The following is a 57,671-nucleotide window of genomic DNA, read 5'->3' on the forward strand; positions in this document are numbered from 1 at the left end:
CTTGCCCCTCGGGGTCAAATGGATAAAAGCTCCGGTGGCTGAGGAACTGCCTCCTGGCTTTTCTCCATTTGCCTGTCGGGGCAGGGATAGGCGGTTGCGCTTTTCTTGTGGAAAAGAAGATAATTTTATATTGTCTACTTTATATTGATAAAGTGCTAGATTATAGGATAATAATAGTTACTAGAAAAAAGAAAAAATGGGGTAACGTTGTGAATTCTGAAAAAACATCTAAATCAATTGTATTACCGTTAATAGTTTCTATTGTGGCGATTTCGTTTGCAGCTATTTTTGTGAAATGGTCCAATGCACCAGCAACTATTTTAAGTATGTATCGGATGATCCTAGCTAGCTTATTGCTTTTGCCAGTTGTCTGGATAAAAAGGAACGAATTTAAAAGAATTTCAAAAAGAGAATGGTACCTTTTGTTCTTCTCTGGCATGTTCTTAGCTTTGCATTTTGCTCTCTGGTTTGGCTCGTTGAAGCTAACTACTGTAGCAAGCTCAACAATAATACTAGCGCTCCAACCGATTATTGCTTTAATCGGTGGAATGATTTTGTTTAAAGAAAGAACTACTGCTAGTGCCCTGCTTACTATGGGAATTGCTGTTGTAGGTGCTGTTATGGTGGGCTGGGGAGATTTTGGCCTTAGTAAAAGTGCGATATTAGGAGACATTCTTTCATTTTTAAGTGTCATTGCAGTAGTGGGGTATTTACTAATTGGTCAAAGTGCGGTAAAGAAAGTATCTCATTGGATTTATAGTTTCTGTGTATTTGGATTTGCTGCAGTCGCTTTAATTCTTTATAATGTTGTCACTTCGGTTCAATTGACAGGCTATGATGCAAAGGAATGGGGGATTTTTGTTTTATTGGCTGTCGTTCCTACCATTTCACATCTCATAAATAACTGGCTTCTTAATTATGTAAATGCTACGACCATTTCTATGAGTATTCTTGGAGAGCCTGTCGGAGCAACAATATTAGCTGTTATTATTCTAGGTGAACGTATAGTTGCTTGGCAGATAATCGGTGGCCTGATAGTTTTAGTTGGAGTCTTCTTTTTCCTTATGCAACAAATCAGTGGATATAAGAAAATAAGTAAAGCAAAGGTGGGGTGAGTTTACATGAATAACGCGGCGATGCTAAAAATGACATTGTCCATGGCTATTTTTGGTTCAATCGGTTTTTTTACAGTAAAAACCGGTATTCCTGCTATAGAGCTAGTGTTTGTTCGCTGTATTTGTGCAACCCTTTTCCTTGGTGCATTATGGTTAATCACTGGTCAGCATAAGACAGAAAAGTGGGGAAGAAGAGAAGTGGGTCAAACTCTTCTATGTGGCATCTTCTTAGTTTTCAATTGGGTATTCCTTTTCAAGGCTTTTGAGGTCACTTCTATTACGGTTGCTATAACCATATATAATTTGGCTCCGATATTTGTATTGTTGCTTGGAACCTTATTTTTGAAGGAGAGGATGACGTGGACGTCTCTCATTGCAGTCCTAGTCTGCTTTCTTGGGAGTGTTTTGATTGTCGGTATTAACACTACTCAGTCATTCTCAGAATTTATGGGCTCGGGTTTTCTTTGGGCGTTTCTTGCTGCTCTTTGTTATGCAATGACTATGCTTCTTGGAAAAGGTGTTAACCAGTTAAGTGCATATGCAATGACTTTTTTGCAGACTTCAGTTGGAATAGTAATTCTGTTACCGTTCCTGCAGTTCCATGTATTTGAAGGATTAACTACGGAAAACTGGGTTTACATACTTGGTACGGGCTTGATACATACAGGTTTTGTTTATTATCTGTTTTTTGATAGTCTTAGAAAGCTAACCGCTGTAGTAATTTCTGCTTTAGTATTTGTAGACCCGGTGGTAGCTATATTACTCGATACACTCATCTTAGATTTCCGTCCAACACTTGTCCAAGCTTTAGGGATATTCATGATTTTCGGAGGAATTATTTATACACTTATTGAATCGAGTAAGAGGGATTCCACAGGATCGCATTAGCCGAATATGCTAAAAGGTAGCTATGACTATGAATAAGTCATTACTACCTTTTTTTTTACCTTTGTAAGCTTCGTTTTCGGACAGGAGACAATATAAGGGTGGATATGATTATCAAAGCAGCTATAACAACCGCCGAATAGAATAGCCCTCCGTAGCCATCTTGTGCAGCTATTGTAGTCACTTGATTGATACTTTTTAAAAGAGTCTGTAGTAATGTTGGATCTTGTATTTGGTCTAACAATGGTGACATAGTTTCCTGGGAAATAATTTCCCCGTTTTTCAGCACTTGTTGTGACAGGTTCTGAAACTCCTGGAGTCCTGCTTCACTAAGGTTTGCTTCTTGGATATTTTCCTGTAATATTCTTGGGAAATCATTTTGAAAGATGGTTGGCATTTCGGTAAATCCTCTCGTAATAAATCCTGCATAAATAGTTGGAGCAATAGTCATTCCAATTTGTCTGCTTAAAGAGAGGGTTGCTAAGGCTGTGCCCTTGTCAGTATTTAGTTTTTCGGTTGCCAATATATTTAAAGGTGCTCCCAAAATTATACCCATTCCAAATCCAGCCACTGAAGACGCGATGATGAAATGCCACTTAGCTTCAATCCAAGTAGGGAACAATAGAAAACCAATGGCAGAAATAATACCAGATAAAAATACAGCTACAATCGGTCCTTTTTTATCGACTAACATACCACCCATCGCTGCGCCTAACCCAGCTGCTAATGCAAGAGGTGTCATCCAATACCCAGCGTTTTCTTGGGCTATCCCAAGCACTTGCTCAGAAAAGGCAGGGATAAAAATCATACCTGCTAATAGAGCTCCTGAAAACATACCGATTAACAAGGTTAATAAGTATGACGATTTGGATAGCAGACGAAACGGAAGGATGGGATCCCCCCCACGTTTTTCTAATCTACTTTCATGGAATAATAATAGAAGTAAAAGAACAATCCCTGCTAAGATATATCCATATACCTCTAACTCCAGCAAGCTCGTAAAGAAGTTGACTCCTTCAATATTAGTCAACCCATACATAATTCCGAGAATAGACAAGGAAAGTAAAACAATTCCTAGTAAATCCAGTTTTCCAACTGCTGCATCCTTTGTTTCTTCTAGTTTTAAAAAACCAAGTATAACAAGAGCGATTGCAATAGGTATATTGATGAGAAATAAGAAATGCCAACTTCCTGTAAGGTCTAACAATACACTACCAAGATTGGGTCCTAATACTGCTGCAATACCATTCATCCCCCCAAGCATACCTAAAGCCTTACCTTGTTTTTCTACTGGCAGAGTGCTTAAAATATGAGAGCTTCCGATAATGAATATTCCGCCTCCACCTAAAGCTTGGATGAAACGGGCGATTAAATAAAAAGTGAAGTTAGGACTTAAGGCAACTAGCAAGGAACCAATCCCAAAAATGGCAATCTCCACAATGAAAAGACGCTTGCGACCATAACGATCAGAGAGCTTTCCTACTATTGGTACGCTGATTGCAAGACCGAGAGTGTAGAGTGTTATTCCCCACGCCCCCCAGTTTGCATTAACCTCAAAAGAACTATTGATGGTTGTAAGAGCAGCACTGATAATCCCGTTATCAAGAGCAGCCATAAAAACACCAATAGAAAATAATACGATTGCCCATGTTTGAGAAGTATTTTTTTCTGTCATACCATTCCCCCTCTCCTTCTATTTGATATCTAACTTATTTATACAATATTTTACATTAGCTTTATATCTTTTGATAGCCTAAATAATATAGATATACGTATAAAAATGATATTATTAGAGCAACCATTCAAAGGAGAAAATAAAAATGCCAATATATCATTATACGCAGCCGTTAGAGATAGAAATTACCCCTAAAACCACAGTATACAAGGAAGATGGAAAGGAAATTTGCACTTTTCAACGGTATTACTCAAATAAACTAAAGCGGTTCCTGGATAGAGCCATGGAATACCGTTACTTCCTTCGATATGACATATATGATTTAAATGATCAAGTTATTTTCACGTGTAAAAAGGTATCAAAGAAGGGAAGGGTATTTTTTCAAGCGTTTGATTATGAAACAAAAGAACACTTCACTATAACCTATGATAAATGGAAGGAACTAGTGGCGGACCTCTTAATTCTTGGTAAGGATTTAAATATAGTAATTGAAAAGGAGCTTGAAGATTGGACGAGCTATGTTTGGGAAGGTAAAGAAATTGCTAGATGGAGAGCAAGGGTAGAGGGGGAGTTTTTGATAGAACTCGAAATTCATAAAGAATCTCCTATTCAAAATCCTGCTTTTTTTGTGGCTATTAGTCAATGTGCATTATATATCGGTAGTTAATTTGTGTAGCTTTGCAGGTGTTTTTAGTAACCTCTGTAAAGCTTTTTTAAATGTCTTAAGAAAAGTTATATTCTTTTACTTTTTCTACAAAATGGGATATTCTATAAGTGTATCGTGCACGATGTATTTATGCAAGGAGCGTTTGACATGAAGAAAGAGAAACCCTCTAAATTAGAGCAGCAGCTATGTTTTGAGGTGTATAAGGCTTCCAGCAACTTTGCTAAGCTGTATGCGAAAACCTTGGAGCCTTATCATTTAACCTTTCCACAATATTTGGTTTTGTTAGCATTATGGGAAGAAGATCATTTGCTAACGAGGGATATTGGAAAACGATTGGAGTTAGGCATTGGTACATTAAACCCGATTATTAACCGAATGATTGATCGGGGATGGCTCGAAAAGAATCAATCTAATGAGGATAAACGAGCTTATATTATTTCTTTAACTGACAGAGCTAAAAATGCAGAAAATGAAATTGAACAATCTATTATACAGAAAATTACTAGCTGTAACTTCCTAGACATGAATGCTATTACACTCATGTCCCAATTAAAAGAACTGAATGCTTTTTTATCGAAAATGGAGGAATGATGAAAATGAGTATTTATGACATTAAAGTACAGAAATCGGACGGAACGGAATATGACTTAAGTATGTACAAAGGAAAGCCAATGTTAATCGTTAATACGGCAACTAAGTGTGGGCTTAGTAATCAGTTTGACAGCCTCGAAAATCTATATAAAAAGTATCAGGATGAGGGACTAGTAGTACTTGGTTTTCCATCCAATCAGTTTTTTCAAGAGCCTGGAAATGGAGCGGAAGCAGAACAGGCTTGTCGTATGAGCTACGGAGTAACCTTTCCCATGCATGAAATGGTAAAACTAAATGGCAGTGAGGCACATCCGTTATTTAAATACTTGACGACGCATACCAAAGGATTGCTTTCAAGTAAGATTAAATGGAACTTCACAAAATTTTTAATCGACAAAGAGGGAAATATAGTTAAAAGATACGCACCAACTGACAATCCTAATGATTTTGAAGAAGACATAAAAAATATAATAAATGAATAAAGTAAAGGACCTGGATCGCCAAAGATCTAGGTCCTTTATGTTTAAGTTTTAGGAAAAAAAGGAATAAAGAGAAAAAGAGACGAAATGGGGAAATAGCATGGAGAGACTAACTGTAAAAGAACAAACACTACTTGCCTATTACGTGTGCAATTTTCTGGAAAAGGGATCAGAAAGTAGCTTATCAAAAGCTTTGAAGGAAGGGTTAGGTGACCGACTCTCTACCATTCAGGAGGAACTTACAAAAAAAGGTCTGTTGAGTAAAGAGGATAAAATGATAACAAATGAAGGTATTTTATACATGGATAACACTTTACACATCCAATCATATGCAACAGAAGGAAATAAACTAGCATACGTCAAAGATAGCTTACAAATAAATGAAATCGAGCTTTCGGAGCCCGCGTTAAAGCATTACATTCATCAAAATATTGGAATTGAACAACCATCTATTCATTAATCATAAAATACGTCTGACTCTTTAGAGTCAGACGTATTTTATGTCCACTATTGTCCAAAATGCTCAATATTACTTGCACTTAAATTATTCCCATCGGGATCTTTAAATCCAAAACCTCCTAGACCCTCCTCATTTACATTCAGTGGCCCAACCTCAACTTTATTTTTCTTCAACCATTGATAAAAATCTTTTAACAAAGGCGTATAAAAGTCGATGATACTATGGATCACACTAGAGTGAGTGTTAGTAAAAAATAAAGGTCGAACTTCTTTTGTTTCTACTAAAAAAATAGTAGGAACTCCTTTCGTATGAAAGGAAAGCATGGCAGTCTTGTCTCCTTTAGATTCAACATGAACCCCGAGAACAGTCATATAAAAATCCATGGAGCTCTCTAAATTACTGACGGGTATTTCTACAGTGGCGATACGAGAGATAAAGTGAGACATCTGCGTTAGACCTCCTATAAAGAATATACGTACTAATATATTCTATTTTTACCCTTATTTTCCCTCTATAAATCTAATAAATTTTAGCATAATTTAAATAAAATATAATAAAAATGTAATAGTAAACTGGCCACTTTTAACTTGAAGCTTAATTTTAAATTAAATGAAAAGTATAAAATATTATTAGTAGATTGAAGGATTCTATGGTAAGATTTTTCCTGTGAAAAAATGAAAGTAAAGAAGGAATAAACTTGGCAATTAGACAAAAGAAGGATTTAGGAGAAAAGCTAAGCTTATTTCATTTAACTTGGCCAATCTTTTTAGAAGTATTTTTGTTTATGTTAATGGGAATAGCAGATACTTTTATGTTAAGTGCAGTATCTGATAATGCTGTTTCAGGAGTTGGGGCAGCCAACCAATATATCCATATTGCGATATTAATCTTAGAGGTAGTAGGTAATGGTGCTGCTATCGTAGTTTCACAATATTTAGGTTCTAGAAGATATATAGAGGCCTCAAAGATTTCCGGTCTTGCCGTAACTTTAAATCTTGGTGTAGGAATTATTCTTAGTATTGGATTTGTCATATTTTCTAAAAGTATCATGGCGGGTATGAACCTAGAGGGAGAGGTCCTTGAGTTTGCCAATCAATATTTGATGATTGTTGGCGGTGGTATTTTTCTTCAAGCATTGATTAATGCTTTGGCTGCCATTATCCGTGTACATGGTTATACAAAGCAAACCATGTTTGTTTCGCTAGGGATGAATATAATTCATGTCGTGGGTAACTATGCCTTAATCTTTGGTAAATTTGGCTTTCCTGAGCTAGGTGTACAAGGTGCTGCCATATCATCTGTAGTGAGTCGATTTATAGCGCTTCTTGTGTTCTTTTGGCTTCTATATCAAGTAATGGAGTACCGTGTGCAAGTAAGCTACTATTTCACCATCTCTAAAGAGTATGTGGGAAAAATACTTAAAATAGGTTTGCCTTCAGCTTTTGAACAAATTTTATATCAAGGCTGTCAAATCGTATTTTTATATTATGCGACTTATTTAGGAGCAGAAGCATTGGCCGCTAGGCAGTATGCTGTCAATATATCGATGTTTACGTATTTGTTTGCAGTCGCAATAGGTATGGGAACTGCAATAATTGTCGGGAGGTTTGTAGGGGCCAATGAAAAAGAGGAGGCCTATAAATCTGTTTGGTATAGTGTAAAAAGGGCATTTGTATTTACATTAGTAATGGTTGCTGTTGTAATCACGTTCCGTCATCCTTTAATGAGTTTATTCACCGATAACGAGGAAATTATTAAAATTGGAGCTTCTGTACTAGTCTTAAGCATCATACTTGAGACTGGTCGTACGTTGAATATAGTAATTATCAATTCGTTGCGTGCAGCAGGGGATGCAACCTTCCCAGTAATAATGGGCGCCTTATCTATGGTGATGATGAGCGTGCCGTTAGGATATTTATTTGTTTTTGTTCTTGATATGGGACTACCAGGAATTTGGTTAGCTATAGCAGCAGATGAGTGGCTACGTGGAATTATCATGTTCTTTAGATGGAAGAGTAAAAAATGGGAAAAGTATGCGCTTGTTCATGAAAAAGAAGAGAACTCTGATTTAGACAGTCAGACAGTCTAATGTTTAGCTGTCAGATTAAAAACCATCGACAGCTAAATGTCGATGGTTTTTCTGTTACTTAGATGATAATTATAGAACTAATGAATTAAACTTTAGCTTTTTTAATTGTTCGATGGCTCTTTTTAGTATTTCTACATTTTGAACCAATGCAATTCGTACATAGCCAGCTCCTGCTGAACCAAAGACAGTACCTGGAACCATCACCACACCAGTTTGATCGATTGCCTCGAAGACAAATTCCTTATCAGAGATTTCATAAGGGTACTTAGCCCAAACGAACATGCCACCATTAGAGGGTGCCACATTCCATCCAAGGTCTCTTAATCCATCCATGACTACTCTGTGTCTTTCAGAGAAAGTTTTGCGTAGTGATTCCGTAATTTCCTCAGCGTGATTAAGAGCAACAATTCCTGCCTCTTGAATTGGACCGTAAATGCCAAAGTCTAAATTAGATTTTAATTGTTTCATAATACCGATCATTTCCGAATTTCCAGCGATATAAGCTATCCGGGTTCCCGCCAAACTAAAGCTCTTAGATAAGGAGTTAATCTCCATGCCTACTTCAAGAGCACCAGGTGTTGAAAGAAAGCTACAAGGAGAGTCTCCAGTAAAGTAAAATTCAGAGTATGCTGCATCGTGTAGAATAATGACATTATATGTATTAGCAAAAGCAACTACCTGTTGGTAAAACTCCTCGCTTGGCATAGCAGGTACCGGGTTTCCAGGTAAATTTAATATCATTAGCTTGGCTTTTTGAGCTATTTCTGTTGGGATCGCACCTAAATCAGGTAAGTAGTCATTCTCTTCTAGAAGATCCATATAGTAAGGCTCTGCTCCTGCTAATTTTATACCGGCATCATACGCAACATATCCAGGGTTGGTCGTTAGAATGATATCCCCCTCATCACAAAAGGCTAGAGGTAAATGGACTAGTCCCTCCTGAGAGCCCATCGTTTGGACAATTTCAGTCTCGGGATTTAGTGAAACATTACAGCGTCGCTGATAGTAATTAGCCACTGCCTCATAAAAACGCTTCGTTCCACTTAATGTATAGCCGTAAGACTCTGCTGAAAAGCTCAAATCAGATAGTACTTTCCTAGCCGCCTCACTTGGCGGGATGTCAGGACTTCCTAGGCTAAGGTCATATAGCTCGGATCCGGATTCTTTTTTTCTGGCTGCTGCTGCTTTTAAGTCACCAAATATTGCTGGCTCAAATAAGGACATTTTAGTAGAAGGTTGAATGATCAATGAAAGCACTCCCTTGCAAACAATTAATAAATTTTATGTATCATCATAACACAAATTATATTAATATTGAGAAAAATATAAGATATTGTTATGTAGTGGGGAGTAAAAGTCATAAATAGAGCTTTGTTTAATCATCAAATGTTTTTACGTAGAACTTTTTATAAAAAAAGAAGGCTGTTGCCAGCCCCCCTAAAAGTAGTATTTAGTGAGATAGTGGATCAGTTTGCTCCACTTCCTTTTTGCTTTTTTCTTCTAATATTCCATCCGTCATGACATACACTTTATCGCAGTATTCAATTAAACGAGTATCATGAGTTACCACAATCGTAGTAGTTTCATTATTTTCTGTTTCTTTCTTCAATAGCTTCATCACTTCGTATGCACGATCAGAGTCTAAAGAAGCGGTTGGTTCATCAGCTAACAGGATAGAAGGCTTACTATATAATGCCTTGGCAATTGCGACACGCTGTCTTTCACCACCTGATAAATCAGAAGGATACTTTTTACGCAACTCAGTAATACCGAGGTTTTCGTACAACGTTTCGAGCTCTTCTTTTGTCATATTGTCTTTTTTTACATTATCGAGTAATTTCATCTGTTTATCTACTGTTAGAAAAGGTACCAAGTTGGAGGCCTGCAATATAAAGCCTATTTCCTTAAGTCGAATTTTAGACCGTTTTTTTTCATTTAGATTGGTGAGATTTTGATTGTTTACAATAATCTCTCCGCTAGAAGGGGATTGCAGTCCTCCGGCAATGGTCAGAAAAGTACTCTTTCCTGAACCTGAAGGGCCGATCACTGCAATAAGTTCCCCTTTATCGGCTACAAAATCAGTTTCCTTTAAAGCATCAACCTGTTTATGGCCAGAGCCAAATGTTTTTTTTACCTTATCTAATTTTAAAATCGCCATTTACTTATCCTCCAATCGCCTTTAACGGGTCTATTTTCACAATGGTAAATACAGAGAAAACTGCTCCTAGAATAGCAACAACCACTAATACAGCCCCATAGATTAACATTGTCGTTAAATCAAAGGCCACAGGTACTGCACTTGGTAAAAATTTTCCTGTTAAAATCGTTAAGCCGAATCCTACAACGACACCTATGAAGGCAAGGAGAAAGGTTTGGACGATTACTGAAACTGAGAGATAACCATTAGAAATTCCTTGGGCCTTCATTACACCAAACATACTAATTTTTTGAACGGTTAAAACATACAGGAAAATTGCAACGATGACAGATGAGATCCCAAATAGGAAGTAAATCATAAAGTTTAAGGTAAGAGATTGCTCAGTGTACCCAGGAAGGCTCTCTATGAAGTTCTCAATCTCAGTAATTTGAAGCTCATCATTGCTTGTATTTATAGCATCTAGGCTGTCATCCGAAACAACAATACCATTTATTTGATCCTCATTTGCTTCAGCTGCTTCACCGAACTTTACTTTATGAAAGGTTGCTAGTTCCCCATAGAGCACGGGTGCACCATTAAATCGTGAGCTTTCTGTAAAGCCGACGATCATTAATGTTTCATCCGTAGATGAAAGTTCTAGTTCATCTCCGATTTTAAAACCCTCTTCTTTTAAATTATCACTTGCTACTACTTCATTTTCGTCGGAGAATTCTTCACCTTCACTGACTTCTGGCATCAAAAATTCTTCTTTGTCTATGCCAAATATAGACACATTCTGCTTAGAATCCCCGTTTGTCGCAATAGCACTTATTTGTCCAAGTATTGCCTTATCCTTAGCTTCGATGTTATCTAATTCATCGGTGCTAATAAATGATTGCGGTAGACTTTTATCCGATTCCTCGGCAAGTACAATAGCAGTTGCATTCCACTTGTCTACTGCTTCGCGATTTAGGTTTGCTAACCCGGTAGCAAGCCCGGAAAGGAAAAATACAAGGTATGCCACTAACATTAAGACTCCTATGATTAGAAAAAAGCGTAGCTTATTTTTTTTAATTTCATTCCATGCTAAAAACATTCCATTCACTTCCTATCTCTTTTATTAAAGCTGTACTGCTGTTTGATAGAGGCTATCGGCTGTTACAGCAACTGTTTTAGTATCATTTGAAATATCTCTAATTGCCTCTACAAGGTTTGACACTTGAAACTCTACTTGGTTTATATAGTCGGTGTTTTCATCTATAGAAAAAAGGATTTTATTGAATTTCCGATTAGTATCCTGGGAGCTTTCTAATCCTAGCTCAACACTCTTTTCCATATTTGCAATAGTGTTAACGGCTTTGTTTGTAAGCTTGGTAGAGGTTTGTACCAAGTATGTAATTTCTTCTACAGAGCGTTTAGACTGCTCCGCTAGTTTTCTTACTTCCTGTGCCACCACTGCAAAGCCTTTTCCATGCTCACCTGCTCGAGCTGCTTCTATAGATGCGTTTAATGCCAGCAAATTGGTTTGTTCCGCTATTTGCTTTACTAGCCCAACGATGTGAAAAATCTCTTCCGAAGAATGTTTTAAATCAACAATAATTTTTGCCATTTCTCCTGTATTACCAGTGACAAGCTCCATTTGTTTTTGAAGAAGTTCTATTAACTTGTTACCGTCGTTAGCTTCTGTTTGTATTTGTTTAACGCTGTCCATATTAGCCTGAACACTTTCACGTATCCTAGCGGTATTCAATTCGACCTGTTCCATGGAGGTAGTCGTCTCATCGGTTAAGCCTGCCAAGTCCTCACTTATTGATGAAATTTTACTTTTTAACTCTGTTTTAACTGTATCGTATTGCTGTTGGCGAAGCTTCACGTTTTCTTTTTCATATTCTTCTAGCACAAGCTGCATTTCTAAATTAATAAGCTTAGATATAGTAAGAGAGATCTCTTCTTTTTGGGCGTGATCCCTTATTTCCTTGTTAACTAACGAAATGATAATTGTTTGTATTTGATGGAAGGTCCCCATATACCACTTAGGCTCTAATCCAATCCGAAAGTGCATTTGGGCTAGTCTTCGTTTTCTCTCAATGGTAGTTTCCGTGAACTCACCACTAAACATCTCTATAATATAACTGCCGACTGTTTTCTTAAGACGCTCGATTTGAGTTCTTTCTTCAATAATTGCTCGTAAGGAGGGAACAGAAAGGACTTGCTCATAAAAAACAGAGACAATATCGTCTATACCCTTTTCCACATAGGGCTGAAACGTATGTATCATTCTTATATCGTCCTTGCCTAGACCAATTAACTTCATTTGCTTCTTTAATTCTGGATATAGCTCCAACTGTATAACTGGTTCTTTTACGGTTGTATTTATTTCCGTTTCTTTAAACCATTTTTTCGCAAAAGGTATTACCAATCTAATCTCTCCTTATTGAATAAACTTGATGAATACGTGCAATTGGATTTTCTTATACTCTTATTATTAACAGGACGTATTACGTTTGTCAAATGTTTGTATAATATTATTTATAATACATTATACAAATTAGTTCCGAATGAATCATGCAAATATACTCTATTAATCCCTCAGTTTAGAGATATTAGGGTGAGGATTTAATGCTAGAATTTTATTTTTGGTAGAACTACTGTATAATGTTGAGGGAATGATGTTATACTATAGATTAATTAACAAAAGCAACAACAGCTTTTACATAGAGGCTGAAAGGATGAATACGGATGATGCAAGCTCGCCCAAATAGTAGTTATAATATTCAGCAGGTGTCTAATGTAACAGGTTTGTCAAAGCAGGTTATTCGGAAATGGGAAGAGCGCTATGACTTGATTCAACCTGAACGTTTAGATAACGGCTATCGGGTTTATAGTGAAGAGGATATAAAGAAGCTTTTAAAAGTGAAGGTATTATCTGAGAAGGGATACTCTCTAAAGCAAGCAGTTGCGCAGGTTTTGGAGGAAAAACAATTAGATCATGCCCAAGTGGAGCTACCTATAGAAAAGGAATCCTCTTTTCCAGAGTTTAATGATTTTGTTTTTAAGCTGTTGGAGCATGGGACAGATCTCGATGAAATAGAGCTAACGTATACTTTGCAGCAAGCATACTTTCACTACGGGTTAGAGAATTTTTTAGATAAGGTCGTATTACCCTTTTTACTCGAGGTGGGAAACCGATGGGAAAAGGAAGAATGGGATGAGTATCAGGAGGCTGTTTCTAGTATGATTGTGCGTGATTTCCTCGTGCAAATTCGTCGTAATTTTCATTATAGGGATGATGCGCCACTAGTGATAGGGTGCTGTCTTCCTCATGAAACCCATGAAATCCCGGTTCATATTTTATTACTACAGTTTATGATGAAGGGGTGGAAATCCTTTTTAGTAGGTGCTTCTCCTGCACCGGGAGCAATAGAATCAATGGTAGAAAAACTTAAACCACAAAAGGTTCTATTGTCTGCTTCGACAAGCATACCTTTTGAACGCAATCCTAAATTGCTAGCTGGGTTGGACCAGTTTGCTGAAAATCATAAAGAAACTAAATTTTATATAGGTGGTGCAGGGGCTATGCAATACTTTGCATGCAAGAATTTAAAAAATATAAGTTTAGCAAATTCTATAAATGAAGTATTAGATTAAAAAAGCTACTTGCTTTCCTCATTGAGGAAAGCAAGTAGCTTTTTATGTTGTGGACTAATTCTGTTAGATATTTTTTTAGAAAAACTGTGTAGTCGTTTATTTTCAAGAGGAAGATATTAGCTTGGTAGTTCAAAATGAATAGCGTAACATCCATTGAATGTGATATGATTTAAATTAGTAACAGGTACTAATAACAGGTTAAAATGGGAGGTTCTTATGAAGGACTTAATACAGTTAAAAGATAAAAACATTGTAGTGATGGGTGTAGCAAATGAGAGAAGTCTTGCTTGGGGAGTTGCAAAATCTTTATATGACGTAGGTGCTAATGTTATTTTTACTTACCGTAAGGAAAGATCATTAGGTAAAATCCAAAAATTATTAAGTTCTAATGACTTGGAAGCTAAGCTAGTAGTAGAATGTGATGTTAATAGTGATGATAGTATCAAATCCGCATTCGAAACAATAGGCAAGGAAGTGGGAGTCATTCATGGAGTAGTACACTCTGTAGCATTTGCTCATGCAGAGGATTTAAAGGATGATTTTATTAAAACATCTAGAGAGGGCTATGCCTTTGCCCAAGATACCAGTGCATATTCTCTAATTGCAGCTGCAAGAGAAGCCGCTCCATTTATGACAGAGGGTGGAGCTATTGTCACCATGTCCTATCTTGGAGCAGAGCGTGTTTTAGAAGGATATAATGTAATGGGTATTGCTAAAGCATCTTTAGAAGCATCTGTAAAATATTTGGCTGTAGATTTGGGTAAACAAAACGTTCGTGTCAACGCGATATCAGCTGGAGCCGTTCGAACTTTAGCTGCTAAGGGTATCTCTTCTTTTAACACGATTTTGCATAAAATAGAAGAAACTGCTCCTCTTAAACGAAATGTTACACAACAAGAAGTAGGAGAAATGACGGTTGCTCTTCTTGGTAACTTATCACGAGGTGTCACTGGAGAAATAGTATACGTAGATGGTGGATACAATATAATGGGTTAAATAAAGGCTATGGTTGATATTCTCAGCTCTAGCTTCAGAGTGTAAGCATATACCTCGAGAGATATATAATCTCTTGAGGTATTTTTTTCTTTTAGCTCGTAAAAAAGATAAACTTATCCAAGTTTTACTACCCTATCTTTCCCACGTAGAAAGGGGAAATCAATCATACTTCCCTCATTCATACTTTAATAGAAACGATGCGCTTTAAAGCTCTAAACTAGTTACTAATTTAGAAAGATTATAATAAAGAAGTTTTTTTACTAAAATTATGGGTAATTATCCTATAGAAGCAATTTATATTAAGAGGAGGACTTCGATTGGATAATAAAGTAAATGAAAACAGTAAAAATGAACAATTAGAACAATTTCGTGCGGTAGATAAAGATAAAGCTATGACAACTAACCATGGTTTAAAAGTTTCAGAGGATGAATTCTCTTTAAAGGCCGGAGATCGTGGTCCAACACTTATGGAAGATTTTCATTTTAGAGAAAAGATGACGCATTTTGATCATGAGCGAATTCCAGAGCGAATTGTTCATGCTAGAGGTTACGGAGCACATGGCGTATTTGAAGTGTACGAATCCATGAAGCCTTATACAAAAGCGAAGTTCTTACAAACACCTGGTTCTAAGACCCCTGTCTTTGTAAGGTTTTCGACAGTTGCTGGTTCCCGCGGGTCAGGCGAGCTAGCGCGTGATGCTCGAGGGTTCTCGACTAAATTCTATACAGAAGAAGGAAACTACGATTTAGTGGCTAACAATATTCCTGTCTTTTTCATTCAAGATGCTATTAAATTTCCTGATCTAGTCCATGCGATGAAGCCAGAGCCTCATAACGAGATGCCTCAAGCAGCTACAGCACATGATACTTTTTGGGATTTTATAGCAAACAACCAAGAGTCGGCACATATGATTATGTGGGCTATGTCAGATCGAGCAATCCCTAGAAGCTATCGCATGATGGAAGGCTTTGGTGTTCATACCTTCCGATTTGTCAATGAAGAAGGAAAGGCTCACTTTGTTAAATTCCATTGGAAGCCATTGCTTGGAACTCACTCGGTTGTGTGGGATGAAGCACAAAAGATTAATGGTAAGGATCCCGACTTCCACCGCCGTGATCTATATGAAGCAATAGAAAAAGGCGACTATCCAGAATACGAGTTTGGCGTTCAAATTATTTCAGAAGAGGATGAGTTCGCTTTTGACTTTGATATATTAGATCCGACTAAAATATGGCCAGAGGAAGATGTTCCAGTTAAACGAATAGGGAAAATGACGTTAAACAGAAATGTTGATAATGTATTTGCTGAGACAGAACAGGTTGCTTTCCACCCTGGTAATGTCGTTCCTGGAATAGATTTTACAAACGATCCCCTTTTACAAGGACGATTATTCTCTTATACGGATACACAGCTAATAAGACTTGGCGGTCCAAATTTCCATGAGCTACCGATTAACCGTCCAGTATGTCCATTCCATAATAACCAAAGAGATGGTTATGGTAGACAAACAATTAACGTTGGACAAGTAAGCTATCACAAAAACTCCCTAGCTAACAACACTCCAGCTCCAGTTAGTGAAGCAGAGGGGGGCTATGCACATTACCAAGAAAAAATAGATGCACGTAAAGTAAGAGCGCGTAGTGAAAGCTTTAAGGATCATTTCACTCAAGCTACAATGTTCTGGAATAGTATGAGTAAGCCAGAGAAGGAACACATAATTGAAGCATTTAGTTTTGAGCTTGGTAAATGTGTAGAGAAATCGGTACGTACTCAAGCATTAGAAATGATTGCAAACATAGATTTAGAAATGGCGAGCAAAGTTGCAGAGAATTTAGGAATGGTTATTCAAGGAACTGCTGAGAATAAAGTAACCAAATCTTCACCAGCCTTAAGTCAGCTAAATACAGTAATGAAGCCTGATACTAGAAAAATAGCAATTCTCGTAGGAGATGGCTTTGATGAAGAGTTATTGAGCTTTATGGAGGCTTTAAAAGCAAAAGGAACTCTTCCTATGGTCGTGAGTGATCATCATGGAAGTGTAACTGGAGCAAATGGTGCAAGTTTACCAGTAGATCACACCTTCTTAACAGCAGATTCCGTTTTATTCGACGCAGTCTATGTGGCTAGCAATGATGGAACAACACCAGCATTTAAGAAGAATGCGATGTTATTTGTCCAAGAAGCCTTTACTCACTATAAGCCTATCGGATCTACCTTTAGTGGCGACGAGCTACTAGAAGAAATGGGACTTGTAGGTCAAATTGGTGTGTTAGCAAATGATAAAGTACATTTTGTTGATGACTTCATCAATGCAGTGGCAGCACATCGCTTTTGGGATCGTGCAGTTTAATAAGATTACAGTTAAAGAGGTATGTCCTTTAATACAGGGCATACCTCTTTTGATTGAGATTAACTTAATGAAATTAAGGGCATTGTTAACAATAGAAGGAACATTATCACCCAAACGAGAAGTAATAGAAAGAGATATGAGGAGGAGAGCTATATGCATTATGTGATTATAGGCGGTGATGCAGCTGGTATGAGTGCTGCAATGGAGATTTTTCGCAATGATTCTACAGCAGAAATTACGACTTTAGAAAAAGGAAATATTTACTCATACGGACAATGTGGCCTACCATATGTAGTTGGCAAAAAGATATTTTCTACGACAGATGTAATCGCACGAAGCGTGGAAATGTTTCGAACGAAATATAAGATTGATGCAAAGATTGGGCATGAAGTAACGGATGTAAACCCTCTGAACAAAACAGTTGCAGGTAATGTATTAGTAACTGGAGAAAGATTTGAAGTTAAGTATGACCGCCTATTGGTAGCAACAGGTGCTAGCTCCATCGTACCTGATTGGGAGGGTACACAACTAGATGGAATACATACATTTAAAACCATTCCGCAAACGGAGGCTTTAATAGCTGAGCTGAAAGATGTAAACCACGTGACTATTATAGGGGGTGGATATATAGGGTTGGAACTGGCAGAAAACATAAGAGAAATCGGTAAAGAGGTCCGAATAATTCAACGAGGCGATCGGCTTATGCCAATTCTTGACCCAGAGATGGCAGACATATTGCAACAAAAGGCAAAGGAAAAACATGTGGAGGTCAAACTAAATGAGGAGGTTAAATCCTTTACGGGAAACACACGAGTCCAAGAAGTGGTAACTGACAAAGGGACCTACTCAACAGACTTAGTGTTGATAGCTATTGGCATAAAACCAGCAACTAACTTCCTAAAGGAGACAGGAATAGAAACTCTAGCGAATGGAGCCATAATCGTAAATGAATATTTGGAAACAAGTATTCCAGATATATATGCGGCAGGAGATTGCGCCACTCATTTTAATCGTATGAAACAAAAAAACGATTATGTCCCGCTAGGTACTACTGCCAATAAACAAGGTAGACTTGCAGGATTCAATATGATTGGAGAAAAAATTCCGTTTAAAGGTATTGTCGGTACCTCTATTATGAAATTCTTTGAATTGTCGATTGGTAGAACCGGACTATCAGAGGAGGAAGTAAAGGAACTAGACATTCCTTTCGACACAAGTACGATTGAGGCCAGTGATATTGCAGGGTATTATCCTGGGAAAGAGTTAATGCAGATAAAACTTCTTTATCGCAAAGAGGATCAATTGCTTCTAGGTGGGCAGATTGTTGGAGGGCATGGAGTAGACAAGCGCACTGATGTATTGGCTACTGCCCTGTACCATGGTATGACGCTCCCGGATTTATTAGACCTAGACTTATCGTATGCTCCTCCATTTAACGGTGTATGGGATCCTTTGCAGCAGCTTGCTAAAAGAAACTTTGATAAGAATAAATAAAGAAAAGTGGGAAATTGAGAGATGGAAATAGAGACAAAGGAATATAAGGTTAGAGATATCTCGTATAAAATCAGATCGGCTAGTCAGCTCGATGCAAAACAGCTGTCCGAGGTAAGGGTTCAAATTGACGGGGAGACGGAGAATCTAGATAGAGAACAAGGGGAAGCATTCATTGATGTCACAGGCTTTGAGAAGCTAATTGAAGATGACACCCTTTCCGTGAACAATCTCTTTTTAGTCGCAGAGATTGAGGGGAGGATTGTTGGTTTTTCTAGATGTGAAGGGAACGGCTTAAAGCGGTTTGCGCATAAAGTAGAATTTGGTGTGTGTGTCTTAAAAGAATATTGGGGGCTGAGTATCGGTACCAACTTTTTGAAGGAGTCTATCGCTTGGGCGGATGCCGGTAGTATCAAAAAGATCTCATTAAATGTATTACATACAAACGAAAAAGCGATTACCTTATATAAAAGGTATGGTTTCGAGGTAGAGGGTATATTAAAAAATGATAAAATGTTAAAGGATGGAAAATACTATCACACAGTTGTGATGGGACGTTCTTCCATTTAAAATAAAATTTAGTTGACTATTCTAAACTCATTGAATATACTATTAAAAATCAATTTATATTATTTAGGCAAAGAAAAGGACATGAGTCATTTAGGTAATTTCTTATTAGAGAGCAGGGTCATTGGCTGAAAGCCCTGTAAGAAAAACGTATGATTTACCGCCTTGGAGCTATTATGGGGAACAACTAGTATCCATAATCGGGAAACCGTTATCTTTTTAGAGAGCCGTATTTTTTATTCGACGGCAAAATTAGGGTGGAACCACGACCACGCTCGTCCCTTTACCAGGACGGGTGTGGTTTTTTGTATGCACAATTTTATATTTAAGCTATGAAAAGGACATGAATTATTCAACAACTTCTAATTAGAGAGCAGGGTCATTGGCTGAAAGCCCTGTTAGAAAGGCGAATAGTTTACCACCTTGGAGCTATTATGGGGAACAACTAGTATCCATAATCGGGAAACCGTTATATTTTATGAGAGCCATATTTTTTAGTGTCGGCAAAATTAGGGTGGAACCACGACCACACTCGTCCCTTTACCGGGATGGGTGTGGTCTTTTTTTATTATGTAAAACAAAACGAGGAGGAATTAATTATGTCAGTAAAAGCCGAGGGAAGATTAAGTCATCAAAAATTAGGTCAGCAACTAGAATTATTTATGTCCATGGAGGAAGCTCCAGGTATGCCATTTTATTTGCCAAAAGGAATGGTTTTACGAAATGAACTCGAAAATCTATGGAGAGAGAAGCATCAACAAGCAGGCTATCAGGAAATAAAAACTCCTATCATGATGAAGCAGGAGCTATGGGAAAAATCCGGACACTGGGATCATTACCATGAAAACATGTATTTTGCCGATGTGGATGAACAAAAGTATGCAATAAAGCCAATGAACTGTCCAGGAGCAGTTTTAATCTTTAATAGTAAAAGAAGAGGCTACCGAGAACTTCCAATACGGTATGCAGAGCTAGGATTAGTACACCGTCATGAGCTTTCGGGATCTTTGAATGGTCTATTACGTGTTAGAGCATTTACTCAAGACGATGCCCATCTGTTTGTTCTAGAAGAGCAAATTGAAGGTGAGCTTGCGAAGGTATTAGATCTAGTAGATGAATTCTATAAGGAATTTGGATTTAGCTATAAAGTGGAGCTATCAACTCGTCCAGAGAATTTTATGGGTTCTGTGGAAGCATGGGACCAAGCAGAAAAAGCACTAGAATCGGTTTTGAAGAGTAAACAGGTTGAATATCAAGTGAACGAAGGAGATGGAGCTTTTTACGGTCCTAAAATTGACTTCCATATATTCGATTCACTTGGACGTAGCTGGCAGTGTGGAACAGTTCAGCTTGATTTTCAAATGCCGGAAAAATTTAGTTGTCAGTACGTCGATGAAAACAATCAACTTCGTCGTCCTATCATGATTCATCGAGCAATCTATGGCTCCATAGAACGGTTTATCGCGATTCTATTAGAACACTTTCAAGGTAATTTTCCACTTTGGCTAGCCCCAGTTCAAGTGAAGGTATTGCCTATCACAGACGCTCATCTAGCTTATGCGGAAGAAGTAAAGTCGCGGCTACAACAAGAAGGCTACCGGGTAGAAGTAGATGACCGCGTAGAAAAAATTGGATTGAAGATACGAGAGGCAGCCATGCAAAAACATCCGTATATGCTGATCATCGGTGACCAGGAAATGGAGAATCAAGTTGTTTCCGTTAGGAAGCATCGAGTAGGAAGCCTTGGTGATATGGGGATAGAAGCATTTATTGGACAGCATCTGAGAGAGTAAAGTTGTTGTGGTAAGTGGATAGGATGACGGATTTTCGTAAATCAGGTCAATGGGATAGAGCTGGTGAGGGATTGTAGTGAATTATCGGATGATTGTCGTAAAGTATCCGGTCATTGTAGTAATCGGAGAGACGATTGTCGTAAATCAAGTCAAGGGGAAAGAGCTGGTGAGGGATTGTAGTAAATTATCGAGAGATTGTCGTAAACTTGCTGGAACTTGTGAGGGTATGGAGTGCCATGCCGTCAACCGAGCCATCGAATTGTAGTAGACATCCTTCACCACCATTAAAAAAGGGTTTTATGGCAACCATCTCGAATAAACTCTCGATAGGGAGTGTCGCTATGGTTAAATGGTTTATCTTGTTTGGTGGAATAGTTTTATTAGGGATTAACTTTTATGCCGTCTATGACGTGTATCAGCCGAAAGTCGGTCCTATTGGAAGTGGAAGAATACCTATGTACTTTTGGGTAAGCATTTTTATTAGTACCCTGTCAGGGATTATTGCCATTGCGCAATTTTTGTATTATTTGCCTACGATCAACGTAATAAAAATTTTCCTAGAATGGAAACGAAACGGTTTGTACTGCGCCAAATAGAACTAAGCGATGCAAAAGAGGTTTTCCATTATTTCTCTCAGGATGAGGTTATGAAATATTATGATTTAGACGTCTTCAAGGATATTGGCGAAGCGAAAAAGATAATCAGAAAGTGGCAAATAAAGTACCATAAAAACGAAGGATTTCGTTGGGGGATAGCTACTAAGGGGGACAATAAGATTATAGGGAGCTGTGGCTACCATAATTGGGAAAAGGAACACAATAAGGCTGAAATCGGGTTTGAGCTTACTCCAGAATTTTGGAGAAGTGGAGTAATGACGGAGGTTTTGCAGCCTATCCTGTCCTATGGCTTTGAAAAGATGGAGCTTCACAGAATAGAAGCACTCTATGATCCCGACAATATGGCATCCAAAAAAACATTGGAAAAAGCAGGATTTATATATGAGGGTACATTAAGAGAATCTGCGTTTGAAAAAGGGCAGTTTTGTGATGCTTCCATTTGCTCTTTGTTAAAAAAGGAGTTTGCTAAATAGCAAACCCCTTTATAAATTATATTAATACCGAACCCAGCTAAGTCCAATGGTCCCTTCTCCAGCATGAACTCCTACACAGGCACTTAATGGGATGACAATAACCTTAAGGTTAGGGAATTCCTGCAGGATTTCTTCTCTCCACGTTTGAGCATCCTTTTTGTTGTTGCAGTTGATTACTGCAACTTCTGGAACTTCTGCTATTTTCATATCTTTTCGAAGGCGTCCCATTACATAGTTTTTAGCTCTTTTAGTAGCACGTACTTTTTCTGTCGGGACGGTTTTTCCATTATCAAAGGAAATAACCACTTTTATATTTAATAGATTGCTAAGAAAGGCTGCTGTGCCGGAAACACGACCACTTTTATGAAGCTGAGTCAAGCTAGATGGAATGAAGGATAACTCAGAGTTATTTGTCATATTTTCTATATGAGCTACAACTTCCTCTACGCCCCGGCCTTCTTCTAACAAGCTTTTCCCAACCTCTAGCATTTTGACCATTGGATAAGAGCCTATTTTGGAGTCAATGGAATATACTTTGAAATTGGCCATTTTAGAAGCGGTTTGTGAGCTGTGGTAGGTGCCAGACAAACCGCTTGATGTATGGACGGCAACTGCACAATCATATCCTTCTGCTTTTAGGTCTTCATATAGTTGTACCATTTCACCAATTGGAGGCTGAGAGGTCTTTGGATGAACTTTAGCCGTTCTTAATTTGTCATAGAATTCATCATGTGTCATATCAATCGTTTCTTTGAATGCACCCTCTTCAAAAACAATATTTAACGGTAAGACATGTATATTATGTTTTTCAATAAATGATTGTTCCAATAAAGCGGCAGTATCAGTGATCCAAGCAACTTTTTTATTCACAGTTGATAATCTCCTTAATAAAAATAATTTGTTAGCGATAATGTAACGCAGATGAATCCATATCAATAGTGTTACTTGTCATGTTTTGTCGAAATTTCGGGAACTGGAACATATTTTGAACATATTTAGAGGAGGTGAAAGGTTGAAGTATTTATTACCGTATTCTCTACATAATTTAATGCAAGTATATCTACAGCAATTAAATACACATTTGCCTATGAATTTAATAGAAGGAGTTTATCTGTATGGCTCCGTTGCTTTAGACGCTTTTGATGAGAAAAAGAGTGATATAGACTTTATCGTTTTATTAAATCGACAGGTAAATGAGAAAGAGATAGAAATGATAAAGGATCTTCATTTTCAATTGTCTAAAGAGGAATTAGGTTCTCGGATGGACGGTATGTATATCCAAGCAACTGACCTTAGTAAGGGGAACGAAGCTATGCAACCTTATCCTTTTTGTACAGATGGCGTTGTTAGAGTTGGGCATTGGGACATTAATCATGTGACTTGGTGGTTGTTAAAGGAGCATGGAATTACATTGCAGGGAACAGATATTCAAGAGTTAAAGATTTCTACTGAATGGGAGGACGTCTTAGGGACGTTAAAATACAATATTAATCAATATTGGTATGAGAAAACAAAAGAAATACCAGATTCAGTGACTGACGAGGTGGTGGAGTTTGTTACAGCTACTATTTGCAGAATTCTTTATTCACTCGAATATCAGCAGATCATTTCAAAAAGAGAAGCACTGAGAAAAGGATTAAGTATGCTGCCAAATGTTTGGCATCCTTTAATACAAGAAGGGATGAGAATTCGTACATTAGAGCAATCTCCTTCGCTATTTGCAACAGAAAGCTCACGTGCAGAAGCTTGTCGAGATTTAATATTGTACGCACATGAACTTTGTAATGCACGCTATTTTCAGGAGGTATAGAAATGGAAATTAGAAGATTAATAGGTGATGATGCAGAGGCATATTGGCAGCTAAGGCTTGAGGCACTGCAAAATAACCCCGAAGCATTTGGTACTAGTTATGAAGAAGCTATTCAAAGAGAAAATCCAATTGAACGAGTAAGAAGCAATTTTCAAGTAAATGGGAATTATACGTTCGGTGCATTTGAGGGAGATAAATTAATCGGTATGGTTACTCTTTTACAGGAGAGTGGCTCAAAAATGAAGCATAGAGCAAATATATTTGCGATGTATGTTAGTCCGCACGGGAGAAGAAAAGGTGCCGGTAAGTCCTTAATGGAGCAGGCGATTAAACAGGCAAGAGAAACTAATGAAATTGAAAAGATTAATCTCTCCGTAGTATCTAGTAATGAGTCTGCAAAAAATTTATACCTGCAGCTAGGATTTAAAGTATTTGGAACAGAAGAAATGGCTTTAAAGGAAAGAGATGTTTATTACGAGGAACATCATATGACCCTTATATTAAAATAAAGGAGAGATAGTATGGAGGAAAAGACAAGTAAACAAAAGGATAATACCAAGCTGCCTATGATACAAACACCAATACGTTCTATTTTTGAAAAGTTTTCTAGAGAAAAGGATGCTTCTTTAATATACGGGGAACCAATCATTATGGACAATAAACGGATTCTGCCAGTAGCCAAAGTGAACTACTTCGTAGGTGGAGGAGGAGGCGGTGGATTTACAGACGAGCAAAATGCTAGTGGTCAAGGAGAAGGAGCAGGTGGTGTATTTTCGATTAAACCAGTTGGAGTTTATGAAATCACCGAGGAAAATGTAAAATTCAAGCCTATACTTCCGATTAATCAATTACTTACTGTGTTCTCCATTATCACCTTAGGTCTTGCCTTCCTATTAAAGAAAAGTCGAAAATAAGTTCTTTAAATAGCTTAATAGAAAAACGCTACCTTTTAAATTTAGTGGGTAGCGTTTTTTCTATTCTTTAACCATTGAACAAGCGTTAGCAATAGCATGGCAAAAATTGCGCCACTTGTATCTAATAGAACATCCTGAAAGAGTGCAGATCGTCCACTCGTAAAGGATTGATGAAATTCATCTGCTGCCCCTAAAAGAAAGGTAATCAGTATTGCCAACAGCTTTCGATTTCTTATTTTCGGTAAAGCAATATAAATAGCAAAGCAAATTAATCCAAAATAAAAAAAGTGTGTTCCTTTTCTAATGATAAATTCAACAAATGCATAATAACCACGTTCCTCGACAGAGACATAAAATCCCCAATAAGGAATATGAAATAAAGACAAAAAGGACTCCAATGGCTTATTCGGAAGCCAGTTTTTAAGCACAGCCTCTAAAGATTGCTGCTCGGAAGTTTGACCCGAAGCAATAAATACAAAGAGAATTAAAAGTAATAGTGGGATATATTTTTTCATATAAAAACAGTAGCATAAACTGAACAAGAAACAAACTAATTACAAGTTTTAACACTAGATAACCATTTCTATCCCAAAATGATACGCTATGGTACACTTACGATAAGTGAATAATTTATTGCAGGGAAAAGGTGCTGACTTGTCAGCTTAATTGGGAATTCGGTGAAAAACCGAAGCTGTTTCCGCAACTGTAAATGCAGATGAAATAAGAAAAATACCACTGTTGACCAAACGTCGATGGGAAGGTTCTTAGAGTAAAATGATGCATGAGCCAGGAGACCAGCCTTTTCTTGAACGTATAAATACTCTTCGGAAGTTAAGGGGTTGTACGGCACGTGTCTATTTTTTCGATTGAATTTATAAAACGATAAATAGTATTGCGCCGCCCTTTTTGGGGTGGCGTTTTTTGTGCTGTAAGAGATCGAGTATTGTATTGCATATGTTCACATTTACTAGGGAGGGAGGGGAAAAGGTGAAAAAGGACATGCGTTATATTTGTTATCCGTTTATGAGAGAGAAGCCTTCTACAGTAGACTTTGAGATTCGAACGGACTCACTGACGACACGTATCGGCTTGGCTGCTTCTTTAACAAAAGATATTCCAAGAGTATATGAGGACCTCATGTATTTGGCCCCGATGGCATACCACTTAAATGGGTCTGTCAGAGGGAAGCTCGCGATCCATGGAGAAGATTTACAGATCCTCAGCGATATGTACGATTCCTACGTAAGCAAAGTAGAAGGAAGAGTAGATATATTCGTACTTCCACAAGGTTCAACGGCTGCTTGTGAGTTGCACGTATGTCGAAGTGAAGCAAAAAAGTCGGTCAGAGCTTTACATAAAGTCTCTTTAGAAAGAGAAGTACCTGAGATTTTATTTGACTACACGCAGCTATTAGCAAATGTATTGTTTGCAATGGCGGTATATGTAAACAAGTATCATGGAGTTGACGAGATTCAATTTGTCAGTAAATCATATCCCATGAGAAAAAAGAAAGAATTGGGGGATTAACATATGAATAAACAATTAAGAAATTGGTTAGCGGTACTAATACTTTCTATCTTACTTGTAGGCTGCCAAGAGGCTGAAAAGAATACAGCTGTTGAAACAGATTCTGTACAAGAAGTAAAGGAATACACTGTAACGGACGATATGGGGAACGAAATTACATTTGAAGAAGTTCCCGACACGGTTGTGTCTCTACAACCAAGCAACACAGAAATTCTATTTGCCCTTGGCGTGGGAGATAAAATAGTAGGAGCTACAGAGTATGATACCTATCCAGAAAAAGCATTGGAAATTGAAAGAATTTCCGATTCTATGAGCTTTAATGCAGAACGTATTTTAGAGATAAACCCAGATGTTGTGATTGCGTATACAACCGGTTCTGAGGAAGAGCTTAAAGTGTTGGAAGATGCGGGTTTAGATGTTTTTGTCATTCAATCGGCACTGTCATTTGAAGACGTCTATGGTGATATTGAACAGTTGGCCGCAGTAATGGGAGTTGAGGATAAAGGAACAAACCTTGTTAACTCTATTAAAACTACTATTCAAAGTGTTGAGGACAAAGTATCGGGTGTAACTAATCAGAAACAAGTTTATTTTGAGATAAGCCCCTCTCCTGAAATTTTTACAACTGGTAAAAATACGTTTCAACAAGAAGTTTTGAATAATGCTTCTGTTGTGAATATTTTTGGAGACCAAGAGGGGTGGATTAAATTATCTGAGGAAGATGTCATTAAGAAAAATCCTCCGATTATCTTAACTACTGTAAATTATGTAGAAGATCCAATTGGTGAGATTAAGGCTCGTCCAGGCTGGAACCAGCTAGAGGCTGTACAAAACAACGCCATCTTCCAATTAGATTCGGACATAATGTCTCGCCCTGGTCCACGAATTGGTGAAGCTGTGGAACTAGTAGCCAAAACCGTTTATCCAGAAATATTTAAATAAAGTAAAGGATGGTCTCGTTTTGAGGAGACCATCTTCTTTTATTTTAAAACAGGTACCTTGCAATGGATAATAGTGTTATGGTATAGTACTATTTAATGAATAGTACCGAGGGGGAGTTAGAAGTGACAGCAAACGTTTATATTGAGATATTAGAAAAACAGCTATATATTTTAAATGCTAAGGAGCGCCAAGCGGTAGTTCGAGATTTCCAAAAATATTTTTGTGACTTGTTAAGAGAGGGAAAATCCGAGCAAGCAATAATAGAATCATTAGGAGCACCATCGTATATAGCAACGGAACTACTTAAGGCTTACTCCGAAGAGGAAATGATCGTAACAGAAGTGGCATATGAAAGTGCATATATATAAAATGCTCCAAAGGCTAGTTACCCTTTGTAGCATGACTTCATTGACAAGTGGTAACTGGTTCATTTTTTATGTACGAGAATCCAAATTTTCAAATAACAGGTTTGAATCTGATAAATCCACGTTTGTATAAACTTTCATCTCTGGTGTGTTGCCTATATCACTAACCCCTATCCCATCACACAAACTCCAAGTGGACCTTTTATTTCTTCGTTATTTAAAGAAATAAAGGGTAACAAGCTTTTGTATAGATTCTTATAGACTGATATCTAGGAACGTATATTAACACATGCAAAAAGCCGCCTATTAGAATTAGGCGGCTTTTTGCATTAGATATTTTTTTTAGTTACTGTTTCTTTGTCTTCTAGTCTAAATTCTTCTGCAACATCGTCTACTATATCTTTAGTTGAGCTTTTAAATTCTTTTAACGTCTCTCCAACTGCTCTACCCAATTGAGGTAATTTTTTCGGACCGAACACAATTAAAGCAATAATTAATATAATGATTAAACCTGGTATTCCGATATTTGGCATTAAAATCTCTCCTATACTGTTTCTATATATTCTCATGTGTTTTTTTCAATAGTAGTTAATCGTACATAAAATTGGTTGTTTTGTATCAATAACACATTATACTCCTACGTTTAAATTTGTAAATAATTTAGTATTAAAAATGATCAAATGGTGTGAGCTGGAAAAGTCTCTTCATTATAAAAACCCTTTTTCCCTTCGATAGAAATTTTGTTATATAAATATAATTTTAAAGTTTGTTTAACCAAGAAATACTAATTAATTTATACCGATAATACAAGGGTTTTTGCTATTAATCTTCAATAATTATAAAAATTTAATGTTTTTTCAGAATAAAATTATATTTTATTATTCGAAATAAATAGCTAGTATTGAAGAAATAAAAGGAGTAGACTGTAAAACGGTTGTTTTGTTTTGTATAAAAATTACATTTTCATAGTTGTGTGAACTATGTTAAAGGAGAATAAAAGTGACGCAATATAACTTAGAAGAATTAAAACTGTTGAATCAAGTAATTTTTGCTTTATTTATAGTAGCAGATTTAGCTCTTGGCCTCTTTTACTATAATAACGAGTTTCCTTGGTTCGCGTTAATAGGTTCAAGTATTGGACTAGCTATAATTGTTCTTTGCTGGACTGGAAAAAAATATATATACTTTGTCTCATTTTTATTGGTTTATACGATCTTATTCTCATTAATTTATAACTGGCATGCAGTTTTTCATTAATTAGAATATTTTTAACTAATTGTTTACCTAAATAAATAGTTTAACCTATTTTTCAACTAATTTACATTGGAGGTCATATTATGTCAGAACAGGAAAACAAGACTACATACTTAGATAAACGTTCATCTAGACGTACTTTTATCAAAAACTCTGGATTAACAGTTGGTGGAGTTGTACTAGGTGGAGCACTCGGTTCTTTACTAGGGAAAGACTCAACATCTAAAACTAACGAGACTGGGGTTCATTCAGCTGCTGGGGTTAACTTCAACCAAGCACTGATGTATTTTGACAAGGCACAATTTGATACGATAGAGGCCGCAGCAGAGCAAATTTTCCCTAAAACTGAGGTAGGACCCGGTGCGAAAGAATTACTTGTTGCATATTATATCGATCACCAACTCGCGGGAAGCTTTGGTCTGAACTCAAAAGAATATATGACCGGTCCTTTCTTCCCAGGAGAAGCAGTTCCACAACAAGGGTACCAAACACATTTGAATCGTCAGCAAGTGTTTAACCTTGGAATTATAGCTTTAAATGCAGAGGCTGCAAAGAAATCCGATGATAAGCCTAAATTCGCTACTTTAACAGAAGAACAACAAATCGAAATCTTAAAAGATTTTGAAGCTGATAAAGTTAAATTAAATGGAGCTGTTAGTGCATCCTTTTTCTTCTCTTTACTTAGAAAAGTAACAATTGAAGGAGTATATGCTGACCCTATGTACGGCGGTAATAAAGATATGGCTGGTTGGAAGATGAAGAATTTCCCTGGCCATCAATCAAGTTATACTAATGTGTTAGAAAAAGATGAATTCGTGAAAATAGATCCTATGAGCTTAAACTCTCAGCATACACACTAATATACACCAATAGAAAGGGTGAACAACTTTGGCAACTAAATTACCAAAAACAGATATAGTTTTAGTAGGAGTAGGTTGGGTCGGCGGTATTATCGCAGCAGAACTTACAAAAAAAGGATACAAAGTAGTAGGTATAGAGCGTGGTAAAGAACGTTCGACTGAAGATTACTTTATGGCTCATGATGAACTACGTTACGCAGAGCGTAAAGAAATGATGCAAGATCTTTCTAAAGAAACGATTACATTCCGTCACAATATGACACAACGAGCATTACCTTACCGTGAATGGGGTAGCTTCCTAATCGGAGAAGGAACAGGTGGTTCAGGAGAGCATTGGAATGGTCAAACTTACCGCTTCCTTCCATACGATTTCGAAATCTATTCAGAAACTGTTAAACGTTACGGAAAAGGTAAAATCCCTAAAGGGATGATGCTTCAAGACTGGGGTATAACATACGAAGAGTTAGAACCATACTTCGATAAATTTGACGCTATGACGGGTATTAGCGGTGAGGAGAATCCACTACCTGGCTCTCCACAAATAAAATACCCTAACCCGCCAATGCTGGAAACACCTGCTATAAAATTATTCAAAAGTGCAGCGAAAGAGCTTGGTTATCATCCATACCATATGCCTTCTAACAATTTATCGCAATCTTATACTAATCCAGATGGCGTTTCTCGTGGCGCTTGTCAATATTGCGGTTTTTGTGAGCGTTTTGGTTGCGAATATGGAGCAAAAGCTTCACCAGTAGTTACAGTATTACCTGTAGCTAAAGAAACTGGTAACTTCGAAGTACGTACTCATTCTGTTGTACGTAAAGTTCTACACACTAATGGAAAAGCTACTGGCGTGTTATACGTTGATATACGTACTGGTGAAGAGTTTATCCAAGAGGCAGATGTAGTTGTAGTATCAGCTTATCAAATGAACAATATTAAACTATTATTAAACTCTCAACTTGGCCGTCCATATGATCCAGTTACTGGTACAGGTGTCATTGGTAGAAACTATGCATACCAAACAATTCTAGGGACTGCTGTAGGTTTCTTTGATAAAGAGTTCAATTTATACGGTGGTGCAGGATCTCTAGGAGCACAAATTGATGACTTTAACGGAGACTTCTTTGATCATACTGACTTAGATTTCTTACATGGTGCGACAATTCAAATTACCCAATTAGGGGATCGTCCTATTGCCAACAATCAGATTCCAGCAGGCGTTCCAACTTGGGGGAAAGAATTTAAAGATGCTTCTGTTACAAATGCAAACCGTGTTCTTATTGTTAAAGCACAAGGAGCTTCCCTTCCTTGGCAAGATAATTACATCGATCAAGATCCAACGTATAAAGATGCATTCGGTGATCCATTACTTCGTATGACGTTTAATTGGAAAGATCAAGACCGTCAGCTAATGAAGTTTATGGGCGAAAAATCAGCTGAGATCATGAAAAAAATGGGTGCAAAAGATATCAAAATTAATGGCCTCGAAGTCGGAGATTACGATATTCGTAACTACCAATCTACTCATAATACTGGTGGAGTAATTATGGGCTCTAATCCAGAAACAAGTGCTTTAAACAGCTATCTACAAATGTGGGATTGTGAAAACGTATTTGTACCTGGTGCAAGTGCTTTTGCTCAAAACTCAGGTTACAACCCAACTGGTACAGTTGGAGCACTAGCATATCGTGCTGCAGAAGGTATTGAAAAATACTTAAAAACTGGCGGATCTTTAGTTTAAAAACAAGACGCTTCTAAATAAACAAATAATATTTGCATAAAATAAACAAATAGTTTCTACTCATAGAATTAGCCAACAACTTAAAAACTGCTATCTTCTTTCCATTAAAAGAAGGTAGCAGTTTTTTAATATATGGATTCATCCATAAAATTTTAACTACTCTTTTGGATTTCTAAGAAACTTGCACAGTTTGTGTAAATTTCAGGCTGTTCATTATGAACCGAATTTTTGTGGGTTCCTTGGACTGTTTAATCTGCCAAGATTGCTTCTACTATTTCTTTAGGACGAACATCAAGAGTAGATAAATCCTTGAGGTCGATCCAAATCGGTTCATATTTTCCTTTTTCTTTAGAAGTGCTTACATATTCATCTCCCCCTCCGGATCCAAACGTACCGCTTACAATATCAGCTAAATAATAATATTGAGTTCCGCTATATGGTAGTACTTTAAAAAGTCTTTGGATGCGAACATGTACCCCTAGCTCCTCATATGTCTCACGAATAGCTGCCTCCTCAGGGGTTTCTCCATTCTCGATACCTCCACCCGGAAATACATAGTAGGTGGTATAAGGCTTAGTCCTTTTGATCAGTGCAACTCGTCCTTGTTCTAAAATAATAGTGGCTCCTCGATTTCTCATCTTATTCCCCCCTCCACCTATTTTCAAGAAAATTATAACAATAAATTAATGGAAATATGTAAAGATTTCTTTACATTGGAGAAATTTTTGATTATTCTGTATGTAAAGATATATTTACATTGTAAGCAAGGAGGAAGTAAATGGCAAAGGTCATTAATCATATAAGAGAAATCCGTTTAAAAAAGGGGATAACACAGATTCAAATGGCGGGTGATTTACAAATTACCAGACAAACCATTACAGCGATTGAAAACAATAAATACAATCCCAGCTTAGAGCTTGCACTTAAACTAGTACGTTATTTTGATGTACCTATTGAAGAATTATTTTATCTAGAGGAGGAATAAGGATGAAGAAGGGCTATGAGATCCTATTGTATGGAATAATTAGTGGATGTATCATTGGTGGCTCGTTTTTAGGGGTGTATATCTCGGGTAAAGAGGAGGGCATCTTCGATTGGGGGCTTTTCTTGCCAATGTTAGCTGGAGCATTAGGGGGCTTTTCTGTCTTTTTGCTTTATGCATGGTGGCGACAAAAACGTATAGGAAATGTACCGGATATGGATGAACGCACAACTGTGATGATGAAGAATTATTTTTCTACTGTACTTTATTTTGTCCTCTTCGGTACAGGGGCCATATTATTAATATTATTTGCGCTTGGTGTTGAAACAATAGAAATAGGAATACTCATTATTTATATGATGATCCTATTTATGTTAATTGGTATTGGTACTTTTATAATCAAGAAGATTTGAGGGACATAGAAAGGGTATTATAAAGGTAGTTTATAAGGTCTATAAAGCGTATGCAGTATAAATTGACTAAGAAGGGATGTTAAGAAATGGTTCATGTTTTATTTGTCTGTCTAGGTAATATTTGTCGTTCTCCCATGGCGGAGGCTGTATTTAAGCATCTAGTAGCAAAGGAAAAATTAGAAGCGAGTATTCGAGTAGATTCAGCTGCTACAAGTGAGTGGCATATTGGAGCCCCGCCACATCCAGGGACAATAGCCAAGCTAAAAGAATATGACATTTCGACAGAGGGTATATCCGGACGTCAGCTACAAAAAGAAGATTTTGAAGAATTTGACTATATTGTTGGTATGGATGAAAATAATATTAAAGATATACGACAAATGCTTGGTCAACCTGATCATCCCAAAATTATTCGTTTTTTAGATTTGACTGAGCACAAGAAAGATGTACCTGATCCTTATTTCACTGGTGATTTTCAGGAAACCTATGATTTGGTTTTAGAGGGCTGTGATGCACTTCTAGGCAAAGTTAAACTTGATTATAAAGAGCAACTGTAGCAAGAGGGGGAATAAAAGTGGAGTATGAATATTTTCATGGGGTACCGGACAAACAGACGCTTTCTGGTGTTTTGGAGCTACATAAGCATGTATTTGACGGCTCAGACTTGGCAACAGAAAAGTTAAAAGAAAAAAACAATTTAATCCTGTTTGTAGCAAAGGATGGAGACCGTGTAGTAGGATTTAAAATTGGCTATGACTACGGAAATCGCACCTTTTATAGCTGGCTGGGCGGTGTTCACAAGGATTATCGTGGAAAAGGAATAGCGAAAGAGCTGATGTGCAGACAGCATGAACTTGTTAAGTCAATGGGGTACACAAAAGCCCGTACCATCTCAAGAAATGAAAAAAGAGAAATGCTAATTTTAAATATAAAGTTTGGGTTTGATATTAAAGAAACATTTATAAGTAATAAAGGTACGCATAAAATTGTGCTAGAAAAAATGCTATAGGGAGGAAACTAAATGACGGATTGCTTAGGCTGTATGTTAGCGAATAAAAAACAAGAGATATTTGTTATATTTGAGAATGATCATATTACCTGCTTTTTAGACCATGAACCCTTTAATAATGGGCATGTGCTTATACTTCCAAAAAGGCATTATGAGGATGTGGATGACCTAGATGTTGAGGTAGCCTATTCGATCATGGATGCATCAAGGCTAATCTCTAAGGCTATCAAAAGATTATATGCCCCAGATGGGATTACAATCTGTCAAAATGGAGGAGTCTTTAGTGAATTGAATCATTATCATATGCATGTTGTACCAAGGTATGAAGGTCAACAATTTGCAGAGTTTTATCAAGATGAGCCACTCGTACGTAATTTAGAAAGCATGCAAACTGTTACAGCTAAACTAAGAGACTCTGTTCGGAACGTTATAGCAGAAGGTTAATAAAATAATTGGCTGAAAGAGTCTTGTCCGGAGAATGGAAAGACTCTTTTTTAGCTTATGGAATGGTTATTGTATAGTTAGGTCTAACGAAGATATTCTCCTCGACTTAAAGGTATCTTAATGTGAAGTGAATGGAAGTTAATGTATTAATTTTTGCTACTTACAAGGAATCTAATGTATAATAACACAGTAGAATTCTAGAGTACGAAAACAATAGGAGAAAGAGAGTGGGACTTTATGGGTCGTAAATGGAATAATATCAAGGAAAAGAAAGCTTCCAAGGATGCGAATACTAGTCGTATTTATGCCAAATTTGGTCGTGAAATATACGTTGCAGCAAGACAAGGTGAACCTGATCCCGTCTCCAATCAAGCGTTAAAGGTTGTATTAGAGCGTGCGAAAACTTACAGTGTACCAAAACATATTATTGATAAAGCAATTGAAAAAGCAAAAGGTGGATCTGAGGAAAGCTATGACGAGCTTCGCTATGAAGGATTTGGTCCAGGTGGATCAATGGTTATCGTAGATGCATTAACAAATAACGTAAATCGTACTGCTTCTGATGTGCGTGCTGCATTTGGTAAAAATGGCGGCAACATGGGAGTTAGTGGTTCCGTATCTTACATGTTTGATGCAACAGCAGTTATTGGGTTAGAAGGAAAAACAGCTGACGAGGTATTAGAAATCCTAATGGAGGCTGATGTGGATGCTCGTGACATCTTGGAAGAAGACGACGCGGTCATCGTATACGCTGAGCCAGATCAATTCCATGTGGTGCAAGAAGCTTTAAGAGCAGCAGGAGTTGAGGAATTTACAATTTCTGAGCTTACAATGCTTGCTCAAAACGACATTGCATTGGATGCAGATGCACAAGCACAATTTGAAAAAATGATTGATGCTATTGAAGACTTAGAGGACGTTCAGCAAGTTTATCACAATGTAGAATTAGCTTAATGATATACAGAGGAAATCTTCACTTCAGGAAACTGGAGTGAAGATTTTTTGTGATATGGACTTTCTACAAAGTATATGAAACCCAAAGACAAATCATTTAGCTGAATGGATAAAAGTGACACCTGGGCTAAGCGTTTATCAAGGCAAGAAGAATCCTATTAAATTTTTTAAAGGGAGAAACTGTTGGAATTATGGAGCGTCTAATTGGTAAAAGGGAGAGAAAAGAGAATGAGGAAATCCTACATTTGTGCATTAATCCTGCTGTTAGGTAGCTTCTTCATCCTAAGCCCAGCTATGGCAAGCTGGGCTTATCAGTTTGTAGTTTGGGATGGTGACGTGTATATAATTACAGAAGAAAACGTAGAGAAAATAGGCAAGGAGATTGGACATGTAACAAAATACTCAGATAGAGAAGGAACGTATTCAGGTAATTTTTCTAATACATTTCCTAAAGGGACTAAGTATTATGAAATAGTGGAAGTAGATCCAGAGGAAGCTATTGCTGTTGAATCAGAAGTAGGGATATACGTGAAAGCAAATAGTGACGGAGAGTATGCAGGAAGTAAGAAGAACAATTGGAATACAATATACGTTTTCATTGGAGGAGGGGTACTCCTTGTTCTCTTCATAGCCATTGCTATAACGTATGGCCATGGAATGAAAGGAAAAACCAATCGTGGATAAACTAGTTCTTGTCACCGTAACTCATGATCCAGATGGTGAAGAGTGAAGACACTCTTTGTGCTTTGGGTAATCGTTAATGTCAAAATAAAAAAAGAGTAGAACTGTGACCATGAAATAGTTCTTCTCTTTTTTATTATTAATGGGTAGCAGAGTTATTTCTCCGATATTTCCATTGCTGATATTGGAAACGAAAGAAGCAACCTATACAAAATCCTAAGATAGCCACAAATGCTGCTAAGCCAACCATGACGGTTGCGATATTAAATAAAATGCTCCACTTTAGGAAAAAGCTAATGCTAGCTACAACTAAAAAGCCAACTGCAAGCCATTGGTTAAATCTTAGCTGATCATAATCCTCTTGGATGTATTCACTACCAGGTTTCTTTAAAAATCTTTTTGCTATAACTAAGATAGGGTGGAATCCAATTAATAAACTGGATAGATTAGCGATTAATGGTATAAGTAGAATCCATGCTGATTGAGTAAGAAGCGCTATGACTACGGAGGTTACTATTGACCACTGATTGACCATAACAAGGGGTTTTGGAATTGTCTTCATCTTAAAACCTACTTTTCTGATTGGATTTATATTATTATATGTTGATTTTCAGTTAATGTAAATTAATTAAGAACTAAATGACCTATTTCCCGGGAAATCGACATATTTTTTGAAAAGTGTCTGAGAAATAACTAGTCAATAAATTAAAAGACGTGAAATCAACAACAACTTGATTTTCACGTCCTTATTTCTTTTTAAATCATCTCTCTTATTGTTTGGTAGGGAGACGGCGACGAGGAGATTGAAGCCGTGCCCCCGGAAAGCGTCCATCGTAACGGAAAACAACTACATTTTATTTTGAGGAGTGTTACGTCCTATCCTCTTTGTTGTTATTTGGTTTTTAACTGATTAATCTTTTGGGTCAGTAAATTAAATTGCTCATCTAACTCGGCATATTTAGAATCCTTAGGTAGAAGGTAGCTTAATTGACCTAAAATGGCGAGACGTTCTGTTTCTAAAGTAAGGAGAATTTTTTCAACTTCATTTTCCTCTTCTCTATGGTGCCACTCATTGTAAGTCATCTCGACTTTCTGGATTTTCTTATTTTCAAATATAAGTAGCTTGTTGGTTAGCTTTTCTAAAAAATAACGATCATGTGTTACAAGTAAAATAGTACCTGGATAAGTGGAAAGTGTTTTTTCTAGCTGTTCTCGAGACGGTAAATCGAGATGATTTGTAGGTTCATCTAAAATAAGGACATCTTTTTGATCTAACATGAACTCCATTAACTTGAGTTTTACCCTTTCTCCCATACTCATAGTAGAAATGGGACGTAACCAATGGTCCTTTGAAAATCCCAAGTTGGTCATCAAAGTCTGAATGATCCCTCTTGTTTCGAAATCTGTAGTTGCAAAAAAGTCAGAGGGGGTCTGCTCATTCGGAAGGTCGAATACAGTTTGTCGTAAATAGCCGATATTCATCGAATCCGTTTTCCAAAGCTCACCATCAAAGGGTTCCTCTCCTATAAGCATCCGGAAGAAGGTTGTTTTACCACTTCCATTAGATCCTATCATACCAACGCGTTCATTTGATTGAATAGTAAAGGAGGCATTTTGGAAAAGAGTTTTGCCATTAAAGGATTTGCTTAAATTTCTGACTTCTAAGATGCGTTTTCCCTTTTTCTTATTCCCATCAATAGTGAAATTGACTTCCTTTTCCTCTATTGGACGCTCTACTTGATGCTTAGAAAGCTCTAGCTCTAGTCTTTTTTGTTTAGAGCGGATTTGAACATCCTTTTTCTTTGCCTTCATTCGGAAATATTCTTTGTAGCCATCCTTCTTTGTCGAATCAGCATGAGCCTTATTTGTCCATTTTTTTAACTCTGCAATTTGTTTTTCTACGAGTTGTACTTTCGATTGTTGCGCGTTATATTCTCTCTGTTGAGTAAGGTGTATTTCTTCTTTTTTTTTGCGGTAGGTAGAATAGTTTCCTTTGTAAGGAGTTAGTTTTTGATATTCAATTTCCCATATATAATTTGATACTTGGTCTAAAAAGTAACGGTCATGAGAGACTAAAATAATGGTTCCGGGATAGGTAGCTATTTGCTCCGTTAAAAAGGATAGACTGCTTTGGTCTAAATGATTAGTAGGCTCATCAAGTAATAGTAAGTGAGACCTTTCTGCAAAAACTTTAGCTAGTCTTTTTTTCATTTTTTCTCCGCCGCTTAAACTATTATAAGAAAGGGCACGGGGAACAGACCACTTGCTCATATAAGTCCATTCATCCTTCTCCACATCAGTTGAATAGAAATTCTCGTCCTCTTGCTTGCAGTAGCTAATGGTCGGAGGAGCTCCTATCCATTCGATTTGTCCAGAAGAGGGGGGAGCTTCGCCTGAAAGGACGGACAGAAGCGAAGATTTGCCTTCACCATTTCTCCCTACAATACCTATTACAGCACCTAAAGGTATATCTGTTTTTATATCTTTAATAATTTCTTTATGACCATGTGTAATGCTTAGATTTACTATTCTTCCTTGTATTGTCATAACATTTCCTCCCTGTTGGAGAGACTAAAAAAATCCCTCCGATTATAGACGGAAGGATTTTGCTGCCATTTAAATGTACGACAAAAAATAACTACAAAATGTTTGCAGTAATTCATTGATCTGATTTGAAAAATGGGCAGACTCATCCTATTTCCGTTTTAGCTAAAAATATTTTTCTGCGTTAAGCAGCAATATTAAGCGAGAAATAAGATTACAAAATCATAGTCCACCCATCGTCCCTTCGATATTAGTTACTAATTAATATAACATATTCTTCTGAAAATTAAAGGTTTAATTAATACAGTGCTTGACTAGACCTTGGACTTTCCATTTCAAGTTCATCGTCTGTTCTTCTTTTTTGTATGAACCAAATTCCTATGATAAGCACGAGTCCAATCACACTACTTAAAATCTCAGGAACAATAAGCATTAACCCGGCTACAAATAAGACGGATCGCTCCCAATACCTTGAATATCTAATGAAATAGCCAATCATGGAGCTGCTTACCGCAACCATCCCAATTAAAGCACCAGCTAAGGATAGTATCATGCTGATTGGTTCCACATCTACCATTACTAAAATTGGATTATAGATAAAGATAAATGGAACAATAAAGGCCGCAATGGCTAATTTGACTGCGTTCATACCCGTTTTAAATGGATTAGCGCCGGCAATACCTGCCCCTGCATAAGCTGCTAGACAGACAGGCGGAGTGATGTCTGCAACTATTCCATAATAGAATACAAACATATGAGCAGCAATTGGAGCTACTCCAAATTCATTTATTAATACTGGAGCAGCAATAGTAGCAGTAACTACATAGTTTGCTGTAGTAGGTAAACCCATTCCTAATACAATACAAGCTATCATAGTGAATATGAGAGCAAGAATTAGATAACCATTGGATAGGGCTATCACTCCAGCAGCAAATTTGGAGCCAAGGCCAGTCATACTTACAATACCAGCTATAATTCCAGCGGTAGCTACCGCTGCTATAACTGGGAGAGCAACTCTTGTACCTTGCTCTAAAACATTTATAGTCTTTTTAAGGGACATTCTTGTTTCTTTGCGTATTAAGCTCACTAGAAAGGCAGCGACTATTCCAAATAGTGCAGCACGCTGCGGAGTAAATCCGTATATAATGGTTCCTGTAATTACGAAAAGTGGTAAAAGCATATACCAATTCCGTTTCATCGTCTTTGTAAAAGAAGGTAATTGGGACTTAGGTAATCCATGTATCTTTAGTTTTTTTGCTTCAAAATGAGTCCCTATAAAAATACCCGTAAAATAGAGAATGGCTGGTATAATTGCGGCCATCATTATAGTTCCATATGATACCCCTAATATCTCCATCATAATGAACGCGGCTGCGCCCATCATAGGAGGCATAATTTGTCCGCCGGTAGATGCAGCGGCTTCAGTTGCACCAGCAAATTCCGGCTTAAATCCTGCTTTTTTCATCATAGGGATGGTGAAGGAGCCAGTTGCCACCGTATTACCAACGGAGCTTCCTGATATAGTTCCTTGCAGTGCACTAGCTACAACTGCGGTTTTTGCTGTACCACCTGTATATCTTCCTGTTAAGGAAAAGGCTAAATCATTGAAGAATTTCCCTACGTTTGTTTGTACGAGCATTACACCAAAGAATAGGAAGAGGAATATAAACTTTGCTGAAATTTGAACTGGGGTGCCAAAGATTCCACTTTCTTTGTACCAAAGTGCAGTAGCGGTTCGCTCAATCGAAAATCCAGGATGTGAAAGGATTTGAGTAGGGACAAAATTTCCGAAGATAGCATAAAGTATGGCTACTAAAGCCACTATGACGATTGGTAAGCCAACCGTTCTTCTGGTCGCTTCCAGGACGAGAAGAATCCCAAGGATGGAAATAATTACATCAGGTATGCTATATCCGGAAATTCTGCTCTGTAAAATTGAATCAAAAAAGAATATTTTATGATAGGTCACATACATCGCAGTAAAGGCAAGTACAATGTCATACCAGGGGATATTCCTTTGTGTTTTAATTAAACTTCTTTTGAATGGATACAAAAGAAAGATGACTCCGAGAGCAGTTCCTACATGGACAGCCCCTTGTTTTTGGGTGGGCAGAGTTCCAAAGTAGGCAGTATATAGATGGAATACAGTTAAGGCTACACCTAAAAAGGTAACGACCCATGCCCACTTTCCAATATTTGTTCGGAACTGATTTTCTTTATCGTATTTTTCCAATATTTCTTGCGCATTTACAGGTTGCTGATCTTTCATTGCCTCACCTCATCTTTAACTGGATTTATTTATACATCGATTTTATTTTACATCGTCTAAGCTTTTAATATCGGAGCTTTCACGTGTAACAATTTGAATAACCTCTGGATAAATATGACCAATAAAAGCAGCGTTCGGAACCTCATGTCCTTCAAATGCAGCCTCACCATTTACTGCTTGTAATGCTGGCACATGTACAGACATACCTAAATCCATGTTTCCATCTCGAATACTGGATAGATTTTCTACAGATGCTCCAGTTTCTGTATTAGTTAAGTTAAATCCTTCTATATGTTTGTTCCAAATGCTTGCCATCTCTCCACCTAGTGGATAATAAGTGCCGCCTTGGCTTCCGGTGCCTAGTATGAAATCATTTTTTCGATTGCTTTTATCAGCAGTCAGCTCAGCAACCGGATTGTCTACAGTAAGACCCTGTTCCTCATAGTAACGTTTAGCTCCAGGATGAATTGGAAGCCCCTCAGCGCCATTTAGAGCATTTTCTAAAATCATTTGTTTTGCCTGAGCATGTGTATTTTCACTGGCATTTTCGATCATGATCTTAGTTAGCTCATACCCAAGTTCTTCATCAATCGTATCCGTACTTCCCATTAAAATGGCGTACGCTGTAACCGTTTCTACATCGGAATCCAAAAAGTCGTATGTGTCCTTAGGGATAGTGTGACGTCTATAGCCACTATTCTCTTCGATATAGGAAATCGCATCATCAGATAAGCTCATCATTACTACATCTCCGGCAGAATTCTGCAAGCTCTCGATACTAGCGGCAGGGAGGCCAAGAATACCAATAGAAATATCAATGTTCCCATCCTGAACACCATCAGCAGCATCTCCGAATCCTTCCTGATAAGCCTTGTAATCATCCTCTGTAATTCCATATGCATCTAAAATTAGCTTAGAAACAGAGTTAGTTTCACTAGCAGGTGGCCCAATTGCAATATTTGGCTTACCCCCACTACATCCAGCCATAAACAATGCTAAAACTGTGATAAACAAAATAATGCTAAAACTTTTCTTCTTCATTTTCTCTCCCCCCAAAGGATTATTATCATCTCAATGACAGCGTTTTCAAAATTAAAAACAATAATATAATTGTCATTTTAAGTAGATGATTATTAATATTATACTTTTAATCTAAAATTTTACAACTAAATATCAGTATTTTCAGATATTTAAGGTTTGATTACAGATCTATTGCAGGTGCCAGGCACCTGCAATAGATCTGTAATAGTTCGGGGTACGGATGTTTGTTTATATTTATAGATGGAGTTAATTAATTATTTCAAAATGTATTTAAATTCGTGATTTTTAATAAAAATTACTGTACAATAAGCACATATTTGAGGAGGTAATGAGAACATGAAACAGTTAGATGCACATGAGATTATTTCTTACATTCAACACGCAAAGAAATCCACACAAGTGAAGGTATACATAAAGGGAAATGGTATTGACCAACTTTCTTTTGGGGAAAATACAAAAGTTTTTGGACAAGGAAATTCTCTTATTCTATTTGGAGAATGGTCGGAAATTCAACCTGCTTTAGAACAGCATAAGGATCAAATCGAAGATGTAGTAGTAGAAAATGAGAGCAGAAATTCTGCTATTCCACTATTAGATTTAAAAGGGATAAATGCGAGGATTGAACCAGGGGCTGTTATCCGTGATCAAGTGAGCATTGGGGATAATGCGATTATCATGCTTGGTGCAGTGATTAATATCGGAGCTGTTATAGGTAAAGGAACAATGATCGACATGGGAGCAATCCTTGGTGGCCGTGCGACGGTTGGAGACAATTGTCATATCGGAGCTGGAGCAGTGCTTGCAGGTGTTATTGAGCCACCTTCTGCAACTCCAGTAATTATTGAAGACGACGTATTAATCGGTGCGAATGCCGTAGTCCTAGAGGGATGTCGTGTTGGTAAAGGAGCAGTTGTTGCAGCTGGAGCAGTTGTTACGAAAGATGTGCCACCGTATACAGTTGTTGCTGGTACCCCTGCAAAAGTGATTAAGGATATCGATGCACAAACAAAATCTAAAACAGAAATCATGCAAGAACTACGTCAAATTTAAGAAGGTGACATATGAAGGCCTTACTTGATATTCGTCGAGATTTGCATCGTATACCGGAGCTTGGCTTTGAAGAAGTAAAAACGCAGGCATACCTTTTAGAGCAGATAGGTTCCCTTAGGCAGGATCGGTTAACGACTATTACATGGAAAACAGGAATTGTTGTGAAAGTAGAAGGGCTTCAACCAACTCAAACGATTGGCTGGAGAGCTGATATTGATGGTCTGCCAATCACAGAAGCTACAGAGGTTAAATTTTCTTCTGAGCATCCAGGGAAAATGCATGCATGTGGTCATGATATGCATATGACTGTTGCACTTGGCTTGCTAGAAAAAATAGTAGATACACCAATAAACGATCATATGGTGTTCTTGTTTCAGCCAGCAGAGGAAAGCCCAGGTGGTGCTCTTCCGATGCTTAACTGGCTAAGGGAAGAGCATCCTGAGCTAGTTCCTAACAAGATATTTGCTTATCACGTAGCACCGGAGTATCCAGTTGGGACAATCGCTACCCGACCTGGCCTCCTATTTGCGAATACGTCGGAGCTCTACATTGATTTAATAGGGAAGGAAGGGCATGCTGCCTACCCCCATCAAGCAAGGGATATGTCAATCGCAGCAGCAACTCTTTTGCTACAGTTACAATCCATCGTGAGCCGTACAGTTAACCCAATGAAGCCTGCAGTATTAACTATTGGTAAATTTACATCTGGTACTGTACAAAATATTATTTCAGGTCATGCCCGTCTTGAAGGAACGATTCGTACGATGGATGCTACTACGATGGCATTAATAAAAGAAAAGATAGAGGCTTTTTGCCATGCTACTGAAATCGCGTTTGAGTGTGAGGTAAAAATTGATTATGGATCATCCTATTATCAGGTGTATAACGATCATGACATTACCAATGATTTTCTTGCTTTTGCTGAGCAGCATCAAGCAACTAATGCCATTCATTGTGATGCAGCGATGACAGGTGAAGATTTTGGATATTTTTTAAAAGACATACCAGGCATGTTATTCTGGGCGGGTGTCGATTCTCCTTTTGGTCTTCATCATGCAAAGATGAACCCAAGTGAAGAGCTATTAGACTATCTTGTCCCTTTTGTGGATCAGTACCTTAGAACACTTACAAGCAATTAAACAAGAAAAGCGGAACCGCCTATGTCTGCCCCGACAGGCAAGGCGGTGGAGCTAGACATCAAGAAAAGCGGAACCGCCTATCCCTGCCCCGACAGGCAAATGGGAAAATGCGAGGAGGCAGTCCCTCATCCACCGCAAACGCTCTTGTTTGCGACGAGCTTGCGCAGGAGCAGTATTTTCCCATTTGATCCCGAGGGGCAAGGCGCCGAAGCTAGACATCAATCTATCCACAGGTGCAGAATTCTATAATTTTCTAAATAACGTAAAAGACAGAGATACTTACTCTCTGTCCTTTTTTATAAAATTTTGTAGAAACCACTTCTAGCTCTTTGGAACTCTACGAATGTACAAACAAATATATTTAAGAAAGCTGGTATTTTATGAGTAATATTATTAGCTATTACAATCAATTTGACGAGTGGGGGAGACTGGAAAGGGAACCGATTGAATTTCAAGTGAATTGGCACTACATAAGTACGTACCTGCCTCCTAATGGGAACGTCCTTGATAATGGCGCAGGCCCGGGAAAATATGCGATGAAGCTAGCTCTTGAAGGATACAATGTGACTCTAACGGATTTAACTCCCAAATTAGTGGAAATAGCGAGAGAAAAGGCAGAAGAATTTAACCTGAAAGGTCGCTTTACCGATTTCCTAGTGGCGGATGCACGAGACTTATCCAAAATCCAAGATGAGCAATTTGATGCTTCTCTTATGCTTGGCCCCATGTATCATATACAGGGAGAAGCCGATCGTATAAAAGCAATCCAAGAATTACATAGAGTAACTAAAAAAGATGGTCTTGTTTTTGTTGCCTTTATGCCGAGAGTTAAACACTTATTAACCTCTTTGACACACCCTGAGAACTGGAAACCGCATGACCAGATGGACAACATCCTTCAATTCAATCAAACTGGCTGCTTTGATCATCAGGAGACTGGACGTTTTACTGGAGCCTATTATTATAATATCGATGACATACAGCCTTTTATGGAATCGAACGGATTTCAAAGTCTGGAATTGATTGGCTCAAATGTAGCTGCAACATTGAACAAGGCAAGTTGGGACTACTGGAAGGAAAAAGGGGAGCAGGAATACGATAAATTAATAAACCTGCTAATTGAAAAAGCCAGCGACCCTTATATGCTAGGGGTATCATCTCACCTGCTGTACATTGGAACAAAAAAATAGGCTATGTTAAAGGTAATGGTGTTTTTAGTATTTTTTTGAAATGTTACAATTAAACTAACAGTGCATTTAGTTATAACTTAAATATTTATAAATAGGAGTTGTATTAATGCAAATACAAAACGTTTCGGAAGAAGATTATTATAAAGTAATTAATGTTTTGAATGAATGGTGGGGTGGTCGAGAGATGACACATTTGTTGCCTCGCCTGTTTTTCGAGCATTTTCAGTCGACTAGTTTCATAGTTGAAGATAATGAAGTATTATCTGCATTTCTAATTGGATTTGTGTCGCAAACAAATATAAATGAAGCATACATACATTTTGTAGGTGTTAACCCAGAGTTCAGGAAGAACGGTTTAGCAAGAGAGTTATATGAATTATTTTTTGCTAAGGTTCGAAGTTTAGGTTGTAACACTGTCCTTTGCATTACTACACCAGTAAACACGGGTTCTGTCTCTTTTCATAAATCAATGGGTTTTTCCGTATCCTTAAAAACTGATTACGCTGGTGTGGGACAAGACCGCATTTTATTTTCTAAAAATATTACTACTTAAAATTGTCCTTGTTCAATTAATGCGTGCGTTAGGTAAAAACAACTTCAAAGTAAAATGACACTGGAGATACTTTTTTCAGCTCATTTTTTATCGTATTATTAATCAATCTCTACTATAAAAAAATAAATAAAAAGGGTGGACGCGATTGTTAACGTCCACCCCTCTATCAATTTATCATTCAACAAGTTGAACATTATAATCCTTAAACCAAATATGCATTTGAGCCAAATATGCCAACAGCTGAGGACCCGTCATCAATTGACCATACCAAGGAGTTTTAAAAGCTTCTCCATTTGATTCGATTAAAGAGTGAAGGCTGCTTGGTGTAAATAATTCATGTAAAATAGAATTCTTATCTAATAACTGTTCCTTCAGCATAAGCTGTACCTTTGCCGCGTAAATAGGGTTATGTGTTTTTGGATAAGGACTCTTTTTACGATAAAGTACCTCGTTAGGAAGAATTCCCTCTAAAGCTTTGCGAAGTATACCTTTTTCTTGATTTCCAACCATTTTAAAATCCCACGGAATATTCCAGGCGTACTCTACAAGCCGGTGGTCAGCAAAGGGAACGCGAACCTCCAAACTTGCTCCCATGCTCATACGGTCTTTACGGTCTAGCAGAGTGGTCATAAACCAAATCATATTCATATAAAAAAGCTCTCTTCGCTCAGCTTCTAAGCAGGATTCTCCAAATAGCTGAGGCGTTTCAGCTGCACTGACATCATAAGCATTTTGTATATAGTCATCGATGTTCAATTTCTTCTGCCAGCTATCATTTAGCAATGAGTGTCTTTCATGCTTGGAGCGAATCCAAGGAAAGCCTGTTTCTGCATTCCCTATCTTATGGAACCAAGGATAGCCCCCAAAAATTTCATCCGCACATTCTCCTGACAATCCAACGGTGAAATCCTTTTTGATCTCCTTACAAAACCATAAAAGAGAGGAATCGATATCTGCCATTCCAGGTAAATCGCGAACATGGACTGCCTCCGTTAAGAATTGGGCTAAATCATCCTGTGTAATAACAGAAAAGTGGTGGGTAGTATTAAGAGTGCTGGAGACCTTTTGGATGAAAGGAAAATCCTCGCTCGGCTGAAATTCATTTCCCTTGAAATGTACGTTATTGTTTTCATAATCGATGGAATAAGTATGAAGAGCAGGCTTTCCGTCTCTTTTATAAGCATTCGCCGCCACAGCCGAAATAGCACTTGAGTCTATTCCTCCTGAAAGGAATGTACATAAAGGTACATCGGAAACGAGCTGTCTTTCTACTGCATCTGTAAATAAGAATCTTACATTCTCCACCGTGTCCTCTAAGCTATCGGTATGCTCCTTACTTTCCACATTCCAATATCTCCAGATACGTAGACCATTCTTAGAAAAGATTAAGGCATGTGCGGGACGAAGCTCCATTATCCCTTTATAAACACCAAAGCCAGGGGTACGAGAAGGACCCAGCCCAATAATTTCTGATAAACCAACACGATCTATTTCCGTCGGGACATCTGGATGTGCAAGCAATGATTTTAATTCAGATCCGAAGAGTAACCCTTCATTTCTTTCTGTATAAAACAAAGGCTTTACCCCTAAGCGGTCTCTTGCCATAAAAACCTTTTGTTCTTCTTCGTCCCAAATCGCAAATGCAAAAATCCCATTGAAATAATCAATACACTGTTCCTTCCACTCGATATAAGAGGTTAATAATACCTCTGTATCGGAGTGGCCAGAGAATGAATGTCCTCGACTTAATAATTCTTTTCGAAGCTCCTCTGTATTGTATAGCTCACCATTATAGCAAAGTGTGTAGTTCCTAGATTGATAGCTTTTGCTCATGGGCTGCTTACCACCAATAGGGTCAACCACTGTTAATCTTCGGTGACCAAACGCAGCATGTGCTGTACTCCATACGTTATGGTCATCTGGTCCTCGTTTTTTTAAACACTCTGCCATTTTCTCGACAATAGGGGAATAGCCCCTTAAATCTTTTTTAAAATCAATCCATCCCGTTATTCCACACATATAATTCGCATCCCTTCTTTCACCCCCATAGTATATGCAAAAAAGTACTGTAAAAGTGACGAGAGAAATACACTCCAAATAGTAAAAAGTACCGCGAACATGTAAGGTTCGCGATACTTTCATTTAGTATTAGGTTGTTACCTTCAACATCGTTTTAATCTTTTGAATCATACCACCAGTACTATACGTAAGAACGCTTCGTTTATAGAAGGAAAGACTAATGACGAATGCGATAATAGAAGTAATAACGAGTATGCCTAAAGCTAACATTGGCTCGAATGCCCCAATGTCTGTTGCACCAATACGTAGTGGCATTACCATCCCGGATGTAAATGGAATATATGAAAATACCTTTACTAGCATAGTGTCTGGACTTTGTGCTCCAAAGATTAACACGTAGAATCCGATGATTCCGATGATCGTCATTGGCATAACAGCCTGGCCCGCTTCCTCCACTTTAGAAACCAGTGAGCCTAATAATGCACCAATGATTAGATTTAATATTATTGTCAGTATTAAAAAGGCAAAAGCATACCCAATGTAAGAGTAGGAAAGCTCCTCAATCATAGGCTGTAGGCTATCCATTTTGGAGCCACCATCAACTGTCATGAAGATGACTGCTAAAACTAGGATCAAAGCTGCAATTTGAGTAATCGCCAAGAGAAATGTCCCAGTCAATTTAGCGATTAAATGAGTAGATGGTTTAACGCTTGCAAGTAGCACTTCTAAAACACGAGAACCCTTTTCAGAAGCTACATCTGTGGTAATCATAGATAAAAATGAAATTAAGAATCCATAAATTAAAGAACCGACAAGCATAGAAGCGACGATTCCTATCGCCTTCTCATCCTCACTCTTACCACCAACCGAGGCTTCATCTAAATTTTTCATAGTGATGACTGTCTCAGATTGCAGGATTTTATCAGCTTCCTCAGCTGATAAATCTAACTGTTGTACCTCATACAATTTCCCTGCATATTGAAGGGTTGAAGATAAGCTAAGCTGATCATTAAATGTGAGTGGTTCATACGTAGCAATCTCAGCGCTTAGAGAATTCCCTTCATCTTTTATAAAAATAGCAGCCGCATAGTCTCCATCAATTACTTCCATTTCTACTTCATTATTAGCTTCCGTAGGAAAGGTGAAGGCTAAATCACTATTCGATTGGAATAAAGCATCAATATCGGCATCTGTTTCATTTATCACAGCAATTTCCAGTGCTTCACTTTCAAAGAAAGCGGCCTTTATATCTGACCAAAACATCACGATAGAAATTACACCGACATAGATAGCAAGCATGACAATAAATGACTTTGCCTTTATCTTTTCGGTATATAGCTGTTTTACAAGCAACCAGAATTTAGACATTCTTGCCACCTACCTTATCCTTGAAGATTTCATCTAATGACAAGTAATCCAGGCTAAATTTTTCGATATATTTACCATCAAAAATGGAGTCGAAAATCGCTTGAGCATATTTTTCGTCTGCTAGTGTAAGTACATACTGGTCTTTGCCAACATGGACATGCTTAACGCCTTCCATACTTTCCAGCTTATTCTTAGGTATATCTGTTCGAATGGTTAGTCTTGTCTTCCCGTACTGCTTCTTCAAGTCTAGTAAGCTACCAGCAAACAAAGAGACGCCTCTTTTTAATAGGCATAGATGGTCACAAAGCTCTTCTACATTTTCCATTTGATGACTAGAAAATAAAATGGTTGTGCCTTTGTCTTTTAGCTCTAAAATAGCTCCCTTTAACAAGTCTTTATTAACTGGATCCAAGCCACTAAAAGGTTCATCTAGAATGAGAAAAGCAGGCTGGTGTATGAAGCTTGCGATTAATTGAACCTTTTGCTGATTACCCTTTGATAAAGTTTCGGCTTTTGCTTTTCTTTTATCCTCTAATTCAAAACGATCAATCCAATAATCGACTTCTTTTTTTAGTTCCTTTCGGGATTTACCACGAAGCTCACCAAAGAAGTAAAGCTGATCCTCTACTTTCATTGCAGGAAAAATCCCTCTTTCCTCGGGTAAATAGCCAAGAAGGTCTCGGTTAATATTGTTGATATTCGTACCATCCCATGTAATGGTTCCTTCTGTAGTTTCCTGTAAATCTAGTATCATACGAAAAGTTGTTGTTTTACCTGCACCATTTTGACCGATTAAGCCAAAGATTTCACCTTTTTCGATGGTGAAGGAAAGATGGTCTACTGCAGTGAAATCATGGTAACGCTTGGTTACTTCATTGATTACTAATGCCATACATATGCTCCATTCCTAAGTATTTTTACATAATACTTTATACGTGCTATTACCCTAAACGTTTCAAAAAATTGTGAAACGTTTAGTATAGCCTTCCGTCTAATACATTGATAACAACAAAGGGGACGGTAAAAAATGAAAAAATTACGCTATCTTTATTTAAGCTTTATAGCCATTTGTCTTCTTCTCGCACCTACATTTGTGTTAGCAAAGGAGGAGGAGGATTCCATGAAGTCTAAATTAGAGAGGTTTACCGGAGTGGTTAAAGAAATTACTCATAAAGCTGACAGTGTCATACTTACGGTAGAAACAGAGGAAAAAGAACCAATTGTCACTATTTTTACTATTTCAGATGAGACACTTTTATTTAACAGCGGTACCACGAAGGAATTTAAACAAAAGGATTTTGCTAAAGGACAACGAATAGAAGCCTATTATGACAAAACACAGCCTAGGATTATGATTTATCCTGCCCAAATCACTCCTGAGCTAATAATTGCGCATGATTCCAAAAATGTAGGCTTTGCTAAAGTGGGAATTTTTAAAGATCAGTTAACAAGTGAAGACAATCAGCTGAAGCTTAACATTACTAAGGACACGCTTGTGGTTAATAAGCATGGAGAGAGTATTATACAAAAGAATTTTGCAGGTCATGAGCTAATTGTTTTTTACAAATCCACAACTAGAAGTATTCCTGCACAAGCAATACCATCCAAAGTAGTGGTCTTGGATGATGAAGAGCAGAATGCCAGCAACTTTATCAAGTTTACAGGAACCGTTAAGGAAGTTACTAAAGATAATAAAGAAGTGACCTTGACTGTAGAGTCAGACGATGACGAGAAATTGGTATCTATGTTTGTATTGAACAAAGATGTTATAGCGCTTAACGATGCTTCAACCAAAGAAGTATCGATTGACTCGTTTCAAAAGGGAACTAAAGTGGATGCTTATTATGATAAAAATAAACCCATGATTTTAATCTATCCACCAAGAATCACGCCAGATATAATTGTTGCTCATGAAAAAAAGGGTAGCTTAGTAAAGGTGTCAAAATTCAATGAGGATTTTGTGAGCTTAGACAGAGAGCTTCATCTTCAAATCACCGATCAAACCAAATTAATGGACGAAAAGGGTAAGAAAATTAAACAAAAGGATTTAAAGGGTAAGGAGTTAATCGTATTCTATAGCGCTCCTAAGGGAGAACAGAAGTTTATAACTCCTTCTAAAATTATCACAATAGACTATGTTGAACCTGCTTTAAAGGAGCTCAATCTTCTAATAGAAGATAACCATTTTATCCACAATGGGGTTAAAATGATTCCTTTACGCCAAGTGGCTCAATACTTAGGATATGAGGTCATATCCCATCCAAAACGAAATAGTATGTACTTAAAGCTTGGTAACGGTTCTTTTACCATAACACGTGGTGAGCTGAAATATGGATATAATAAAAGTATAAGGGAATTCCAAGAGGCTCCTGTTTTGCACAACAAGCAAACCTATGTGTCTGAGGATATTTTAGAGTTATTGATACCTGAGTCGTGAACAAAAGCCATCCCTGCTTTTAGAGAGGGATGGCTTTTGTTTAGATAAAAATATAGAGGATGGAGAAAAAGTAAATGAATATACATAAAATAGATAGCAATTATCCAATGGAATTATTGCTATTAGCTGATCCCTCAGAGGAATTGGTGGAAGCCTATTTAGACAGAGGGCAATGTTATATAGCGAAAGATAGCGACGAAACAATTGGAGTTTATGTATTGCTATCCGTGGATGACGACACTATAGAGCTCAAAAACATAGCTGTGCATGAGCGATATCAAGGAAGAGGTCTAGGAAAAAAATTGGTACTTCATGCAATTGAAAGATCCATGGAGCTTGGATATAAAATAATAGAGGTAGGTACGGGAAACTCTAGTTTAAACCAGCTTGCGCTCTATCAAAAGTGTGGTTTCCGAATCGTATCTGTGGATAGAGACTTCTTCACTAATCATTATTCGGAAGAAATTGTGGAAAACGGAATTCCGTGTGTGGATATGATACGACTAGAAAAAAGATTATCCACAGGAGGACTATAGAGCATTAGAGTTTATATCAACACTCTGGATTTCAAACGGGAGTCATCGTCCCGTTTGAAATCGCATAAAGCTATGCGTTATGTAGAAGCTTTAAGATTTTCTTTAACTCGGCAGCTTTAATTTGTCCGGGAGCGGAAGCAGAGAGAACGGAACCAAATGTAGCGGCTGAACCAAAAATCTCTCCAGCCATACGGCTAACGATACCTGCCTTAGCCATAGACATCGTAATAATTGGACGGTCTGCATATGTAGAATACATTGTGTAGGTAGCATCCAAAAGGGTAAGAACGTCTGGAGGGCTACTAGGCATCACAGCTATTTTGGGGATATCTGCCCCTAGCTTTTGCATAGTTGTCATTCGTTCTATTATGACTTCTTTGGGAGGTGTCCCTTTAAAATCATGGCTTGACATTACCACAGAAATTTGAAAATCCTTAGCTAAAGCTACTAATTCCTCTACATCCTCCGAAAAAAGCTCTATATCCACTAAATCTATTTCTTTTGTTTGGATGACTTCACGCAAAAGCTGCTTATAATAGGTGCTCTCTATAACAGTAGAACCGCCCTCCTTATGACTTCTAAAGGTAAATAGAAGAGGAATTGGATACAAAAAATTGCGTATATAGGAAAGGGTATCCTTGACCACTTCTAGGTTTTCCACTCCTTGCAACAAATCTACTCGCCACTCCACTATATCTGGAGCGCTTTCTTTAACTAGTGGTAGCTCATTTAAAAGGAAGTCTTTATCTTTTCCTATTAATGGAACAATGACCTTAGGAAGTCCTTCTCCAATGTGAATATCCCGAATAGAAATAATTTTCATAAATATCTCCCATCATGCAACGTTTTACGTTATATTAACATAAAACATTACAAAGGGGATGGAAAAATGAGATTTCAAATCTATGAAAGTGCAGAGAATTTTTACGAGAAGGCAATACCTTTTTTAAAGGAAAATGAGGACAAATTTAGCTTGTTTCTAGGGGTGCTAGAAAGAATACGAGTAGGTGGATATGAAAACCCGCTAATGGCGACTATTGAAGAAGATGGAGAGTTAATTGCTCTTTTTCAAATGACTCCACCACATCCTCTAAATATTATTTTTGTGGATCCAAATAAAATAGAGGCATCCACTGATTTAGGTATAGAAGAAATCATACAACGAGGTATACATATTGATTCCATAATAAGTGTGAAAGATTGGGCTATGCATTTTGCAGAGAAATGGGAAGAAAAAACTGGTCAACCTCACTCCTTGTTAATGGACCAAGGGCTATACCGATTAGATCACGTGGATGATATGTTAAAAGCTAGTCCAGGCTCCTGGAGGCTTGCTAATGACAAAGACGCTCCACTAATCGAATCTTGGCTTAGCCAATTTGAAGGAGATACAGGACTTCCGAGAAGCGCTAAAGAAGATATAGCTCAAAGAGTGGAAGCTATGTTAAATGCTCGTGAGGTTTTTCTTTGGGAGGATGAAGGGGAAATCGTGTCCATGATGAAGAAGGCGAGACCTTCCGCGCATGGGGTGACTGTTTCTATGGTATTTACTCCAAAAGAGAAACGACGAAAAGGATACGGCAGAACCATGGTGGCAGCCTGCAGCAAGGAGCTATTAAAGCAATATAACTTCTGCGTGCTATATACGGATATGCTAAACCCGACCTCCAATAAAATCTACCAAGAAATTGGTTATCAGAAGCTATTAGATTCGGTTCATTTACAGCTTGGCGAAACAAAATAGGGCGTACCTTTAAAAAAATAGCGACTCATATTGACTTTCATATTTTGTTCCATTAAAATAAGTGAAAATTCATACACAATTCGATGATAAAGAGAGTATTTGAAGAGATAATGTTTAGCGAGTCAGGGGTGGTGAAAGCCTGATACAGGACTTTTCAGAGAAACGCACTTTGGAGAAGCTTTTTGAACTAAGAGTAGAAAAGACCGGGGAAGTCCTCGTTACTAACGTTAAAGCGGTCACAACGTGTGACAACTAGAGTGGTACCACGGGAATTTCAGCTCTCGTCTCTTCATAGAGGCGAGGGCTTTTTATATGGAAGAATTATATGGGAGGATGATTGTACATGAAATTAGTAAAGCAAATTGCTGCTTTGATTGGTGCCCAACTAGAAGGACTAACAGTAGAGGAAATAGAAAAGCTTTTAGAAACGCCAAAGAACGTAGAATTAGGAGATGTAGCATTTCCTTGTTTTACGCTAGCAAAAATATATAAAAAATCTCCTCAGCTTATTGCCACTGAATTGGCAAAGCAGCTCAAGGGAGTACTTATTATAAAGGCGGAGTCAGTAGGAGGATATGTGAACATTTTTTATAATCAGCAAACAGTTGCTAAGCAAGTGCTTGAGGAAATAATGGAAACCCGAACCCAATATGGCCAGCTGCCAATGATGAACGAGAAAATTACGATAGATTTCTCCTCACCGAATATCGCTAAGCCCTTTTCTATGGGACATCTACGTTCTTCGGTAATAGGAAATGCACTAGCCAATATAGTAGAAAAGAACGGATACAAGACTATTCGTATTAACCATTTAGGAGACTGGGGAACCCAGTTTGGTAAGCTGATTGTTGCTTATAAGCTATGGGGGGATAAAGAAAAAATAGAAGCCTCTCCTATAGAGGAGCTATTGAAAATCTATGTGAAGATCCATGAGGAAGCAGAAAGCGACGAATCGCTGAATGATAAGGCGAGAGCTGCCTTCAAGCGTTTGGAGCAGGGGGATGAGGAGGCTGGAGAACTTTGGAAATGGTTCAAGGAAGCCTCTCTTAAAGAATTTCAAGGTATTTATGAATTGTTAGGTATTCAGTTTGATTCCCTGGATGGCGAGGCTTTTTATAACGATAAAATGGCACCAGTCGTTAAGGAGCTAGAAGAGAAAGGTTTGCTAGTCGAGTCTAGCGGTGCATTAGTAGTGGAGCTCAAGGATATGCCTCCATGCTTGATCCAGAAAACGGATGGAGCTACTCTTTATGCTACGAGAGATTTAGCGGCAGCCTTGTATCGCCAAAAAGAATATGATTTTGCAAAGTCATTTTATGTAGTGGGCAACGAGCAATCACTTCATTTTAATCAGCTGTTCAGTGTGCTTCAAAAAATGGGCTATGAGTGGGCAAAAGCATGTCAGCATGTCCCGTTTGGAATGATGCTGAAGGATGGCAAGAAGATGTCGACTCGTAAAGGGAAGGTGGTTTTATTGAAAGGAGTATTGGAAGAGGCGATTGAAGAGGCGAAGAATAGCATTAAGGAGAAAAATCCATCTCTTCCTAATAAAGAAGAGGTCGCAAAATCGGTTGGGGTAGGTGCAGTCATCTTCCATGATTTAAAAAATCATCGGATGAATGATGTAGAATTTTCTCTAGAACAAATGCTTAACTTCGAAGGGGAAACTGGTCCGTACGTTCAGTATACACACGCAAGAATATGTTCCCTTCTTCAAAAGGGCAATTTTGATGCTAACAATGTAAGCCTGGAAGGGTTAGAGAAAGAGGCTTGGCAAACGATTACGACACTTCAACGTTTTCCACAGGTTATTCAGAAATCCTTTGAACAGGTAGATCCGTCCCTTATAGCAAAATACTGCCTAACGCTATCTCGGCACTTTAATAAATATTATGCACATACAAAAATCCTCGTTGATGACGACACAAAGGTATCCAAACTGACGCTTTGTTATGCGGTTGCGATAGTTTTAAAGGAAGGGTTGAACTTACTGGGTATAGAAGCTCCGGAGCAGATGTAAAAGAAAAAAGACTGGTCGTGAGCAGCTCACAACCAGTTATTTGTATAGTTATTTTAAATCAATAATGATGTCGTCCATTTTGAATTGTTTTTGATCGGCGGTTATACTGCCTTTGTATTCCTTATCTTCTTCAATAAGCTCATAATTACGCAAATCTACCTCGGGAGTTATAATAAGCTGAGTAGCCTGAGGATCAACTTTTTCATATATGGCGCCCCATTTAGTCGAGTGCTTATGAACAGAATAACTCCCGCTTTGTTCTTCTAGCGAATAACGATTTCCTAAATCATCCTTAACTAATAATTCAACGATAGCGCTATCCCACTTTTCATATAATTTATCAGTGTCAATTTGTTCAAATAGAAGATGAAACGAATTTGGAGATATCGTTAGCTTTTGAAGATGTACTGTAAGATCATTTTGATTAAGCTTTTTATCTAATTTATAAATATCCATGTCTGCTTTGTTTAAAGTAAAGTTAAATTTCCAATTACCCTCGATAGGCTCGTTATCAGTGGTTCTTCCTGGACGCAAATAATCTATATTCCATTCTATTGGTAAAGAGGTTTCTTCTTCCTCCATTTTCATAGTAATAATACCTACATACTTATTCTCACTCTCTGATACTTTACTTGCCTCATGACTTCCAGTTTTAGGAGAGCCTTGAAGGTGAGGTATCCCTCTAATTACCACGGGGTTCCCAAGATCTCTATTGGCCTTGATTGTATACGTCACAATCATAGATTCACCATCGTAAATGGCATCATCAACAGTTACGTTTACCCCATTACTTGTTGCTGTTAAGTTAATCGAAGTAGCATTTTCAGCGTAGTCTCCATAAAATTCTCCATTTTTATCTCTGTAATCATAAAAGAATTTATAAATATTATTGATTACTGGAATATTGTCCGCGTAGGCTGTGAAGGAAAGCCCTACTAAAGCAGTGACGCTTAGTCCAATCGCAAGGGAAGCGGCAGCTAAAAACTTTTTCCCTTTCTTTTGTTTGGAAGAAGAGAGTTTATTTCTTAATTCTTTTTTTACCTTCGCTCGCTCCAATTCGCTTACTTCTATCTCTTCAAATTCATCTAGATCTATATCAATTTCATTAAATTGCTTGTAAAGGTCCTTCATACAAAGCTACCTCCTAGAAGAAATTTTGTAACCTGTCCATTTAGCCTTTTCTTTCCTCGGTATATACGATTATCGACAGAGGCTTTTGTTTTTCCGAGCTTCTTAGCGATTGTCTCTGTGTTTTCTCCAAGAAAAAAACGCATGATGAAGATTTGTTGGTCGATTGGGTCTAGTTTATGGATTAATTGCATTAGCTCGTTTCGGTTTTCTGTAAGTATTAAACGTTTTTCTATTGAATCAGCTGGCTGAAGCTCCATCTGCTCACTGGAAACCTCCATATTACGAGTTGCTTTTCGGTAGTAATCAATTGCCTTAAATTTAGCGATTACACAAATCCATTTTTTAAAATCAGTTGTGTCCCCGTTAAAATCCTTGGCGTGATCCCAAATGGATAAAAAAATATCATTAATACATTCATCCATCATTCCAGCATTATTTAAAGGGGAGAGAACCTTGTAGGAAACGCCTTTTATTAGCGGTAAGTAATTATCCACAATATATTCGAGTGCATCTTCTTTTCCAGATTGCAGCCTGTGGATAAAATTAGATTCAGTTGATTTCATCTACAATAGCTCCTTTTGGTAGTTGTAAAAGCTTTTACACTCTATATAACGTCTACGATTTTAATTTTTCTCAAAAATAAATTATTTATTTTAGAGTAACATGAGAAAGTAAAAAAATGGGCATAAAAAAAGGC

General features: G+C 37.6%; 60 protein-coding genes, 1 riboswitch and 3 other annotated features. Of the genes, 40 read left to right on the plus strand and 20 right to left on the minus strand.

Going from position 1 to position 57,671, the window contains the following annotated elements:
- Positions 1-209: 209 nt before the first annotated feature.
- Both Q0371_RS18725 and Q0371_RS18730 read left to right on the plus strand, forming a co-directional pair.
- On the plus strand, positions 210-1,115 hold the full coding sequence (locus Q0371_RS18725; protein WP_298474081.1) for a DMT family transporter: 906 nt from the start codon (positions 210-212) through the stop codon (positions 1,113-1,115).
- Positions 1,116-1,121: 6 nt separating this feature from the next.
- Entirely contained in the window at positions 1,122-2,003 is an 882-nt protein-coding gene (locus Q0371_RS18730) for a DMT family transporter (RefSeq protein ID WP_298474085.1), read from the plus strand.
- A 55-nt stretch (positions 2,004-2,058) separates the two neighbouring features.
- Here Q0371_RS18730 and Q0371_RS18735 read toward each other — a convergent pair whose 3' ends face one another.
- Positions 2,059-3,675, minus strand: coding sequence for an MFS transporter (locus Q0371_RS18735; RefSeq protein ID WP_298474088.1), 1,617 nt, complete (start codon positions 3,673-3,675; stop codon positions 2,059-2,061).
- A gap of 145 nt (positions 3,676-3,820) precedes the next feature.
- Here Q0371_RS18735 and Q0371_RS18740 point away from each other — a divergent pair, with 145 nt between their 5' ends.
- From Q0371_RS18740 to Q0371_RS18755, 4 genes are all read left to right on the plus strand, one after another.
- A complete protein-coding gene (locus Q0371_RS18740; protein WP_298474091.1) occupies positions 3,821-4,342 on the plus strand; it encodes a hypothetical protein in 522 nt (173 codons plus the stop codon).
- Positions 4,343-4,489: 147 nt separating this feature from the next.
- A complete protein-coding gene (locus tag Q0371_RS18745; RefSeq protein WP_298474094.1) occupies positions 4,490-4,933 on the plus strand; it encodes a MarR family transcriptional regulator in 444 nt (147 codons plus the stop codon).
- Positions 4,934-4,938: 5 nt separating this feature from the next.
- A complete protein-coding gene (locus Q0371_RS18750; protein WP_298474096.1) occupies positions 4,939-5,415 on the plus strand; it encodes a glutathione peroxidase in 477 nt (158 codons plus the stop codon).
- Positions 5,416-5,512: 97 nt separating this feature from the next.
- Positions 5,513-5,872 (plus strand): hypothetical protein, encoded by a 360-nt coding sequence (locus Q0371_RS18755; protein ID WP_298474099.1) that lies wholly within the window; start codon positions 5,513-5,515, stop codon positions 5,870-5,872.
- A gap of 47 nt (positions 5,873-5,919) precedes the next feature.
- Here Q0371_RS18755 and Q0371_RS18760 read toward each other — a convergent pair whose 3' ends face one another.
- A complete protein-coding gene (locus tag Q0371_RS18760; protein ID WP_298474101.1) occupies positions 5,920-6,318 on the minus strand; it encodes a VOC family protein in 399 nt (132 codons plus the stop codon).
- A 245-nt stretch (positions 6,319-6,563) separates the two neighbouring features.
- Here Q0371_RS18760 and Q0371_RS18765 point away from each other — a divergent pair, with 245 nt between their 5' ends.
- On the plus strand, positions 6,564-7,961 hold the full coding sequence (locus Q0371_RS18765; RefSeq protein ID WP_298474250.1) for an MATE family efflux transporter: 1,398 nt from the start codon (positions 6,564-6,566) through the stop codon (positions 7,959-7,961).
- A 69-nt stretch (positions 7,962-8,030) separates the two neighbouring features.
- Here Q0371_RS18765 and Q0371_RS18770 read toward each other — a convergent pair whose 3' ends face one another.
- The 4 genes from Q0371_RS18770 to Q0371_RS18785 form a co-directional block, all read right to left on the minus strand.
- Positions 8,031-9,209: an aminotransferase class I/II-fold pyridoxal phosphate-dependent enzyme gene (locus Q0371_RS18770; RefSeq protein WP_298474104.1), complete on the minus strand. Its 1,179-nt coding sequence runs from the start codon at positions 9,207-9,209 to the stop codon at positions 8,031-8,033.
- 202 nt (positions 9,210-9,411) lie between these two features.
- Positions 9,412-10,119 (minus strand): ABC transporter ATP-binding protein, encoded by a 708-nt coding sequence (locus tag Q0371_RS18775; RefSeq protein ID WP_298474107.1) that lies wholly within the window; start codon positions 10,117-10,119, stop codon positions 9,412-9,414.
- Between the two features lie 4 nt (positions 10,120-10,123).
- Positions 10,124-11,194 (minus strand): ABC transporter permease, encoded by a 1,071-nt coding sequence (locus Q0371_RS18780; protein ID WP_169358396.1) that lies wholly within the window; start codon positions 11,192-11,194, stop codon positions 10,124-10,126.
- A gap of 24 nt (positions 11,195-11,218) precedes the next feature.
- Complete coding sequence (locus Q0371_RS18785) at positions 11,219-12,517, minus strand: globin-coupled sensor protein (RefSeq protein ID WP_169358397.1); 1,299 nt, start codon at positions 12,515-12,517, stop codon at positions 11,219-11,221.
- 320 nt (positions 12,518-12,837) lie between these two features.
- On the opposite strand from Q0371_RS18785, the gene Q0371_RS18790 reads away from it, so the two are divergent.
- The 9 genes from Q0371_RS18790 to Q0371_RS18830 all read left to right on the plus strand — a co-directional run bounded on the left by Q0371_RS18790 (position 12,838) and on the right by Q0371_RS18830 (position 22,034).
- The gene (locus Q0371_RS18790) at positions 12,838-13,746 is read left to right on the plus strand and encodes a MerR family transcriptional regulator (RefSeq protein WP_298474112.1); all 909 of its coding nucleotides are present in this window, start codon (positions 12,838-12,840) and stop codon (positions 13,744-13,746) included.
- A gap of 216 nt (positions 13,747-13,962) precedes the next feature.
- Entirely contained in the window at positions 13,963-14,742 is a 780-nt protein-coding gene (gene fabI, locus Q0371_RS18795) for an enoyl-ACP reductase FabI (protein WP_298474115.1), read from the plus strand.
- A gap of 317 nt (positions 14,743-15,059) precedes the next feature.
- The gene (locus Q0371_RS18800) at positions 15,060-17,093 is read left to right on the plus strand and encodes a catalase (protein WP_298474118.1); all 2,034 of its coding nucleotides are present in this window, start codon (positions 15,060-15,062) and stop codon (positions 17,091-17,093) included.
- Positions 17,094-17,246: 153 nt separating this feature from the next.
- Positions 17,247-18,587 (plus strand): CoA-disulfide reductase, encoded by a 1,341-nt coding sequence (locus Q0371_RS18805; RefSeq protein ID WP_298474121.1) that lies wholly within the window; start codon positions 17,247-17,249, stop codon positions 18,585-18,587.
- Between the two features lie 21 nt (positions 18,588-18,608).
- Positions 18,609-19,154, plus strand: a complete 546-nt coding sequence (locus tag Q0371_RS18810) for a GNAT family N-acetyltransferase (RefSeq protein ID WP_298474123.1) — start codon at positions 18,609-18,611, stop codon at positions 19,152-19,154.
- Between the two features lie 61 nt (positions 19,155-19,215).
- Positions 19,216-19,437, plus strand: a binding site (T-box leader).
- 37 nt (positions 19,438-19,474) lie between these two features.
- Positions 19,475-19,694: a binding site (T-box leader), on the plus strand.
- Positions 19,695-19,750: 56 nt separating this feature from the next.
- Positions 19,751-20,944 (plus strand): threonine--tRNA ligase, encoded by a 1,194-nt coding sequence (thrS, locus tag Q0371_RS18815; protein ID WP_298474125.1) that lies wholly within the window; start codon positions 19,751-19,753, stop codon positions 20,942-20,944.
- 76 nt (positions 20,945-21,020) lie between these two features.
- Positions 21,021-21,209 (plus strand): hypothetical protein, encoded by a 189-nt coding sequence (locus Q0371_RS18820; RefSeq protein ID WP_298474128.1) that lies wholly within the window; start codon positions 21,021-21,023, stop codon positions 21,207-21,209.
- Between the two features lie 76 nt (positions 21,210-21,285).
- Positions 21,286-21,540: a hypothetical protein gene (locus tag Q0371_RS18825; protein WP_298474131.1), complete on the plus strand. Its 255-nt coding sequence runs from the start codon at positions 21,286-21,288 to the stop codon at positions 21,538-21,540.
- On the plus strand, positions 21,507-22,034 hold the full coding sequence (locus Q0371_RS18830; protein WP_298474133.1) for a GNAT family protein: 528 nt from the start codon (positions 21,507-21,509) through the stop codon (positions 22,032-22,034). The genes Q0371_RS18825 and Q0371_RS18830 overlap by 34 nt, the downstream gene beginning before the upstream one ends.
- 21 nt (positions 22,035-22,055) lie before the next feature.
- On the opposite strand, the gene Q0371_RS18835 is transcribed toward Q0371_RS18830, so the two are convergent.
- Positions 22,056-22,904, minus strand: a complete 849-nt coding sequence (locus Q0371_RS18835; protein ID WP_298474136.1) for a DegV family protein — start codon at positions 22,902-22,904, stop codon at positions 22,056-22,058.
- Positions 22,905-23,046: 142 nt separating this feature from the next.
- Here Q0371_RS18835 and Q0371_RS18840 point away from each other — a divergent pair, with 142 nt between their 5' ends.
- The 3 genes from Q0371_RS18840 to Q0371_RS18850 are packed head-to-tail and all read left to right on the plus strand — an operon-like array spanning position 23,047 to position 24,758.
- Positions 23,047-23,844 carry an aminoglycoside adenylyltransferase domain-containing protein gene (locus Q0371_RS18840; protein ID WP_298474138.1) on the plus strand — a complete coding sequence of 266 codons (798 nt, stop codon included), beginning with the start codon at positions 23,047-23,049 and terminating at the stop codon, positions 23,842-23,844.
- A gap of 2 nt (positions 23,845-23,846) precedes the next feature.
- Positions 23,847-24,353, plus strand: coding sequence for a GNAT family N-acetyltransferase (locus Q0371_RS18845; RefSeq protein ID WP_251553251.1), 507 nt, complete (start codon positions 23,847-23,849; stop codon positions 24,351-24,353).
- A gap of 12 nt (positions 24,354-24,365) precedes the next feature.
- Positions 24,366-24,758, plus strand: a complete 393-nt coding sequence (locus Q0371_RS18850) for a spore germination protein GerW family protein (RefSeq protein ID WP_169358409.1) — start codon at positions 24,366-24,368, stop codon at positions 24,756-24,758.
- A 41-nt stretch (positions 24,759-24,799) separates the two neighbouring features.
- Here Q0371_RS18850 and Q0371_RS18855 read toward each other — a convergent pair whose 3' ends face one another.
- A complete protein-coding gene (locus Q0371_RS18855) occupies positions 24,800-25,273 on the minus strand; it encodes a VanZ family protein (RefSeq protein ID WP_298474146.1) in 474 nt (157 codons plus the stop codon).
- A 112-nt stretch (positions 25,274-25,385) separates the two neighbouring features.
- Positions 25,386-25,576, plus strand: a riboswitch (cobalamin riboswitch).
- A gap of 169 nt (positions 25,577-25,745) precedes the next feature.
- On the opposite strand from Q0371_RS18855, the gene Q0371_RS18860 reads away from it, so the two are divergent.
- From Q0371_RS18860 to Q0371_RS18870, 3 genes are all read left to right on the plus strand, one after another.
- On the plus strand, positions 25,746-26,285 hold the full coding sequence (locus Q0371_RS18860) for a hypothetical protein (RefSeq protein WP_298474149.1): 540 nt from the start codon (positions 25,746-25,748) through the stop codon (positions 26,283-26,285).
- A gap of 3 nt (positions 26,286-26,288) precedes the next feature.
- Positions 26,289-27,227, plus strand: coding sequence for a helical backbone metal receptor (locus Q0371_RS18865; protein ID WP_298474152.1), 939 nt, complete (start codon positions 26,289-26,291; stop codon positions 27,225-27,227).
- Positions 27,228-27,349: 122 nt separating this feature from the next.
- Positions 27,350-27,595: a DUF1700 domain-containing protein gene (locus Q0371_RS18870; protein WP_298474155.1), complete on the plus strand. Its 246-nt coding sequence runs from the start codon at positions 27,350-27,352 to the stop codon at positions 27,593-27,595.
- Between the two features lie 326 nt (positions 27,596-27,921).
- Here Q0371_RS18870 and tatA read toward each other — a convergent pair whose 3' ends face one another.
- A complete protein-coding gene (gene tatA, locus Q0371_RS18875; RefSeq protein WP_298474158.1) occupies positions 27,922-28,125 on the minus strand; it encodes a twin-arginine translocase TatA/TatE family subunit in 204 nt (67 codons plus the stop codon).
- 466 nt (positions 28,126-28,591) lie between these two features.
- Here tatA and Q0371_RS18880 point away from each other — a divergent pair, with 466 nt between their 5' ends.
- From Q0371_RS18880 to Q0371_RS18890, 3 genes are all read left to right on the plus strand, one after another.
- On the plus strand, positions 28,592-28,849 hold the full coding sequence (locus Q0371_RS18880; RefSeq protein WP_298474161.1) for a hypothetical protein: 258 nt from the start codon (positions 28,592-28,594) through the stop codon (positions 28,847-28,849).
- 80 nt (positions 28,850-28,929) lie between these two features.
- Positions 28,930-29,706 carry a gluconate 2-dehydrogenase subunit 3 family protein gene (locus Q0371_RS18885; RefSeq protein WP_298474164.1) on the plus strand — a complete coding sequence of 259 codons (777 nt, stop codon included), beginning with the start codon at positions 28,930-28,932 and terminating at the stop codon, positions 29,704-29,706.
- Positions 29,707-29,734: 28 nt separating this feature from the next.
- Entirely contained in the window at positions 29,735-31,450 is a 1,716-nt protein-coding gene (locus Q0371_RS18890) for a GMC family oxidoreductase (protein ID WP_298474167.1), read from the plus strand.
- 248 nt (positions 31,451-31,698) lie between these two features.
- Here the strand turns inward: Q0371_RS18890 and Q0371_RS18895 are convergent, their stop codons facing one another.
- Complete coding sequence (locus tag Q0371_RS18895) at positions 31,699-32,088, minus strand: NUDIX domain-containing protein (protein ID WP_169358417.1); 390 nt, start codon at positions 32,086-32,088, stop codon at positions 31,699-31,701.
- 140 nt (positions 32,089-32,228) lie between these two features.
- Between Q0371_RS18895 and Q0371_RS18900 the strand changes: the two genes are divergently transcribed.
- The 7 genes from Q0371_RS18900 (at position 32,229) to Q0371_RS18930 (ending at position 35,936) form a co-directional block, all read left to right on the plus strand.
- Positions 32,229-32,435 carry a helix-turn-helix transcriptional regulator gene (locus Q0371_RS18900; RefSeq protein ID WP_169358418.1) on the plus strand — a complete coding sequence of 69 codons (207 nt, stop codon included), beginning with the start codon at positions 32,229-32,231 and terminating at the stop codon, positions 32,433-32,435.
- Between the two features lie 2 nt (positions 32,436-32,437).
- Positions 32,438-32,845 carry a hypothetical protein gene (locus Q0371_RS18905; RefSeq protein ID WP_169358419.1) on the plus strand — a complete coding sequence of 136 codons (408 nt, stop codon included), beginning with the start codon at positions 32,438-32,440 and terminating at the stop codon, positions 32,843-32,845.
- An 86-nt stretch (positions 32,846-32,931) separates the two neighbouring features.
- Positions 32,932-33,402, plus strand: a complete 471-nt coding sequence (locus tag Q0371_RS18910) for a low molecular weight protein-tyrosine-phosphatase (protein WP_169358420.1) — start codon at positions 32,932-32,934, stop codon at positions 33,400-33,402.
- Between the two features lie 17 nt (positions 33,403-33,419).
- Entirely contained in the window at positions 33,420-33,854 is a 435-nt protein-coding gene (locus Q0371_RS18915) for a GNAT family N-acetyltransferase (RefSeq protein WP_169358421.1), read from the plus strand.
- 12 nt (positions 33,855-33,866) lie between these two features.
- Positions 33,867-34,298 carry an HIT family protein gene (locus Q0371_RS18920; RefSeq protein ID WP_169358422.1) on the plus strand — a complete coding sequence of 144 codons (432 nt, stop codon included), beginning with the start codon at positions 33,867-33,869 and terminating at the stop codon, positions 34,296-34,298.
- 237 nt (positions 34,299-34,535) lie between these two features.
- The gene (locus Q0371_RS18925; RefSeq protein WP_169358423.1) at positions 34,536-35,252 is read left to right on the plus strand and encodes a YebC/PmpR family DNA-binding transcriptional regulator; all 717 of its coding nucleotides are present in this window, start codon (positions 34,536-34,538) and stop codon (positions 35,250-35,252) included.
- A 228-nt stretch (positions 35,253-35,480) separates the two neighbouring features.
- A complete protein-coding gene (locus Q0371_RS18930) occupies positions 35,481-35,936 on the plus strand; it encodes a hypothetical protein (protein ID WP_298474175.1) in 456 nt (151 codons plus the stop codon).
- A gap of 136 nt (positions 35,937-36,072) precedes the next feature.
- On the opposite strand, the gene Q0371_RS18935 is transcribed toward Q0371_RS18930, so the two are convergent.
- The 4 genes from Q0371_RS18935 to Q0371_RS18950 form a co-directional block, all read right to left on the minus strand.
- Positions 36,073-36,495: a DUF4395 domain-containing protein gene (locus tag Q0371_RS18935; protein WP_298474178.1), complete on the minus strand. Its 423-nt coding sequence runs from the start codon at positions 36,493-36,495 to the stop codon at positions 36,073-36,075.
- Between the two features lie 329 nt (positions 36,496-36,824).
- Positions 36,825-38,480: a ribosomal protection-like ABC-F family protein gene (gene abc-f / locus Q0371_RS18940; protein WP_298474181.1), complete on the minus strand. Its 1,656-nt coding sequence runs from the start codon at positions 38,478-38,480 to the stop codon at positions 36,825-36,827.
- Between the two features lie 295 nt (positions 38,481-38,775).
- Complete coding sequence (locus Q0371_RS18945) at positions 38,776-40,746, minus strand: TRAP transporter permease (RefSeq protein ID WP_298474184.1); 1,971 nt, start codon at positions 40,744-40,746, stop codon at positions 38,776-38,778.
- Positions 40,747-40,788: 42 nt separating this feature from the next.
- Positions 40,789-41,787, minus strand: coding sequence for a TAXI family TRAP transporter solute-binding subunit (locus Q0371_RS18950; protein WP_298474187.1), 999 nt, complete (start codon positions 41,785-41,787; stop codon positions 40,789-40,791).
- 336 nt (positions 41,788-42,123) lie between these two features.
- On the opposite strand from Q0371_RS18950, the gene dapD reads away from it, so the two are divergent.
- From dapD to Q0371_RS18970, 4 genes are all read left to right on the plus strand, one after another.
- The gene (gene dapD / locus Q0371_RS18955) at positions 42,124-42,837 is read left to right on the plus strand and encodes a 2,3,4,5-tetrahydropyridine-2,6-dicarboxylate N-acetyltransferase (protein ID WP_298474190.1); all 714 of its coding nucleotides are present in this window, start codon (positions 42,124-42,126) and stop codon (positions 42,835-42,837) included.
- Between the two features lie 11 nt (positions 42,838-42,848).
- Positions 42,849-43,976, plus strand: a complete 1,128-nt coding sequence (locus Q0371_RS18960; protein WP_298474193.1) for an N-acetyldiaminopimelate deacetylase — start codon at positions 42,849-42,851, stop codon at positions 43,974-43,976.
- Between the two features lie 380 nt (positions 43,977-44,356).
- Positions 44,357-45,166: a class I SAM-dependent methyltransferase gene (locus tag Q0371_RS18965; protein WP_298474196.1), complete on the plus strand. Its 810-nt coding sequence runs from the start codon at positions 44,357-44,359 to the stop codon at positions 45,164-45,166.
- Positions 45,167-45,272: 106 nt separating this feature from the next.
- Positions 45,273-45,719, plus strand: a complete 447-nt coding sequence (locus tag Q0371_RS18970) for a GNAT family N-acetyltransferase (RefSeq protein ID WP_298474200.1) — start codon at positions 45,273-45,275, stop codon at positions 45,717-45,719.
- Positions 45,720-45,893: 174 nt separating this feature from the next.
- Here Q0371_RS18970 and asnB read toward each other — a convergent pair whose 3' ends face one another.
- From asnB to Q0371_RS18985, 3 genes are all read right to left on the minus strand, one after another.
- Positions 45,894-47,738, minus strand: coding sequence for an asparagine synthase (glutamine-hydrolyzing) (asnB, locus tag Q0371_RS18975; RefSeq protein WP_298474203.1), 1,845 nt, complete (start codon positions 47,736-47,738; stop codon positions 45,894-45,896).
- Positions 47,739-47,867: 129 nt separating this feature from the next.
- Positions 47,868-49,106, minus strand: a complete 1,239-nt coding sequence (locus Q0371_RS18980; protein WP_298474206.1) for an ABC transporter permease — start codon at positions 49,104-49,106, stop codon at positions 47,868-47,870.
- Positions 49,099-49,998, minus strand: a complete 900-nt coding sequence (locus tag Q0371_RS18985; protein ID WP_298474209.1) for an ABC transporter ATP-binding protein — start codon at positions 49,996-49,998, stop codon at positions 49,099-49,101. The genes Q0371_RS18980 and Q0371_RS18985 overlap by 8 nt, the downstream gene beginning before the upstream one ends.
- A 228-nt stretch (positions 49,999-50,226) precedes the next feature.
- Between Q0371_RS18985 and Q0371_RS18990 the strand changes: the two genes are divergently transcribed.
- Positions 50,227-51,543, plus strand: coding sequence for a stalk domain-containing protein (locus Q0371_RS18990; RefSeq protein WP_298474212.1), 1,317 nt, complete (start codon positions 50,227-50,229; stop codon positions 51,541-51,543).
- Between the two features lie 74 nt (positions 51,544-51,617).
- Complete coding sequence (locus Q0371_RS18995; RefSeq protein ID WP_298474215.1) at positions 51,618-52,079, plus strand: GNAT family N-acetyltransferase; 462 nt, start codon at positions 51,618-51,620, stop codon at positions 52,077-52,079.
- Between the two features lie 70 nt (positions 52,080-52,149).
- Here Q0371_RS18995 and aroD read toward each other — a convergent pair whose 3' ends face one another.
- A complete protein-coding gene (aroD, locus tag Q0371_RS19000; RefSeq protein ID WP_298474218.1) occupies positions 52,150-52,902 on the minus strand; it encodes a type I 3-dehydroquinate dehydratase in 753 nt (250 codons plus the stop codon).
- Between the two features lie 66 nt (positions 52,903-52,968).
- Here aroD and Q0371_RS19005 point away from each other — a divergent pair, with 66 nt between their 5' ends.
- Together Q0371_RS19005 and argS are read left to right on the plus strand one after the other, a co-directional pair.
- On the plus strand, positions 52,969-53,823 hold the full coding sequence (locus Q0371_RS19005; RefSeq protein ID WP_298474220.1) for a GNAT family N-acetyltransferase: 855 nt from the start codon (positions 52,969-52,971) through the stop codon (positions 53,821-53,823).
- A 74-nt stretch (positions 53,824-53,897) separates the two neighbouring features.
- Positions 53,898-54,115: a binding site (T-box leader), on the plus strand.
- 51 nt (positions 54,116-54,166) lie between these two features.
- Complete coding sequence (argS, locus tag Q0371_RS19010) at positions 54,167-55,843, plus strand: arginine--tRNA ligase (protein ID WP_298474223.1); 1,677 nt, start codon at positions 54,167-54,169, stop codon at positions 55,841-55,843.
- Between the two features lie 48 nt (positions 55,844-55,891).
- Here argS and Q0371_RS19015 read toward each other — a convergent pair whose 3' ends face one another.
- Together Q0371_RS19015 and Q0371_RS19020 are read right to left on the minus strand one after the other, a co-directional pair.
- Positions 55,892-56,974, minus strand: coding sequence for a DUF4179 domain-containing protein (locus tag Q0371_RS19015; protein WP_298474225.1), 1,083 nt, complete (start codon positions 56,972-56,974; stop codon positions 55,892-55,894).
- Positions 56,971-57,537 carry a sigma-70 family RNA polymerase sigma factor gene (locus Q0371_RS19020; protein ID WP_298474228.1) on the minus strand — a complete coding sequence of 189 codons (567 nt, stop codon included), beginning with the start codon at positions 57,535-57,537 and terminating at the stop codon, positions 56,971-56,973. Before Q0371_RS19020 ends, Q0371_RS19015 begins: the two co-directional genes overlap by 4 nt.
- Between the last annotated feature and the right edge of the window lie 134 nt (positions 57,538-57,671).

The sequence above is a fragment of the uncultured Psychrobacillus sp. genome, assembly GCF_938022135.1.
In the GTDB taxonomy this organism is placed as follows: Bacteria; Bacillota; Bacilli; order Bacillales_A; family Planococcaceae; genus Psychrobacillus.

Coding starts and splice junctions, on each gene's coding strand:
- Q0371_RS18830 (WP_298474133.1), top strand. CDS start 21,507: ATGGAAACGAAACGGTTTGTACTGCGCCAAATAGAACTAAGCGATGCA.
- Q0371_RS18910 (WP_169358420.1), top strand. CDS start 32,932: ATGGTTCATGTTTTATTTGTCTGTCTAGGTAATATTTGTCGTTCTCCC.
- abc-f (WP_298474181.1), bottom strand. CDS start 38,480: ATGACAATACAAGGAAGAATAGTAAATCTAAGCATTACACATGGTCAT.
- Q0371_RS18750 (WP_298474096.1), top strand. CDS start 4,939: ATGAGTATTTATGACATTAAAGTACAGAAATCGGACGGAACGGAATAT.
- Q0371_RS18960 (WP_298474193.1), top strand. CDS start 42,849: ATGAAGGCCTTACTTGATATTCGTCGAGATTTGCATCGTATACCGGAG.
- Q0371_RS18985 (WP_298474209.1), bottom strand. CDS start 49,998: ATGGCATTAGTAATCAATGAAGTAACCAAGCGTTACCATGATTTCACT.
- Q0371_RS19015 (WP_298474225.1), bottom strand. CDS start 56,974: ATGAAGGACCTTTACAAGCAATTTAATGAAATTGATATAGATCTAGAT.
- Q0371_RS18745 (WP_298474094.1), top strand. CDS start 4,490: ATGAAGAAAGAGAAACCCTCTAAATTAGAGCAGCAGCTATGTTTTGAG.
- Q0371_RS19005 (WP_298474220.1), top strand. CDS start 52,969: ATGAGATTTCAAATCTATGAAAGTGCAGAGAATTTTTACGAGAAGGCA.
- Q0371_RS18980 (WP_298474206.1), bottom strand. CDS start 49,106: ATGTCTAAATTCTGGTTGCTTGTAAAACAGCTATATACCGAAAAGATA.
- Q0371_RS18945 (WP_298474184.1), bottom strand. CDS start 40,746: ATGAAAGATCAGCAACCTGTAAATGCGCAAGAAATATTGGAAAAATAC.
- dapD (WP_298474190.1), top strand. CDS start 42,124: ATGAAACAGTTAGATGCACATGAGATTATTTCTTACATTCAACACGCA.
- Q0371_RS18825 (WP_298474131.1), top strand. CDS start 21,286: ATGGTTAAATGGTTTATCTTGTTTGGTGGAATAGTTTTATTAGGGATT.
- asnB (WP_298474203.1), bottom strand. CDS start 47,738: ATGTGTGGAATAACGGGATGGATTGATTTTAAAAAAGATTTAAGGGGC.
- tatA (WP_298474158.1), bottom strand. CDS start 28,125: ATGCCAAATATCGGAATACCAGGTTTAATCATTATATTAATTATTGCT.
- Q0371_RS18730 (WP_298474085.1), top strand. CDS start 1,122: ATGAATAACGCGGCGATGCTAAAAATGACATTGTCCATGGCTATTTTT.
- Q0371_RS18925 (WP_169358423.1), top strand. CDS start 34,536: ATGGGTCGTAAATGGAATAATATCAAGGAAAAGAAAGCTTCCAAGGAT.
- Q0371_RS18760 (WP_298474101.1), bottom strand. CDS start 6,318: ATGTCTCACTTTATCTCTCGTATCGCCACTGTAGAAATACCCGTCAGT.
- thrS (WP_298474125.1), top strand. CDS start 19,751: ATGTCAGTAAAAGCCGAGGGAAGATTAAGTCATCAAAAATTAGGTCAG.
- Q0371_RS18740 (WP_298474091.1), top strand. CDS start 3,821: ATGCCAATATATCATTATACGCAGCCGTTAGAGATAGAAATTACCCCT.
- Q0371_RS18775 (WP_298474107.1), bottom strand. CDS start 10,119: ATGGCGATTTTAAAATTAGATAAGGTAAAAAAAACATTTGGCTCTGGC.
- Q0371_RS18895 (WP_169358417.1), bottom strand. CDS start 32,088: ATGAGAAATCGAGGAGCCACTATTATTTTAGAACAAGGACGAGTTGCA.
- Q0371_RS18905 (WP_169358419.1), top strand. CDS start 32,438: ATGAAGAAGGGCTATGAGATCCTATTGTATGGAATAATTAGTGGATGT.
- Q0371_RS18865 (WP_298474152.1), top strand. CDS start 26,289: ATGAATAAACAATTAAGAAATTGGTTAGCGGTACTAATACTTTCTATC.
- Q0371_RS18850 (WP_169358409.1), top strand. CDS start 24,366: ATGGAGGAAAAGACAAGTAAACAAAAGGATAATACCAAGCTGCCTATG.
- Q0371_RS18780 (WP_169358396.1), bottom strand. CDS start 11,194: ATGTTTTTAGCATGGAATGAAATTAAAAAAAATAAGCTACGCTTTTTT.
- Q0371_RS18920 (WP_169358422.1), top strand. CDS start 33,867: ATGACGGATTGCTTAGGCTGTATGTTAGCGAATAAAAAACAAGAGATA.
- Q0371_RS18805 (WP_298474121.1), top strand. CDS start 17,247: ATGCATTATGTGATTATAGGCGGTGATGCAGCTGGTATGAGTGCTGCA.
- Q0371_RS18970 (WP_298474200.1), top strand. CDS start 45,273: ATGCAAATACAAAACGTTTCGGAAGAAGATTATTATAAAGTAATTAAT.
- Q0371_RS18810 (WP_298474123.1), top strand. CDS start 18,609: ATGGAAATAGAGACAAAGGAATATAAGGTTAGAGATATCTCGTATAAA.
- Q0371_RS18855 (WP_298474146.1), bottom strand. CDS start 25,273: ATGAAAAAATATATCCCACTATTACTTTTAATTCTCTTTGTATTTATT.
- argS (WP_298474223.1), top strand. CDS start 54,167: ATGAAATTAGTAAAGCAAATTGCTGCTTTGATTGGTGCCCAACTAGAA.
- Q0371_RS18995 (WP_298474215.1), top strand. CDS start 51,618: ATGAATATACATAAAATAGATAGCAATTATCCAATGGAATTATTGCTA.
- Q0371_RS18965 (WP_298474196.1), top strand. CDS start 44,357: ATGAGTAATATTATTAGCTATTACAATCAATTTGACGAGTGGGGGAGA.
- Q0371_RS18790 (WP_298474112.1), top strand. CDS start 12,838: ATGATGCAAGCTCGCCCAAATAGTAGTTATAATATTCAGCAGGTGTCT.
- aroD (WP_298474218.1), bottom strand. CDS start 52,902: ATGAAAATTATTTCTATTCGGGATATTCACATTGGAGAAGGACTTCCT.
- Q0371_RS19020 (WP_298474228.1), bottom strand. CDS start 57,537: ATGAAATCAACTGAATCTAATTTTATCCACAGGCTGCAATCTGGAAAA.
- Q0371_RS18845 (WP_251553251.1), top strand. CDS start 23,847: ATGGAAATTAGAAGATTAATAGGTGATGATGCAGAGGCATATTGGCAG.
- Q0371_RS18755 (WP_298474099.1), top strand. CDS start 5,513: ATGGAGAGACTAACTGTAAAAGAACAAACACTACTTGCCTATTACGTG.
- Q0371_RS18900 (WP_169358418.1), top strand. CDS start 32,229: ATGGCAAAGGTCATTAATCATATAAGAGAAATCCGTTTAAAAAAGGGG.
- Q0371_RS18735 (WP_298474088.1), bottom strand. CDS start 3,675: ATGACAGAAAAAAATACTTCTCAAACATGGGCAATCGTATTATTTTCT.
- Q0371_RS18950 (WP_298474187.1), bottom strand. CDS start 41,787: ATGAAGAAGAAAAGTTTTAGCATTATTTTGTTTATCACAGTTTTAGCA.
- Q0371_RS18885 (WP_298474164.1), top strand. CDS start 28,930: ATGTCAGAACAGGAAAACAAGACTACATACTTAGATAAACGTTCATCT.
- fabI (WP_298474115.1), top strand. CDS start 13,963: ATGAAGGACTTAATACAGTTAAAAGATAAAAACATTGTAGTGATGGGT.
- Q0371_RS18990 (WP_298474212.1), top strand. CDS start 50,227: ATGAAGTCTAAATTAGAGAGGTTTACCGGAGTGGTTAAAGAAATTACT.
- Q0371_RS18935 (WP_298474178.1), bottom strand. CDS start 36,495: ATGAAGACAATTCCAAAACCCCTTGTTATGGTCAATCAGTGGTCAATA.
- Q0371_RS18930 (WP_298474175.1), top strand. CDS start 35,481: ATGAGGAAATCCTACATTTGTGCATTAATCCTGCTGTTAGGTAGCTTC.